This is a genomic window from Companilactobacillus kedongensis, assembly GCF_003946625.1.
GTDB lineage: Bacteria > Bacillota > Bacilli > Lactobacillales > Lactobacillaceae > Companilactobacillus > Companilactobacillus kedongensis.
This window is the reverse complement of the sequence record NZ_RHOR01000015.1, coordinates 1-55,659: the sequence shown is the minus strand read 5'-3', so window position 1 is coordinate 55,659 and position 55,659 is coordinate 1. Positions and strand designations below refer to the sequence as shown.

General features: G+C 36.4%; 46 protein-coding genes and 1 CRISPR repeat array. Of the genes, 42 read left to right on the top strand and 4 right to left on the bottom strand.

All coding sequences use genetic code 11. The features are described 5' to 3' along the window. The first annotated feature begins 195 nt into the window (after positions 1-195). From cas9 (EKM60_RS08960) to csn2-St, 5 genes are all read left to right on the top strand, one after another. Positions 196-3,555: a type II CRISPR RNA-guided endonuclease Cas9 gene (cas9, locus tag EKM60_RS08960; RefSeq protein WP_125714640.1), complete on the top strand. Its 3,360-nt coding sequence runs from the start codon at positions 196-198 to the stop codon at positions 3,553-3,555. Between the two features lie 243 nt (positions 3,556-3,798). Continuing rightward, positions 3,799-7,191: a type II CRISPR RNA-guided endonuclease Cas9 gene (cas9, locus tag EKM60_RS08955; protein ID WP_125714638.1), complete on the top strand. Its 3,393-nt coding sequence runs from the start codon at positions 3,799-3,801 to the stop codon at positions 7,189-7,191. Positions 7,192-7,366: 175 nt separating this feature from the next. After that, a complete protein-coding gene (gene cas1 / locus EKM60_RS08950) occupies positions 7,367-8,275 on the top strand; it encodes a type II CRISPR-associated endonuclease Cas1 (protein WP_125714636.1) in 909 nt (302 codons plus the stop codon). 11 nt (positions 8,276-8,286) lie between these two features. Continuing rightward, positions 8,287-8,595, top strand: coding sequence for a CRISPR-associated endonuclease Cas2 (gene cas2, locus EKM60_RS08945; RefSeq protein WP_125714644.1), 309 nt, complete (start codon positions 8,287-8,289; stop codon positions 8,593-8,595). Then, entirely contained in the window at positions 8,592-9,614 is a 1,023-nt protein-coding gene (csn2-St, locus tag EKM60_RS08940) for a CRISPR-associated protein Csn2-St (protein ID WP_125714634.1), read from the top strand. Before cas2 ends, csn2-St begins: the two co-directional genes overlap by 4 nt. A 26-nt stretch (positions 9,615-9,640) precedes the next feature. Next, positions 9,641-11,196: a CRISPR direct-repeat array (repeat unit 36 nt; unit sequence GTTTTTGTACTCTTAAGGATTTAGTAATAGTAAAAC). Between the two features lie 160 nt (positions 11,197-11,356). On the opposite strand, the gene EKM60_RS08935 is transcribed toward csn2-St, so the two are convergent. Continuing rightward, on the bottom strand, positions 11,357-11,584 hold the full coding sequence (locus EKM60_RS08935; protein WP_125714631.1) for a DUF6290 family protein: 228 nt from the start codon (positions 11,582-11,584) through the stop codon (positions 11,357-11,359). Between the two features lie 179 nt (positions 11,585-11,763). On the opposite strand from EKM60_RS08935, the gene EKM60_RS08930 reads away from it, so the two are divergent. Continuing rightward, complete coding sequence (locus EKM60_RS08930) at positions 11,764-12,402, top strand: FMN-dependent NADH-azoreductase (protein ID WP_125714629.1); 639 nt, start codon at positions 11,764-11,766, stop codon at positions 12,400-12,402. Between the two features lie 24 nt (positions 12,403-12,426). On the opposite strand, the gene EKM60_RS08925 is transcribed toward EKM60_RS08930, so the two are convergent. Both EKM60_RS08925 and EKM60_RS08920 read right to left on the bottom strand, forming a co-directional pair. Continuing rightward, positions 12,427-13,281 carry a DUF368 domain-containing protein gene (locus tag EKM60_RS08925; protein ID WP_125714627.1) on the bottom strand — a complete coding sequence of 285 codons (855 nt, stop codon included), beginning with the start codon at positions 13,279-13,281 and terminating at the stop codon, positions 12,427-12,429. 57 nt (positions 13,282-13,338) lie between these two features. Then, entirely contained in the window at positions 13,339-15,249 is a 1,911-nt protein-coding gene (locus EKM60_RS08920) for an ABC-F family ATP-binding cassette domain-containing protein (protein ID WP_125714625.1), read from the bottom strand. A 136-nt stretch (positions 15,250-15,385) separates the two neighbouring features. Between EKM60_RS08920 and EKM60_RS08915 the strand changes: the two genes are divergently transcribed. The 4 genes from EKM60_RS08915 to EKM60_RS08900 are packed head-to-tail and all read left to right on the top strand — an operon-like array spanning position 15,386 to position 19,224. Then, positions 15,386-16,036: a redox-sensing transcriptional repressor Rex gene (locus EKM60_RS08915; protein ID WP_125714623.1), complete on the top strand. Its 651-nt coding sequence runs from the start codon at positions 15,386-15,388 to the stop codon at positions 16,034-16,036. An 18-nt stretch (positions 16,037-16,054) separates the two neighbouring features. Beyond that, entirely contained in the window at positions 16,055-17,017 is a 963-nt protein-coding gene (gene manA, locus EKM60_RS08910; RefSeq protein WP_125714621.1) for a mannose-6-phosphate isomerase, class I, read from the top strand. A gap of 57 nt (positions 17,018-17,074) precedes the next feature. Then, positions 17,075-17,887: an alpha/beta fold hydrolase gene (locus EKM60_RS08905; protein WP_164508376.1), complete on the top strand. Its 813-nt coding sequence runs from the start codon at positions 17,075-17,077 to the stop codon at positions 17,885-17,887. A 56-nt stretch (positions 17,888-17,943) separates the two neighbouring features. After that, positions 17,944-19,224 (top strand): cation:dicarboxylate symporter family transporter, encoded by a 1,281-nt coding sequence (locus EKM60_RS08900; RefSeq protein ID WP_125714617.1) that lies wholly within the window; start codon positions 17,944-17,946, stop codon positions 19,222-19,224. Between the two features lie 38 nt (positions 19,225-19,262). Here EKM60_RS08900 and EKM60_RS08895 read toward each other — a convergent pair whose 3' ends face one another. Next, positions 19,263-19,892: a CPBP family intramembrane glutamic endopeptidase gene (locus EKM60_RS08895; RefSeq protein WP_225427034.1), complete on the bottom strand. Its 630-nt coding sequence runs from the start codon at positions 19,890-19,892 to the stop codon at positions 19,263-19,265. 132 nt (positions 19,893-20,024) lie between these two features. Here EKM60_RS08895 and groES point away from each other — a divergent pair, with 132 nt between their 5' ends. From groES to trxA, 32 genes are all read left to right on the top strand, one after another. Beyond that, entirely contained in the window at positions 20,025-20,309 is a 285-nt protein-coding gene (gene groES, locus EKM60_RS08890) for a co-chaperone GroES (RefSeq protein ID WP_125593779.1), read from the top strand. A gap of 43 nt (positions 20,310-20,352) precedes the next feature. Further along, entirely contained in the window at positions 20,353-21,993 is a 1,641-nt protein-coding gene (gene groL, locus EKM60_RS08885) for a chaperonin GroEL (protein WP_125714615.1), read from the top strand. 297 nt (positions 21,994-22,290) lie between these two features. After that, a complete protein-coding gene (locus EKM60_RS08880) occupies positions 22,291-23,100 on the top strand; it encodes a MerR family transcriptional regulator (RefSeq protein ID WP_164508375.1) in 810 nt (269 codons plus the stop codon). A gap of 93 nt (positions 23,101-23,193) precedes the next feature. After that, positions 23,194-23,871 carry a DUF554 domain-containing protein gene (locus tag EKM60_RS08875; protein WP_125714611.1) on the top strand — a complete coding sequence of 226 codons (678 nt, stop codon included), beginning with the start codon at positions 23,194-23,196 and terminating at the stop codon, positions 23,869-23,871. 235 nt (positions 23,872-24,106) lie between these two features. Continuing rightward, positions 24,107-24,784, top strand: coding sequence for a DUF554 domain-containing protein (locus EKM60_RS08870; protein ID WP_125714608.1), 678 nt, complete (start codon positions 24,107-24,109; stop codon positions 24,782-24,784). Between the two features lie 111 nt (positions 24,785-24,895). Then, on the top strand, positions 24,896-25,867 hold the full coding sequence (locus tag EKM60_RS08865; protein ID WP_125714606.1) for a ketopantoate reductase family protein: 972 nt from the start codon (positions 24,896-24,898) through the stop codon (positions 25,865-25,867). Between the two features lie 343 nt (positions 25,868-26,210). Further along, a complete protein-coding gene (locus tag EKM60_RS08860; protein WP_125714604.1) occupies positions 26,211-26,759 on the top strand; it encodes an SLAP domain-containing protein in 549 nt (182 codons plus the stop codon). A 127-nt stretch (positions 26,760-26,886) separates the two neighbouring features. Further along, a complete protein-coding gene (locus EKM60_RS08855) occupies positions 26,887-27,444 on the top strand; it encodes an SLAP domain-containing protein (RefSeq protein WP_125714602.1) in 558 nt (185 codons plus the stop codon). 601 nt (positions 27,445-28,045) lie between these two features. Next, positions 28,046-28,849 (top strand): TIGR00282 family metallophosphoesterase, encoded by an 804-nt coding sequence (locus tag EKM60_RS08850; protein WP_125714601.1) that lies wholly within the window; start codon positions 28,046-28,048, stop codon positions 28,847-28,849. Between the two features lie 12 nt (positions 28,850-28,861). Then, a complete protein-coding gene (mutS, locus tag EKM60_RS08845; RefSeq protein WP_125714599.1) occupies positions 28,862-31,471 on the top strand; it encodes a DNA mismatch repair protein MutS in 2,610 nt (869 codons plus the stop codon). 15 nt (positions 31,472-31,486) lie between these two features. Further along, a complete protein-coding gene (gene mutL, locus EKM60_RS08840; protein WP_125714597.1) occupies positions 31,487-33,340 on the top strand; it encodes a DNA mismatch repair endonuclease MutL in 1,854 nt (617 codons plus the stop codon). Between the two features lie 2 nt (positions 33,341-33,342). Next, on the top strand, positions 33,343-33,933 hold the full coding sequence (ruvA, locus tag EKM60_RS08835) for a Holliday junction branch migration protein RuvA (RefSeq protein WP_125714595.1): 591 nt from the start codon (positions 33,343-33,345) through the stop codon (positions 33,931-33,933). A gap of 16 nt (positions 33,934-33,949) precedes the next feature. Then, entirely contained in the window at positions 33,950-34,975 is a 1,026-nt protein-coding gene (gene ruvB, locus EKM60_RS08830; protein WP_125714593.1) for a Holliday junction branch migration DNA helicase RuvB, read from the top strand. Positions 34,976-34,988: 13 nt separating this feature from the next. Continuing rightward, on the top strand, positions 34,989-36,023 hold the full coding sequence (queA, locus tag EKM60_RS08825; RefSeq protein ID WP_125714591.1) for a tRNA preQ1(34) S-adenosylmethionine ribosyltransferase-isomerase QueA: 1,035 nt from the start codon (positions 34,989-34,991) through the stop codon (positions 36,021-36,023). 397 nt (positions 36,024-36,420) lie between these two features. Further along, positions 36,421-37,563 carry a tRNA guanosine(34) transglycosylase Tgt gene (tgt, locus tag EKM60_RS08820; protein WP_125714589.1) on the top strand — a complete coding sequence of 381 codons (1,143 nt, stop codon included), beginning with the start codon at positions 36,421-36,423 and terminating at the stop codon, positions 37,561-37,563. A gap of 99 nt (positions 37,564-37,662) precedes the next feature. Further along, entirely contained in the window at positions 37,663-38,112 is a 450-nt protein-coding gene (yajC, locus tag EKM60_RS08815) for a preprotein translocase subunit YajC (RefSeq protein WP_125714587.1), read from the top strand. Positions 38,113-38,302: 190 nt separating this feature from the next. Then, positions 38,303-39,739, top strand: coding sequence for a glucose-6-phosphate dehydrogenase (gene zwf, locus EKM60_RS08810; RefSeq protein ID WP_125714585.1), 1,437 nt, complete (start codon positions 38,303-38,305; stop codon positions 39,737-39,739). Then, positions 39,714-40,886, top strand: coding sequence for a DNA polymerase IV (gene dinB, locus EKM60_RS08805; RefSeq protein ID WP_125714583.1), 1,173 nt, complete (start codon positions 39,714-39,716; stop codon positions 40,884-40,886). The genes zwf and dinB overlap by 26 nt, the downstream gene beginning before the upstream one ends. Then, positions 40,879-41,832, top strand: a complete 954-nt coding sequence (locus EKM60_RS08800) for a DHH family phosphoesterase (protein WP_125714581.1) — start codon at positions 40,879-40,881, stop codon at positions 41,830-41,832. The genes dinB and EKM60_RS08800 overlap by 8 nt, the downstream gene beginning before the upstream one ends. After that, on the top strand, positions 41,833-43,179 hold the full coding sequence (locus EKM60_RS08795) for a DEAD/DEAH box helicase (RefSeq protein ID WP_125714578.1): 1,347 nt from the start codon (positions 41,833-41,835) through the stop codon (positions 43,177-43,179). It abuts the gene before it with no gap. 544 nt (positions 43,180-43,723) lie between these two features. Beyond that, positions 43,724-44,752, top strand: coding sequence for an anthranilate phosphoribosyltransferase (gene trpD, locus EKM60_RS08790; protein ID WP_125714576.1), 1,029 nt, complete (start codon positions 43,724-43,726; stop codon positions 44,750-44,752). Next, on the top strand, positions 44,749-45,483 hold the full coding sequence (trpC, locus tag EKM60_RS08785; protein ID WP_125714574.1) for an indole-3-glycerol phosphate synthase TrpC: 735 nt from the start codon (positions 44,749-44,751) through the stop codon (positions 45,481-45,483). The genes trpD and trpC overlap by 4 nt, the downstream gene beginning before the upstream one ends. 3 nt (positions 45,484-45,486) lie before the next feature. Continuing rightward, positions 45,487-46,062 carry a phosphoribosylanthranilate isomerase gene (locus EKM60_RS08780; protein WP_125714572.1) on the top strand — a complete coding sequence of 192 codons (576 nt, stop codon included), beginning with the start codon at positions 45,487-45,489 and terminating at the stop codon, positions 46,060-46,062. 12 nt (positions 46,063-46,074) lie between these two features. Next, on the top strand, positions 46,075-47,283 hold the full coding sequence (trpB, locus tag EKM60_RS08775; protein ID WP_125714570.1) for a tryptophan synthase subunit beta: 1,209 nt from the start codon (positions 46,075-46,077) through the stop codon (positions 47,281-47,283). Then, a complete protein-coding gene (trpA, locus tag EKM60_RS08770; RefSeq protein WP_125714565.1) occupies positions 47,276-48,028 on the top strand; it encodes a tryptophan synthase subunit alpha in 753 nt (250 codons plus the stop codon). The genes trpB and trpA overlap by 8 nt, the downstream gene beginning before the upstream one ends. A 289-nt stretch (positions 48,029-48,317) precedes the next feature. Then, a complete protein-coding gene (alaS, locus tag EKM60_RS08765; RefSeq protein WP_125714563.1) occupies positions 48,318-50,957 on the top strand; it encodes an alanine--tRNA ligase in 2,640 nt (879 codons plus the stop codon). Positions 50,958-51,020: 63 nt separating this feature from the next. After that, entirely contained in the window at positions 51,021-51,278 is a 258-nt protein-coding gene (locus tag EKM60_RS08760) for an IreB family regulatory phosphoprotein (protein WP_057766528.1), read from the top strand. Next, positions 51,278-51,712 carry a Holliday junction resolvase RuvX gene (gene ruvX, locus EKM60_RS08755; protein WP_225427033.1) on the top strand — a complete coding sequence of 145 codons (435 nt, stop codon included), beginning with the start codon at positions 51,278-51,280 and terminating at the stop codon, positions 51,710-51,712. Before EKM60_RS08760 ends, ruvX begins: the two co-directional genes overlap by 1 nt. Before the next feature lie 8 nt (positions 51,713-51,720). Next, complete coding sequence (locus EKM60_RS08750) at positions 51,721-52,032, top strand: DUF1292 domain-containing protein (protein ID WP_125714559.1); 312 nt, start codon at positions 51,721-51,723, stop codon at positions 52,030-52,032. 86 nt (positions 52,033-52,118) lie between these two features. Next, entirely contained in the window at positions 52,119-52,661 is a 543-nt protein-coding gene (locus tag EKM60_RS08745) for a CvpA family protein (RefSeq protein WP_125714557.1), read from the top strand. A 55-nt stretch (positions 52,662-52,716) separates the two neighbouring features. Then, a complete protein-coding gene (locus EKM60_RS08740) occupies positions 52,717-55,071 on the top strand; it encodes an endonuclease MutS2 (RefSeq protein ID WP_125714527.1) in 2,355 nt (784 codons plus the stop codon). Positions 55,072-55,148: 77 nt separating this feature from the next. After that, positions 55,149-55,460 carry a thioredoxin gene (gene trxA, locus EKM60_RS08735; RefSeq protein WP_125714525.1) on the top strand — a complete coding sequence of 104 codons (312 nt, stop codon included), beginning with the start codon at positions 55,149-55,151 and terminating at the stop codon, positions 55,458-55,460. The last annotated feature ends 199 nt before the right edge of the window (positions 55,461-55,659 follow it).

Here is a 55,659-nt window from a genome sequence, read left to right as displayed (position 1 = left end):
AAGTAGTACGAATATCGCTTAAAGCGGTGGCAAAAGTGATAAAAGCAGTTTGGCTTTGGTATACAAAAGCCAGCGTCTTGAGACGCTGGCTAGTGGAAGAGGCTTATAGCCTCAGAGAAAACCACCCGTTTTACGGGTGGTTTTTATTATGATATATTTAACTTGTGTATTTTATGACAAATTGGGGGAGTCGATGTGGATCGAAAGATAAGTTTAGGATTAAATATCGGTGTTTCATCGGTCGGATTCAGTGTAATAGACGCTGAAGCTGGTAAAATCCTTGAGCTGGGCTCGCGTCTGATAAATGGAAAAGTCGGTGAAGAGAACTTGACCCGCAGATATATGCGAGGCTCACGTAGATTAAATAATAGGAAAAAGCAACGTCGTAAGGATGTAACTAAGTTATTTGATCAATTTGGATTGATAGATTCAAAGAATAATGAACACTATTTTGATAATTTTGTTGATAATTCTAATCCTTATGAATTAAGAGTTAAGGGCTTGTCAAAACAATTAACTACGTCAGAAATTGCAGATAGTTTGTATCACATCGTTAAGAGACGTGGTATCAGTTACGATTTGAAAGATGTTGATTCTGAAGCAGAAGATTCAGAATATGCCAATGGATTAAAGATCAATAACCTTGAATTAAAAACGCAGACGCCAGCTCAAATTCAATTGAAAAGATTAAATGAGTATGGTGCTATTAGAGGTAAAGTTGTTACTGATAATGAAACTCTACTTAATATTTTTCCAACCAAAGCCTACCTTGACGAAGCAAAACGTATTATCAAAAAACAACGAGAATTCTATCCAGATATATTAACCGATGAATTTGAAGAAAAGTATTGCCAAATAGTATCACGTAAAAGAAGTTATTTTGTAGGTCCCGGTAGCGTCAAGTCTCGGACTGATTACGGAATATTTAAAACAGATGGACGAATCTTGAATAATTTGTTTGAAGAGTTGATTGGTCACGATAAGATCTTTCCTGATGAATTGAGAGCCGCTGGAGCATCTTATACAGCACAGAAATTTGATGTTTTGGATGATTTAAATAATTTGCGTATTCTGAGCTATGGGGATCAGAAATTGACTCCCAAAGATAAAGAGCAAATCATAGAAGAATTGAAGAGTAATACTTCAAATATAAATATGATCAAGCTTATTAAAAAGATAGCTAATTGTGATGGCTCTGACATTAAAGGGTATCGAATTGATACTAGAGGAAAACCAGATATCAGTTCAATGGCAACATACCGTAAAGTACATCGAAAGTTTTTAGATAATAACGTTGATATTAACGAATGGCCAACCGATTTTTTTGACAACTTGAGTTTTATTTTGACGCTTAACACTGATAATGGTGAAATAAGAAATCAGCTTGAGAACCTTTTGCAATCTCAATATGATTTTTTAAGTGATGATTTGATTCAATTGATCATTGATAATAAAGCCAGTTTTGATGTTACATCTAGTAATAGTTGGCATAGGTTATCTATTAAGACAATGGATTTATTGATACCTGAAATGATAAAAAATTCAATTGGGCAAAATGACTTGATCAAGCAAATGGGATTAGTTAAGAACAATGGCCCTAAATATAGTAAGTATAAGCATTTGCCTTACAAGAAAATTGCAGAAGATATTTATAATCCAGTCGTATCCAAGGTAGTACGTGAAGCATTAAAAATTGTTAATGCAGTGATGAAGGAATATGAACATATTGACTATATCGTTGCCCAAATGCCGCGTGATAAAAATGAAGACGAAGAAAAAAGAAATATTGAGTCATTTCAAAGAACGAATTCTAGAGAAATAATGGATGCTAAGGAAGAATTCATCGAAGCAACTGGTATTTCCAGTGATGAATACGATAAATTAAGCAGCAATATTCGTTTCAAAATACGATTGTGGTATCAACAAAAAGGAATGGATTTATACAGTGGTAGAGCCATTCAACCAGAAGATATTTTGCAAAATGGATCTAAACTTGAAATAGATCACATTGTGCCGGTTTCAATTTCCTTTGACGATGGGATAAATAATAAAACTCTCTGTTATGCTGAAATGAATCAGCTGAAAGATAAGATGACGCCGTTTGAATATCTTAATGAGGGTTATGGTCAGAGTTATGTAGCTATGAAAGATATGGTATTAAAGAATTCTCGATTAAATCTCAAGAGAAGAAATTATTTTTATGAAGAAGATATAAGAGATTCAAACACAAGAAAGAGATTTATTACTCGTAATTTGATTGATACGAGATATTCCTCTAAGGTGGTTTTTAATGGTCTGCATGACTTCTTTGATGAAAAGGGTATAGACACCAAAGTTTCAGTTATCCGTAGTAAATTTACTTCAAATATGCGTAAGTATTGGCAGATAAAGAATTCTAGAGAAACGTATCATTATTATGCAATTGATGCATCCATCATAGCTGCGATGCCATTTTTAACTATTTGGAAACATGGATTTAGTATGTTTCCTAATAGTTTAGATGGGGATGTTCTCGATATTAAACTTGGTGAAATTCTAAGTACAAGAGAATATCTTAAATACACTTATCAAGAACCATACTCTGGATTTGAAAGTGAATTAAAGAACAGTGATGACAGAGTGAAGTTTTCTCATCAAATCGATAAGAAGATGAACCGTAAAATCAGTGATTCAACTGTTTATTCGACTAGATTTGGTAAGCTTGCCAAAGATGAAGGGACGTCCGAGTATGTAGTCGCCAAAATCAAAGATATTTATGATATTGACGAGTATGCCAAATTTAAGAAAATTTATGACAAAGACAAAACTAAGTTCTTATTAAATAAGTATGATTCAAAAAGCTTTGCTCAATTAGAAAGAATCATGAACACTTATCCTGATTCGTTTGAAGAAAGAATAAGGGGTAAAGTTAGAATGTTCAGTGCTTCACCGTTTGAACTTTACCGTCGAGATAATGGACCCATCAGAAAGTATGCAAAGAAAAATAATGGTCCAGAAATAAAGCAACTTAAGTACTTGGATAAAAAAGTTGGTTCGACCATTGATATCACACCTGCAAATACTAGAAATAAACGAGTAGTCTTACAGTCGTTGAAACCATGGCGGACTGATGTTTACTTGAACCATGAAACCAATGAGTATGAAATTATGGGCATCAAATATTCTGATCTCAAATTCAATAAGGGTGAAGGATATGGAATCAAGCGCGATAAGTACCTTGAAATAAAACATCGTGAAGAAGTATCCGATGATTCTGAGTTTATGTTTACGTTGTATAAGAAAGATCGAATCAAAGTTAAAAATATTGAGAGTGGCGAAAGTGTAGAAGTTTTATTCTGGTCACGAACAATGGAGAAACAAAAAGGATACGCGGAATTAAAGCCTATTAAAAGTCTGACTAGTGATGATGAGTTACCGATTTATGGTAAAAGTAAACGATTAGTTAAACGTTTAGTGCCTAAGAATTGTAAGATCTGGAAGGTCAATACTGATATACTTGGTAATCCATTCTATTTGGAAAGGGAAGGCAGCGGGCCTAAGGATATTCTTGAATAATTAATGGCTTGGATATTTTAGTAAATTGCTTTAAAATAGAGATGTCTTGATTGTTTAATATAATAAATAATTATGTTGGACCTGATAGATGTAATTTTGTACCCTTAAGGATTTAGTAATAGTAGAACGTTAAAAAGCACACCCAACGTAGGTGTGCTTTTTTATTTTCCTGAATTATTGATTTCCGTATACTGACACTGATATATTAAACTCATAGATTTAATTTGAATGGAGGAATTTAAGATGGATCGAAAAATAAGTTTAGGATTAGATATCGGTGTATCTTCGGTTGGATTCAGTGTAATAGATCCTAGAGCTGGTAAGATTCTTGAATTAGGATCACGATTGATCAATGGTAAGATAGGTGAAGAAAATCAGACACGTAGAAGTATGCGTGGTGCCCGTAGATCAACTAATCGAAAAAAACAGCGTCGTAAGGATACTGCCAAACTATTCAACAAATTTAAGTTGATTGATTCCAAAGAAGATAAAAACTATTTTGACCATTTTGACAACAATTCCAATCCATATGAATTACGGGTAAAAGGATTATCCGAAAGGTTAAACTTATCAGAAATTGCTGTAAGTCTATATCATATCGTGAAGCGTCGAGGAATAAGTTACGATTTGAAAGATGTTGACGATGAATCCGAAGGTTCAGATTATGCTAAAAGTTTGCAGCTTAATACTAAAGAGTTGAAAACTCAAACACCTGCACAAATACAATTAGATCGTTTATCTAAACACGGTGCTACCAGAGGAACAGTTGTCGTTGATGCTGATGAAGGAGAAGTGTTGTTGAATGTCTTCACTACAAAAGCGTACATCGATGAGGCAAAACGAATCATTGAAAAGCAAAGAGAATTCTATCCAGAGGTATTAACTGAAGAATTTGAAGATGCATATTGTAAAATATTAAATCGAAAAAGGGATTACTTTAAGGGTCCAGGTAGTGAAAAATCAAGAACTGATTATGGAATTTATAAGGAAGATGGACGCAAGTTAGAAAATCTATTTGAAGAATTGATTGGTCATGATAAAATCTTTCCTGATGAATTAAGAGCTTCTGGTGCTTCCTATACTGCGCAAGTGTTTAATGTTTTAAATGATTTGAATAACTTACGTATTTTGAGTTATGAAGATCAAAAATTAACTGAGAATGATAAGAGACAGATCTTATCAGAATTAAAAAATAATAAAACTACCGTTAATATGATCAAGTTGATCAAAAAAGTTGCAGATTGTGATGACTCGGATATTGCTGGTTATCGCACTGACGATAAAGACAAACCGGAAATAAGTTCAATGGAAATTTATCGTAAGGTCCATAAAAAATTCTTAGAGTCGGATGTTGATATATCTGACTGGTCTACGGACTTCTTAGATCGACTTAGTTCTATTTTGACACTCAACACAGAGAATGGTGAGATTAGAAAACAGCTACGTAATAAATTACAACCGGACTTTGATTTTTTGACTGATGATTTGATTCAATTAATTATCGACAATAAAGCTAGTTTTAATGTTACGTCTAATAACAAGTGGCACAGACTGTCTGTTAAGACAATGAAACTACTAATACCAGAAATGTTAAAGCGTCCAGTCGAACAGATGACCCTGATCAATGAAATGGGGTTGATAAAAGACAATGGCAAGAAGTATAGCCAATATAAGTATTTGCCATATAAACAAATTGCCCAAGATATTTATAATCCAGTCGCCGCTAAATCGGTTCGTGAAGCTTTAAAAATTGTTAATGCTGTATTGAAGGAATATGGTCATATTGACTATGTTGTTGTAGAAATGCCTCGTGATAAGAATGAGGACGATGCAAAAAAGCAAATTAAAGATTTTCAAAACAAAAATAAGAAGCAAAAGGATGAAGCCCTTAAAGAATTTACTAATTCTGTTGGTAGCAAGTCGTTGGTGGATGATGGTTTGCGAAAATATGGGTCAAAGCTATTTTTCAAGATCAGGCTTTGGTATCAACAACAGAAAATAGATGTGTACAATGGAAAAGTAATTTCAGCATCTGATTTATTAAACAATCCTGATAATTTTGAAATAGATCATATAATACCGCAATCCATTTCATTTGATGATAGTATCAATAACAAGACACTTTGTTATGCCGAAATGAATCAAATTAAAGGACAAAAGACTCCATTTGAATTCATGAATGAGGGTCATGGTCAGGGATTTGATTCCATGAAGGCCATGGTAATTAAAAATACAAGATTTAACAAGAATAAACGTAAAAACTATCTTTTCTCTGAAAATGTTAGTGATATCGATACACGGAAGAGATTTATTTCTCGTAATTTAGTTGATACTAGATATTCTTCAAGAGTTGTTTTAAATAGTTTACAAGAATTCTTTAGAGAAAAAGAAGTTAATACAAAAGTTACAGTTATTCGTGGTAAGTTTACTTCTAATATGCGTAAACATTGGCATATCAATAAGACCAGAGAAACTTTCCATCATCATGCTATTGATGCATCAATAATTGCTTCGACTCCGTTTTTAAATATTTGGAAAAAAGGAGCCAGTATATTCCCTGTCAAAGTTGAAGGCGATAATACTGTAGATATTGAAACTGGTGAGATAATTGATGATAAGACTTTTGACAAGGAAGTTTATGAACAACCATACAATGGCTTTGTTGATGAACTTATGAATGCTGACGATAGAATTAAATTTTCACATCAAGTTGATAAGAAAATGAATCGTAAAGTCAGTGATTCAACGATATATTCTACAAGATCCGGGATGCTTGCCAAGGACAAAGAAGAATCAGAGTATATTGTTGGAAAAATTAAGAATATTTATGATTACAAAGAATATGTTAGATTCAAAAAAATATGCGATAAGGATAAATCTAAATTTTTATTGAATAAGTATGATCCAAGAAGTTTTAATCATTTAGAAGAAATTATGAATACTTATCCTAGTTCTATTGAAAAAATGGGGAGGGATAATAAAGTCAAGACAGTTGATATATCTCCATTTGAACTTTATCGCGTAGATCATGGACCAGTGAGAAAATATTCAAAGAAAAATAATGGACCTGAAATAAGACAGCTCAAATATTTGGATAAGAAAATTGGATCTAATATTGATATAACACCTGAAAATGCTAACAACAAACATGTTATTTTACAATCATTAAATCCATGGAGGACTGATGTCTATTTGAATCATGAAACTGGTGAATATGAGATCATGGGAATTAAATATGCTGATCTTAAGTTTAATGAAGATGAAGGATATGGGATTAAACTTAAAAAATATCTAGAGATTAAATACCGAGAAAGGGTATCTGATGATTCTGAATTTATATTTAGTCTGTATAAAAAAGATCGCATTAAGGTTGAAAATTTAGAAACTGGTGAAAGTGTTGAAATGCTATTCTGGTCCCGTACAATGGATAAGCAAAAAGGATATGTAGAACTTAAGCCAATATATAAATATAAGACTGATAATGATGATTGGCCAGTATACGGTTCTGCAAAGAAACAAATTATTAAGCGTCTAGTACCAAAAAATTGTAAAATTTGGAAGGTTAATACGGATATACTAGGTAATCCATTTTACTTAGAAAAAGAGGGAGAAAATCCTAAAGATATCCTTGATTAATGGATAGTTTATGATATTATGAATTTGTAAGGGACGCCTTATATGTTTGAATATATTCATTCGACGTTTTACTATTACTAAATTCTTAAGGATCTACAAAAATAAGGATTTATTCCGAATTTACCACCTACTTGCTAGGTGGTTTTTTTTTCCGAAAAATTTAGGAGGATAGCTTATGGCATGGAGGATTGTTCATGTTAAGGAAGGCGATTTATTAAGGCTTAGATTGGATAATTTAGAAATCAGAAAGAGAGACGATAAATTTTATGTACCGTTGTCTGATATTACGATGGTTGTACTTGAGGGGAATAAAACCTCGATAACTACCAAATTGATGTCTAGTTTAAGTCAGAACAATATCGGTTTAGTAATTTGTGATGACAAGTATTTACCTGTTGGTATCTACTTACCATATGGTCAATATCACCATTATTCAAAACGAGTCATCAAACAAGCTTCTTGGACTGCTGAACAGAAAGGTTTGATTTGGCAAACTGTCATTAAACAAAAGATGGATAACCAGATAGCTTTTGCCAGGTGGACTGGAGTTGAACAAGAACGACTTGAATTAATGGAAGATTTAGTGTCTGATCTGGTAGTTGGCGATAAGACAAATCGGGAAGGTCACGTTGCTAAGGTATATTTTGATTCACTGTATGGAAAGAGTTTTACTCGTGGGGATGACAGTGTTATCAATGCTGCTATGAACTTTGGCTATGCAATTTTAAGGTCATGCATGGCAAGAATCGTGGTCGGTAACGGATTGGTGACAATGCTAGGAATATTCCATAAAAACGAATTTAATAGCTTTAACTTGGTTGATGACTTGATGGAACCGTATCGTCCGTTGATGGACTATTGGATCAATCAAAACCTTTTAGGTGATAAAAACTATCTGAGTTATGAATCGAGACTTGAAATAATTAAGTTTATGAATCATAAAATTAAAGTTAAGGGTAAGAAAATGTCGATAGATAATTCAATGCAGGAATTTGTCACCAGTTTTATAACTGCGATAGAAGCTAATGATTCAGATGCTTTATTGAATATCGACTTAAAAAATTTCGTGGGTGAAGAAAGTTGAAATATCAAAATATGAGAATGATGTGCTTATTTGATTTACCAATGGATACACCAAAACAGCAGCGACAATACCGTATCTTCAGAAAGGAACTAATCAGAAATGGTTTCATGATGCTACAATATTCAGTTTATTATCGTTCGATTCCTAATCGTTCAGCTGGTAAGAAATATCAAAATGCAATTGAATACTTTTTGCCAGAAAATGGTGAGATCAGACTTATGGCTGTCAGTGAAAAGCAATTTGAGGATATGCAGGTTCTTGTTGGTAGTAAGAGCAAACAAGAAACGGTTGTCGGTAATAAGGATCTGGTGATCATATGATATTAAAAATTGAGTTAGAAAATCAAAAATTCTTGGATCTTGATTTTGACGATATTGTCTATTTAACTGGAATTGATCACAAGAAGTTGTGGACGGTATTTCGGAGTTTATATTATTACTTCAACCGTAGTCCTAGTCTGACCTCTAATATTTACGGAGATAATAATATCGAATTGTATATTGATGGCGATAAGGTTTCCGTAAAAAATAACGATGTTTTCTTTATAAATAATCGAGACAGTATTTATCAACAAATGCAGTATAAGAAAGATACTTTATTGTATGAATTACTGAATGGACTGAGTGATGATGTTGATATTGACCATGCAATTGAGAATATGAATAATGAGAATTTTCGTTTAGAAATCAAGGTTCAAGAATTCTTAGATAACTATTCTAATAATTTGCGAGTAAATTTTCAGGATCTAAACTATCTTGAGATGTTAAAGAATTTTTTAGTATTAAACTATCAAGAAAATTCGAAGAATTATCCTTTGGAATTTATGAATACTGAAAGTTTGTTAGATGAATTTCTAAACTTTTTGAGATTTAAATTGAGCAAGAATAGTCACCCAACGTGGCTTGTTTTGTACAATGTTGACAGCTTTATTTCTCAGTACGAAAAAAATAACTTCTTTATCGAGGTAAAAGAGTTATTGGGCGAATATGATTTGCGAGTAGTTTATATCGGTAATAATCTTGATAATTTACCAATAGACGCAACGGATTTAGAAAAAATTGTCGTGGCTGCTGATGAATTTGATCAGTTGTTGCCAACTGACGAACTATTACGCTCGGTAAAGAATAATTATCCTAATGAATTTAATAGTAGTGAAGAGAAATTTGTTGAATCAATGCAACGGATTATTCCATATATTGGAATTAAAGAAAAATTGTTTCTTAATAGCAAAGATTTGGTATTATTGAAGGTAGTAAGTGAGATTCTCAACTACGAGACGTCATTTAGTTTTGAAGATCAGTTACTGACAGATGCAGAAGCCAAATTTTTGGAAGGTTGATAACGTGTTAATTTTTTTTATTTGAGGTTTTTGTACTCTTAAGGATTTAGTAATAGTAAAACCTATGACGAACCATCATTTGTGGTCATTGCGTTTTTGTACTCTTAAGGATTTAGTAATAGTAAAACTTCTTTAAAGAATATGGAGCAGCAACAAGTGTTTTTGTACTCTTAAGGATTTAGTAATAGTAAAACCAACTAAGATAGTTATTGGCCTGAGTCATCGTTTTTGTACTCTTAAGGATTTAGTAATAGTAAAACCAGATACACCGAAAATTAAAACGGATAAGTGTTTTTGTACTCTTAAGGATTTAGTAATAGTAAAACACGAAGCCCGGTAAGTTAAAGGCACCGTACGTTTTTGTACTCTTAAGGATTTAGTAATAGTAAAACGTTTCTACACTTGATTTCGTCATATTCTGGGTTTTTGTACTCTTAAGGATTTAGTAATAGTAAAACAGTCACTGATGATACGGGCGTTAAGGCTATGTTTTTGTACTCTTAAGGATTTAGTAATAGTAAAACTACCGTGTCTTAGGAGAAAACAAGCTTGATGTTTTTGTACTCTTAAGGATTTAGTAATAGTAAAACGATCATTGGCTCAGCTTTACCAGTTACCTCGTTTTTGTACTCTTAAGGATTTAGTAATAGTAAAACGGTTCGCCGGTTTTCTCGTTCCAAACGTATGTTTTTGTACTCTTAAGGATTTAGTAATAGTAAAACTTACGTCAAGCTCCATTACAACAAAGGCCATGTTTTTGTACTCTTAAGGATTTAGTAATAGTAAAACCCGTCAAATGAAGCTAATGCTTGCACTTATGTTTTTGTACTCTTAAGGATTTAGTAATAGTAAAACATTCCAGCGGATTAAGGAGAACTCCTTAATGTTTTTGTACTCTTAAGGATTTAGTAATAGTAAAACACCCTTTTCAAAATCGTATCTATCACAGCTGTTTTTGTACTCTTAAGGATTTAGTAATAGTAAAACCAACCAAGTAAATACTGCCACAAGAGCCTTGTTTTTGTACTCTTAAGGATTTAGTAATAGTAAAACTACAATCAAATGTATTTATGTGAATCGGTTGTTTTTGTACTCTTAAGGATTTAGTAATAGTAAAACGCGAATGTACCACATCAATTACATGTCCCAGTTTTTGTACTCTTAAGGATTTAGTAATAGTAAAACAGTGATCAGGATTAATTGAATTAACGTAATGTTTTTGTACTCTTAAGGATTTAGTAATAGTAAAACTAGCTTCTGTATCCAATCATCCATCGCTTTCGTTTTTGTACTCTTAAGGATTTAGTAATAGTAAAACGAAAAAACAGCAAATATGTAGCCCCCACAGGTTTTTGTACTCTTAAGGATTTAGTAATAGTAAAACAATCGATTGTAAATATTGGTTAGATGGTACGTTTTTGTACTCTTAAGGATTTAGTAATAGTAAAACTACTCTATGGAATAAAATAATGCAACTACTGTTTTTGTACTCTTAAGGATTTAGTAATAGTAAAACATCTTTTGTCTTTTCCATTTGTATCTCCCTGTTTTTGTACTCTTAAGGATTTAGTAATAGTAAAAATGAGCCGGCAGAATCGTCATATATGTTGAGATACTGGCCCATTTGCTAAGTGCACAATCCTATTTTTCTATCTTTTTAAACATTATTTCTTAATCCAAATTTGATAACTTCAATTATTATCTTTTCATCCATTTTTCTTGAGCCGTTTACAAACAAACCCCTATAAATCAATACCTAATTTTTTAACCACTTCATCCACAGTAAACCTGGAACCGTCATCATTTATTTTGACATTTGAATAATCTTTCATATCTAGCAGATCCTCTAATTTGTCGGCCATCGCTGTTTCAGCAAAACTATTGAAACTTTGTCCTGTAACTTTTAAGTAATCGTTAATTGCTTTATCCAAGTTTGAGTCGATACGTATTGATCTTGCTTGAGTTGTCATTTTTATTCCTCTCTTTCAATAATTGCATTTTATCATGGTAGTATTATTGAAACTATGGTTATTGCAGATATTAAAATTATTTCAATACAATCAATCGATTAAGCACACCCAACGTAGGTGTGCTTTTTATATCTCCAAAATCCCTAATTTGCTAAAATAAACAAAAAGGGGGGATTTACATGACACAACTTTTAGCAATAATTGCTCATCCCAAAACTGATAAACTATCAACAAGTATCAAACTCTATCAAAACTTCATCGGATCATATCAAGAATCACATCCCAATGATACGATCATCGAACATAATGTCTCCGATGAACCACATCTACCATTTGATGAAACGGCTCTATCTATTTACAACAAGAAAGCCAGCGGAATAACATTCACTAGGCACGAGCGGGCAATCAATTCGGTTCGACAATCATATGTAGATGAGTTTGTGGAATCAGACAAGTACGTCTTTGTAAATCCCATGTATAATTTTTTCTTGCCAGCAGAGATGAAGAGTTATTTGGATCTTGTCATGCAAATTCCAGACACGTTTGAATATGATGATCAGGCAAAATTACAAGGTAATCTACATTCAAAAAAGGCGCTACATCTGCAATCCAGTGGGGATCGTTTTCACGGTGCCAACGCAGGTAACATGAAAGATTTAGACTTAGGGGACAAGTATTTAAAGACTGTCTTTAATATTATGGGTGTCTCTGATTTCCAGAGTGTATTTGTAGAAGGAATGGATTTTGATCCAGAACATGCACAGGAAATTTTAAATCTAGGTTATAAGAAGGTTCAAAATTTAGCTAGGGTATTTTAAAAGCCGACTCGAAAGTCGACTTTTTTATTTGTATTTATCTTCTAATTTACTCATCCATAGACCTAATAATGTTCCAAGGATAAAAGTAATAACACTGAGCGTGATTGTCATGCCAGTGATTCCAGCATAAGATATGGTTTCTTCGGAATAAGGATTTGGCACCAGTATCAAGATCGTACTAGCAACCACGATTCCTAAAATGAAATGGTAGACCCTTGAGTGGTGATGTTGGATCAAATATTCCATTCCTTTGGAGAAGAGAATCATGGCAATAATTCCACCAACGGCGATCGGTAGAAATACTCCCGCAATGTCGAAATTTTTAAATCCGGTCAGCATTGGCGTGTAGAGTCCTAAAATCAACAGTAAGTTTGAAGGGCTAAGTCCGGGTACTAATACACCCAGGGCAATCAGCATCCCAGCAATCACAAATCCAAAGAAGTTAGCAGGAATGGTCCCAAATATTTCACTCATGAAAAAGAGGAAGAGTCCTCCTAAAATCAACATTGCGAAAAACCAACTAATATCGACGAAATCTCTTTTTGACCGAGAAGTTGATTCTTTGATCAGAGCAGGCAGGGTTCCAATAATTGCTCCAGCAAAACCCCACAGCACGATAACTTGATAATGAGCTAAGAGAAATTCTAATGGCTTAGATAGTAGACCAATTCCGACAATTCCACCTATACCAACTGGCAAAAAATACATAAAGTCTTTTTTGAAGTTCTTTCTAAAATGAGCCATAAAGTGGAGCAGTCGTTCATAAATTCCCAAAATAGCTGCTAAAACACCCCCGGAAACTCCGGGTAATATGAATCCTAAGGCGATAACGACACCCTTGAAAAAGCGGATAAAGAAATTTTCTTGTCTGTTTTTCATTTGATCTCCTAAGTTGTTTGTTCTTAGAATATTAGCAAATTATTTCATTAAAGACAATTATTCGCCTAAATCTTCCAACTCCAATGACTTTTCAGTCCATTCATCTTCCAGATCACTTTGTTTAGCTTTGTTCTCATCTAATTCTTTTTGGAAATCAGCCAACTTAGTATATGAAGTAAGATTTTCTTCTTTAGTCATTTCTAGTTGAATGGCGGAATTCTTTTCTTCCAGTTCAGAGATTTCTTTTTCCAATTGTTCAACTTGACGACGGATCTTACGTTCTTGTTTTTGCTGTTCTTTAGATTGTTGATACTCGACCTTTTTCTCGCTGACGTTATGGCTAGAGCCGCTTTCTTCAGTCGGAGTATCAGTCGTTTTCTCCAAATAATAATCGTAATCACCAAGATAGATCTTACTTCCGCTAGCTCCGATATCGACGATACGATCAGCTAGTGTGTTCAACAGGTAACGGTCATGGGATACGAAGAGGACAGTCCCGTCAAAGTTGCTCAAGGCATCTTCCAAAACTTCCTTACTATCGATGTCCAAATGGTTAGTTGGCTCATCCATCACTAAGAAGTTATCGTGTTCCATTGATAATTTAGTCAAAGTAAGACGAGCTTTTTCGCCACCGGAGAGTCCAGAAATTGGTTTCAGGACATCATCGCCACTGAATAAAAATGATCCTAAAATGTTACGAATTATCTGTTCATCGAGTAGCGGGTGGAGGTCCCAGATCTCGTGAAGTACATCTTTACGTGGGTCCAAATTTGTCAAATTCTGGTCATAGTAACCAACTTGAACATTGGCTCCAAATTGGTAAGTACCTTTGATCAAAGGTATCTGGTCGAGAATCGATTTTAGGAGGGTAGATTTACCAATTCCGTTAGGTCCAATAATACCAATTCGTTCACCTTTTTTGACATCCAGGTTGATCGGTTCTGACATGATGTGATCTTCATAGCCAATAGCGGCATCTTTGATCAGCAAAACATCATTACCGCTCTCTTTGTCGATCTGAAAGCTGAAGTGTGCTGAAGCTTGATCAGAACCGGGACGGTCCATGACATCCATCTTTTCCAGCTTTTTACGGCGACTTTGAGCCATCTTAGTAGTAGAAGCACGGACAATATTCTTTTGGATATATTCCTCTGTCTTCTTGATTTCAGCCTGTTGTTCTTCGTAATGTTTCCACTCGACTTGTTGATTCTTCTTCTTTTCTTGTAGATAGAAAGTGTAGTTACCAGAATAGTGCTTTGATGAATGGTGATTGATCTCAACGATTTCAGTAACGACTTTATCTAGGAAGTACTGATCATGGGAGATGATAACTAAAGCACCACGATAGTTTTTTAGATAGCCTTCCAGCCACTCAACCGTGCCGATATCCAAGTGGTTTGTCGGTTCGTCAAGTAACAGAATATCATGGTGTTCCAAAAGCATTTTAGCCATAGCTAGACGTGAACGCTCACCACCTGAGAGAGTAGAGATCTTATCGTGCCAGACGTCTTCTTCAAAGCCGAATCCTTTGAGGACACTACGGATCTCAGATTGGTAGCCGTAACCATTTTCTTGTCGAAAAGTATTTTGTAATTGATCATATTGTTTTAGAATTTGATCATAGTCTTTGGTCGTGTTGTCGGCTAGTTTAGCTTCAAGGTCATGCATCTGTTTTTCTTGTTTCTTGAGATAGTCAAAAATCTTTTCCATCTCATCGAAAATGATATTGTCGCGGTCTAAACCGGAATCCTGAGCTAGGTAACCGATATTAGTGTCTTTTTTGAGGGCAATGTTTCCATCGCTATAACTTTCTTGATCAGAAATGATCTTGAGAAGCGTTGATTTACCAACACCGTTTCGCCCTACAAGGCCGATACGACTGTTATCTTGAACTTCAAAATTGACATTTTCGAAGAGTTTTTTAGTTCCAAAGTTTTTAGTAATGTTCTGAGCTTGTAATAAAATCAAGTTAAATACCCCTTTACATATTCACAATTTTATCATTATTTGTAAAAAATAATTCTTTATAGGCTTAATCTATTGCGTTTTTGCTTAATTTTATTTACTATAAATATTAGTGAAATAACGCACATTGGTGGTAGATATGACAAAAACAACAGTTCCAAACGCAACTATTAAAAGGTTACCTATTTATTATAGGTATTTCCAGTTCTTAAAAGATGAAGGCACGCAAAAAGTTTCCTCAGGAGAATTATCTGAGGGCGTCAAAATTGACAGTGCTACAATAAGACGTGACTTCTCATACTTGGGAGCTTTAGGTAAGAGAGGGTACGGTTATGATGTAGATGAGCTTGTCGCCTTCTTTAAGAAATTACTCAATCAAGACAAACGGACTAATGTTGCCTTAGTCGGTGTCGGTAATTTGGGTAACGCCTTATTAAATTATAACTTTGCTAGAACAAATAATGTAAGAATTGCCGCAGCTTTTGATATTGATCAATCGATCGTTGGTACAGTCAAGAGCGGTGTGCCTGTTTATGATGTCTCTGAAATAAAAGAACAGTTAGATTTACAACAGATCGATGTATGTATTCTAACAGTTTCATCAAATGCAGCACAAGTTACGGCGAACCTTTTGGCAGATGCTGGAGTAAAGGGAATCTTGAACTTTACACCAGTAATTATTAATGTGCCAAGTTCCATTCGTGTACATTATGTTGACTTGGCAAACGAATTACAGACTTTGATTTTCTTCTTGGATCGCGATAAGTCATTAGAGGAAAACGAAGACTAAAAATTGGGGGATTCTAACGTGGAGCCATTATTTTTGAAACCTGTTTTTCATGAGAAGATGTGGGGTGGTCGTAAATTAGAGAAATTTGATTACGATTTACCCGCAGGTGATATAGGAGAATGCTGGGCAATTTCCGGTCATCCCCATGGTCGTTCTGAAGTTGAGAATGGCGAATTTGCTGGACAATTTATCGATGATTTATGGAAAAATCACGGTGAATTATTTGGTGATCCAAAAGGCAAAGTATTTCCATTACTAACCAAAATTCTAGATGCCGAGGCCAGCTTGTCGGTTCAAGTCCATCCAGATAATGATTACGCATGGAAGCACGAACATGAATTAGGTAAGACTGAATGCTGGTACATCATTGATGCTGAACCGGGCTCTTATCTTATTTATGGTCACAATGCCAAAAACAAAGCTGAACTAGATGATATGATCGAATCAGGTAAATGGGATGATCTTTTGAGAAAGGTCCCTGTTAAGACTGGTGACTTCTTCTACGTTCCTAGTGGTACAGTTCATGCCTTGAATAAAGGAATCATGGCTCTTGAAACGCAACAAAGTAGTGATACAACTTATCGTTTGTATGATTACGACCGTGTTGAAAAGAGTACTGGTAAGAAACGTGAACTACATATTAAACAATCAGAGGATACGATCACGGTTCCTCACAAAGATCCACAATTAGATATTCAGACTAAGACAGAGGGCAAGAACAAATTTACAACTTTTGTTCAACCACCTATCTCACCATTCTTTGCTGTTTATCGTTGGGAAGTTAAAGAACCCGTTACTTTAAAACATAATATTGGCAAATACACTTTGGTTTCAGTTATTAACGGTACTGGTAAAATTACTGTTGATGGCAAAGATTACGACTTGAAGAAGGGTGTTCACTTGATTGTTCCTGCAACAGTTAACGAATGGACACTTGATGGAAGTCTTGATATAATTGCCTCTGAATCTGGTGAAAAATAAATCATTATGAGATTGGGATGGAAATTCCAACCTCATTTTTTTGTTGGGAAGCAAAATATGAAAATTACTATAAACAATACGCAACTGAATTATGAAATCGTTGGAACTGGTTTTCCAGTTTATTTCTTTCATGGAATGAGTCAGGATTCAACTAGTATGATCGAAAACTATGAACCGCTTATGACGACGGGAATCAAAAGGATTTATCTCGACCTTCCAGGAATGGGGGATTCACAAGATGTTTCCTTGGTTCATAATTCTGATGATGTCTTGAGATTAGTCATCGACTTTATCAATCAAATTACTGGTGATCAAAGCATTGCTATCTGTGGACATTCTTACGGTGGATATATCTGCTTAGGATTGATCGATAAGCTTGGATCAAAAATTGAATCGGCATTTCTTACCTGTCCGGTGGTCCATGCAGATAAAGAAAATCGTGATATTAGTGCTCATAAGAATATTATTCAAGAGAAGTTAGAAACAACTGATCCTAACTACCAAAAGTTTCTTGATATGAATGTCTTGATCAATTTAAAGGCTTGGGATAACTATCAAAAAGCAATTATTCCTGGAGCTAATAAGTTCAATCTTGCATTTTGGAACCAGATAAAAGCTAGTCACAATTACAGCTTTTCATTTGAAAAAGAGTTAGTAGCAGATCTTACTTCAAATAATAGTGATGTGACGATCCTTTTGGGGACAAACGACCAAATAGTTGGTTATAGAGATCAACTTGGACTATTAAATCCAGCAAATGAAATTCAAATAATGGTTTTGAATGATGCCGGACATAATTTATTTACTGACAGACCAAAGGATTGGCAAGATCAATTTAAAAAATTCTCAAAATCCATTAAAAAAATTTAATTTGATTAAAGATAATCTGCTATAATATAACTCGACGCTTTAAGGGGGCTTCTAAATTGCAAAAGCAAAAGTTTTTTCGGCTTAGTTTAGGCTGGCAAATTATTATCGGTCTAGTTCTAGGTATAATTTTAGGGCAGGTCTTTTATCACAATAAGGCTGCTATAACAGTCATGCAGAACATTGGTACAATGTTCATTTCATTAATTCAAATGATTGTTTTACCTATTGTTATCTCATGTTTGACTGTCGGAATTGCTAACATGGGTGACATTAGAAAACTAGGTCGTATCGGTCTAAAAACTTTGATTTACTTCGAGGTTATGACGACACTAGCTATTATTATTGGTATTTTGGTTGCTAATATTACACACCCAGGTACTTATATCAACATCAATGATCTAAAGGGTTCAAGTATTTCGCAATATACGGCCTCTGCTTCAAGTGCTAAGCATTCAGGTGTTTGGTCAGTTTTGATGGGGATCATCCCAACAAATATCTTTGCCGCTATGGGTAAAGGTGACATGTTGCCAGTTATCTTCTTCTCAGTTCTATTTGGACTAGGAACGGCTTCACTTGGTAAACAAGGTAAGATCATTACTGATCTATTGAATGCCGTAGCAAATGTTATGTTCAAAGTAACAAATTGGGTTATGCGTACAGCTCCAATCGGTGTCTGTGCTTTGATCGGGGTTACCGTTGGTGAGATGGGATTTGCATCCCTCAAGCCACTGGCATTATTTATTGTTATCGCCTATGCAACAATGGCATTCTTCGTTTTCGTTGTTATGTACATTGTTGGTCGGATTTTCCATGTAGATTTCTTTGAATTATTCAGGATCATTGAGAACGAATTTGTCTTGGCCTTTACAACTGCTAGTTCAGAAGCTGCATTGCCTAAGATGATGGAAAAAATGCAAGATTATGGAGCAAGTAAAGGTATCGTCTCATTCGTTATCCCAACGGGATATACATTTAACCTTGATGGTTCAGCAATTTATCAATCATTAGCCGCCTTATTCTTAGCTCAGGCTTATCATATTGATTTGTCGATCGGACAACAGATCACACTGGTCGTTGTCTTGATGCTGACATCTAAAGGTATGGCAGGTGTTCCAGGAGCTTCATTCGTTGTATTGTTAGCCACTGTTTCAACAATTGGTGTACCAATGCAAGGATTAACATTTATCGCCGGTATCGACCGTCTAGTCGATATGGGACGTACAGCCGTTAACGTTGTCGGTAATTCACTAGCTACGATCATTATCGCTAAGAGTGAAAATGAATTCGATGACGATCAGCGGAAGAAGTATGTTGCTAGTTATAAACGTGGAGATTAAAAAAGCGTGCCTGCGGGCACACTTTTTTTTGGATAAAATTATATAAAGAAACTAGCAATAACAACAATTGTATTCATGATCAGATGACTGGCAGCACTGATGTAGATATTCTTTGATTTGTAGTAGACAAAGGCGAACCACAATCCCATTCCTACGTAGATAGCAAATCGTGTGTCTTGATGCATAAAGGCAAAGAAGGCAGCCGAGATGATGCCGGCCCAGTAAACATTAGTCAGTGTGATCAAGTTTGAGAAGAACAAACGTCTAAAGACGATTTCTTCCATTATCGGTGCACAGATCAAAACATAGATGAAATAGTAAGGATAGGCCGTCACTAGTGTAAGTAATTGTGTGGTATTAGCCGAGGCTATACTGTGGTGTAAAACCAGTTCTTCTATTAAACTGATCCCAATTTGAATAACAAGTGCTCCAACGGTACCAATGATGATCCATTTGATTTTGTCAGAGGTACTTGTCTGTTCCTCAATATTATTTGGGGAACTTTTTTGAGTTAGATAAACCATAAGTCCAGTAGCGATAATAGCGGCAATAGTTAAGATGATGAAATAGCTGGAACCGGTTACTTTAAGCATGGTCAGGACTGATCCTGTAAAAAGTAAGAGGATGTAAATCAAGAGGGTCGTGAATTGATTTTTGAAATAAGTCATAGGTTCTCCTTAATTTTTTTGAATGTAAATACTTGCATGTTCACAAGAAAATGTTAATATTAAACATGTGATTAGCACAAGACAAGTTCGAGTGCTAAAGTTTAAAAATTTTAATCATCGGAGGGATTCAAATTGTTAAAACCACTTGGAGACAGAGTTATTGTAACAGTCGATAAAGAAGAAGAGAAGACAGTTGGCGGCATTGTTTTAGCTAACAACGCTAAAGAAAAACCACAAACAGCAGAGGTAGTTGCTGTAGGTGCAGGAGCCGTAACGGAAGATGGAAAGAAGTTACCAATGAGTATTAAAGTTGGTGACAAGATTCTCTTTGATAAGTATGCTGGTTCAAACGTTAAATACGATGACAATGAATATTTAATCCTTCATGAAAAAGATGTCATGGCAATCGTTGAATAATAAACATTATATAAAAATTTAAATGATAATTGGAGTGTGAATAATGGCTAAAGAAATTAAATTTTCAGAAGATGCACGTTCAAAGATGTTGGACGGTGTTAACAAGCTTGCTGACACAGTAAAAACAACTATCGGACCTAAGGGTAGAAATGTTGTTCTAGAAAAGAGTTATGGTTCACCTGAGATCACAAATGATGGTGTTACTATTGCTAAAAGTATTGAATTAGAAGATCACTTTGAGAACATGGGCGCAAAGCTTGTTTCTGAAGTTGCTTCAAAGACAAATGATATTGCCGGTGATGGTACTACTACAGCTACTGTATTAGCCCAAGCAATCATCAAAGAAGGTATGAAGAACGTTACTGCTGGTGCTAACCCTGTTGGAATCAGAACAGGTATTGAGAAGGCTACTAAAGCAGCTGTTGATGAATTACACAAGGTATCACACAAGGTTTCTGGCAAGTCAGATATTGCCCAAGTAGCATCAGTTTCTTCAGCTAGTGAAGAGACAGGTAACTTGATTGCCGACGCTATGGAAAAAGTTGGTAACGATGGTGTTATCACAATCGAAGAATCAAAGGGTATTGATACAACACTTGATGTTGTTGAAGGTATGCAATTCGATCGTGGATACATTTCACAATACATGGTTACTGATAACGATAAGATGGAAGCTGACCTTGATAACCCATATATCTTGGTAACAGACAAGAAGATCTCAAATATTCAAGATATCTTGCCATTACTACAACAAATCGTTCAACAAGGTAAAGCATTGTTGATCATTGCTGATGATATTGACGGTGAAGCTCTACCAACACTTGTTTTGAATAAGATTCGTGGAACATTCAATGTCGTTGCTGTTAAAGCTCCTGGCTTTGGTGATCGTCGTAAGGAACAATTGGAAGATATTGCTACTTTGACAGGTGCTCAAGTTATTACTTCTGACCTTGGTCTTGAACTAAAGGATACAACTATGGATCAATTAGGTACAGCTGGTAAGGTTACAGTTACAAAGGATAACACAACAATTGTTGAAGGTTCTGGCGACAAGGGCGCTATTAGCGAACGTGTTGAAACAATCAAGAAACAAATTGCTGAATCAAATTCTGATTTTGACCGTGAGAAGTTACAAGAACGTCTTGCTAAACTTGCTGGTGGTGTTGCCGTTGTTAAAGTCGGTGCTGCTACTGAAACAGAATTGAAAGAACGTAAATACAGAATTGAAGATGCTCTAAACGCCACACGTGCTGCCGTTGAAGAAGGCTACGTTGCTGGTGGTGGTACAGCATTCCTAGATATCATCGATACAGTTAAGGCTGTTAAGGGTGAAGGCGACGTTCAAACAGGTATTAATATCGTTGTTAGAGCTCTTGAAGAACCTGTACGTCAAATCGCTGAAAATGCTGGTCTTGAAGGTTCAGTTATCGTTGAACACATGAAGGGTGAAAAGCCTGAAGTTGGTTACAACGCTGCAACTGACAAGTGGGAAAACATGGTTAAGGCCGGAATCATCGACCCAACTAAGGTTTCACGTTCAGCATTACAAAACGCTGCCAGTGTTGCTGCATTGTTGTTGACAACAGAAGCAGTTGTTGCTGAAAAACCAGATAAGAACGCTCCAGCTGCACCAGCAGCCGGTGCCGGTGCTGGTGGACCAGCAGGAATGGGCGGAATGATGTAGAGAGTGTAACAAAACGATTAACTTCTGAGCATTCTAGGATAATCGGAGTGTCACGAAGTGGCATGCAGATTGTTCGTAGTAAGCACAGGAAGTTGTTTTGTGGAACTCGTTTCAGACAACCAATCTGAAACACTTCACTATATCTCCACTTGATTTAAGAATTAAATTTCTAAGAACAAAAAGTAAAGTTTCAAAAATAAAACCATTAATTAGACAATTAATAACCATCCCTACACCAACACAGGGATGGTTATTTTTTATGCTAAAATTAAAGAAAAACACTTGAGGCATATATCAATGGATCAATTATTCACTATCGGACAATTATCAAAATTATATGATATTAAAATACCTACTTTAAGATACTACGATGATGTCGGTATTTTGAAACCGGCCAAAGTTGATCCAGAATCACACTATCGCTACTATTCAACTGAAGAATTTGAGCGTTTAAATGTGATCAAATATTTGCGTGCGCTTGACGTCCCTATCTCTGATATTAAGAAATTCTTCGATGCCCGTGATATATCTACTTTGGAAAATCTCTTGGAGAAACAACAGGCCGAAGTGGAACAACAGATGAAGACACTTCAAGCAGTCAATGGTCGGATAACTTCACGTTTGAAACAGGTGCGTGATGCTAAAAATTCTGTTCTCGGTAAAATAGAATATTTAAATTTACCAGAAACACCAATCGTTTATTTGAGGAGAAATTATCAGTTAAGTGAAGATATTGAGGTTCCTTTAACTGCCTTGCGGAGAAAATATGGCTTGGATCAGGCGATATTTCTTGGAAAAATTGCCTTATCACTAAGTAAGCAAAATATGTTGGCTAATAAATTCAATCAGTATAGCGGAATTTTGATGATTTTAGAGTCTGGGGATGAGAGAGAGGCAACATCGTTCTTATCAGCGGGTTCATATTTACGGATCAGATTTCATGGAACACATGAAAATTCAGCCGAGTCCTATCGTCAACTAATCAAATATTGTCAGGATCATTTATTAACAATTATTGACGATGCGATCGAGATTACTTTGATCGATTATGGCATTACGAATGATTTTGACAAATACGTTACAGAAATTAGATTACCGGTCAGATAAATTCTAAATTTTGCTCAATCATATTGACCCTATAGTTACTAGAGAGTCTATTATTGTAGATGGTGTAATCGCTTACATAAGAGGAGAGTAATAATGATTGGGACACTATTTAATGTAGCAATGATTATTGGCGGCAGTATTTTAGGTAAATTATTCCACAATGGTATCAAGTTGGAATATCAACGAATTTTGACACAGGGACTGGGACTAGCGGCAATGGCAATCGGGATCAATGCGGTAGTGGAGTATATGCCTAAGAGCAACTATCCAGTCTTGTTTATTGTTAGTCTTTCAGTCGGAGGGGTGCTTGGTGAATGGATCAATTTACAAAAGCGATTTGATGATTTTGTTGGAAAGTTTTCCAGTGGAAATTTAGCCGAGGGTTTGGCAACAGCTATTCTATTATATTGTATCGGTTCTTTATCTATCCTTGGCCCGATTCAAGAGGCTCTGCAACACGATATGACGTTCTTATTTACTAATGGGATTCTAGATGGGATAACTTCAGTAGTATTAGCGTCGACTTTTGGTATTGGGATAGCCTTTTCAGCTGTGGCTGTATTTATCTGGCAAGGTAGTATTTATGGGGTTGCGCTGTTATTGCAGAACTCCATCAATCAAGATATGATCACAGAATTAACAATTGTTGGGGGAATTCTAATAATTGCTTCAGGTCTAGGGTTACTAGAAATAAAGAAGATAAATATAGTTAATTTGTTACCATCGTTGATTGTGCCGATAGTAGTAGTGGCAATCATGCAATTATTTTAAGGAACCGTGACATAACTATTTCCATCTTAAACATGTGGCATAAACGTGTAACAAAACATAGCTTTTTCCGTTTAAAACAAATGGCTCCAGTAATCCAAATTCGGATTACTGGAGCCATTTGCCTTAATGCTCGAAAGTTGACCATGTTTTGTCACACTCTTTTTTTAATCTTTTATTGACTCTCTAGTAACATGAGAGTTTATATTAGTCATATTTAATTGTGGGGGACATAAATATGATTGGAACAATTTTTAATGTGTCGATGATACTTATTGGTAGTGTTATTGGTAGATTTTTGCATAAAGGAATGAAACCAGAATTTCAGAAGATTTTAACGCAGGGACTAGGATTAGCGGCAATGGTAATTGGGATAAACGCTGTGGTGCAACATATGCCCCAAAGTCACTATCCCGTTTTATTTATCGTTAGTTTGGCTATTGGTGGATTGTTTGGACAGTGGATCGATTTGCAAACGAGATTCGATAAGTTAGTAGGAAAATTCTCTGGTGGCAATTTAGCGGAAGGATTGGCAACAGCTATTTTGCTGTACTGTATCGGTTCTCTGTCGATCCTTGGTCCAATTGAAGCAGCTTTGAAGCACGATTATACTTTCTTGTTTACTAATGGGATGTTGGATGGAATTACTTCGATTGTTTTAGCATCGACTTTTGGACTAGGGATAGCTTTTGCAGCAATTGCTGTATTGGCTTGGCAAGGCAGTATTTATATGATTGCCTTATTCTTCCAGAGTGCTTTGAATACAAATATGATCAATGAGTTGACGATCGTTGGGGGGATTCTAATTTTGGCATCTGGTTTAGGATTGTTAGAGATAAAGAAAATCAGTGTTTTAAATCTTTTACCGTCGTTAGCTGTTCCAATTATTGCCGTATTCTTACTAGGACTGTTTTAATTTTTATTTGTTATTATTAAAATACTGACGCCGAATTTATTATAATGGCTTGACATTTATTAAAAAGTATCTAATAATGCTTAACAACATATAATTTGGAGGCGGCTATTTATGAAATATGCAGTATTAGGTGCAGGAGCTATGGGTTTGAGATATGGAGTGCTGTTACAAGAAGCAGGTTTTCCAGTTGATTTTGTCGATATTTGGGATAAACAAATTGAAACAGTCACAAAGCAAAATGGTGTCTTTGTATCTAGAGATGGTGAGAATAAACATTTAGTACCGATCAATATTTCATCGCCAGAAGATTATTCAGGAGATCCGGATGTTTGGATCGTCTTTGTTAAGCAGATGCAGCTTGAAGATGCTCTAAAGCGTGCCGGACATCTCTTTACGAAACAACAATACGTTGTAGCACCAATGAACGGTATGGGACACATTGAAAAACTTGATCAATATTTTGCTGAAGATAAAGTTATCAGTGGAACAGCTATGATTGCGACTGTTTTAAATGGACCTGGGGATGTTGATTTCATGGGACCATCTGGTGCCGGAAGTATGAAACTGGTTAATCAAAATGAGACACCAGACGAAATGACACAACAGATTGCGGATGACTTCACTAAAGCTAATCTGAATCCCGAGATCACGACTAATTTTCAAGGAACATTGATGGCTAAAGTTATTTTGAATTCTGTCTGTAACACACTCTGTACCATGTTTGGTATTAAAATGGGTGAATTTATTCAAGCACCAACGACAGAAGCCTTGAGTAAGCAGTTGATAAACGAAGCTTTTGATGTCTGTGAAAGAGCGGGGATTACTTTATTGAATACTCGTGAACAGGAGTGGGAAGCCATTCAGGTTGCTTCTACTAAAGGCATGCCACTGCACTATCCATCAATGTATCAGGATATGTCTAAGCATCGACCAACTGAGGTTGACTATATCAATGGCTACATTTATGAGTTGGGATTGAAGTATCATTATGAAGCTACGACACATGATTATTTGCGTAATTTGGTGCATTTGGCTGAATTTACTAATGATTTTGATCCTGACAGTTTGGTGGCAAAGGTATAGTATTCTTGCCGTCTCCAGGACTGATAATATTCACCTGCTATGCGGAACGGGCCGAGCCTTGGTCTCGTCCCTCGGTTTGAAGACTTACCACAAACCGGTAATTCTCCAAACTCGTCCGGTGGTGTAATTGCTAAAGCAATAACGCCACTCTCATAGCTGGTGGATATTCTCAGTCCTTCCGACTAATTTTGAAATTCAACTATACAAAAGAGAGCAATATCATATTTAAATTATGATATTGCTCTTTTGTTGTATACAGGTGTTTTATTAAAATGGTACGCATGTTATGATTCGATTAGCTAGAAAATATTAATGAAGAGGGTCTAGTCGGAGGAAACTTGTTATGAAAAAATATCTAATGAGCAGTATAGTAATTTTACTTGCGTTAAGTACTGGAGTAACAACGGTTCAAGCGGCCAAAACGGTAACAAACAATAATGGTGACTATACAATTACCAACGAGGATGGTAGCACAATAACTAATACTCAAGATCTTGATGATTTTGGTGTAACTGTTATATCGAGTTCAGCTCAGCTATACAATATCAATGGTGAAAAGATCTCAGCTAGTCTCGATAGTGGAACGTCGTGGAAAACTGACAACGAGCGTTATATTGGCAACGAAGTTTATTATCGGGTCTCATCAAATGGATATGTAAATAGTAGTGATGTTTATCTTTATAAACCAATTAACGATGTGATCAAGACTTTGGGAGATAAGCCAGTTGTCCTTTACAATAATCAGGGTCAGTTGATCAAGGATTCTAATCGTGCTCTAGCACCTGGATCATCTTGGAGAACTGATAGGGTTATTACGGTTGATCATGTTAGTTATTACCGAGTTTCAACTAATGAGTTTGCTTCATTATCAGATGTTTCGTTTGTAGAATAAAAACTGATAGAGTAACAGAACATCGCCAACTTTTGAGTCTTTAAATAAGTTTTATTAAAAGTGCTTCAAAGCAAATTCTTAATGTTAGGATGGGGGTGTAATAGGTATTTACTAAGGGGAGAGCATTATGAAAAAGAGTCTACTAAGCAGTATTATTATTTTGTTAGCTTTGAGCGTGGGGGCAACGACAGTTCAAGCTGCTGATACTGATACATCAGCTTCAAATACAGGCGATATTTCAATTAAGGATGGCTATGGAACAGATACTAATACATTGGATCTTAACAATGGCAACTATGGAGTAACTGTCACTGCCAGTTCAGCTCAACTATATGATATTAATGGAAATAAGATCTCTGCTAGCCTAAATGAAGGGACTTCTTGGAAGACAGATAATGAACGTTATATTGGTAATGAAGTTTATTATCGTGTTTCATCTAATGCTTATGTTGACAGCAGTGACGTTTATTTCTATCAACCAACTGATCAAGTTGTCTATGTGAATGGAAGCAAACCAGTTTCACTTTATGACAATAGTGGTCAATTAATTAAGAACTCCAGTCGTGCACTAGCACCGGGTTCATATTGGCGTACAGATAGAATGATCACAGTTGATCATATAACTTACTTCAGAGTTTCAACTAATGAGTTTGTTTCATTCGGAGATGTTCAACAAGCTAAATAGTTTTTTTAAGTAGTTCGGCTATTGTGTCGGGCTATTTTTTTTGTGGGGTTGTTGCCGCCAGTGGTTTCGAGTAATTCCATCTGTTACGCGAACGTCTCAAGCCGTGGTCTTGAGACTCGATTTTGAGCTTTGCTTGCGCAAATCTCAGAATCGTCGGTGGTGTACGAACGGAAAATCGCCATTCTACACCACTTGCGTAACTGATTCCATTACTCGAAACCACTGGCTTATTTTCTATACTATTCAGTTGGTATACTATATTTTTTACGTTGATATTTTGGAGTCTTTGACTGTATTAGTTAATGATTCGCATTTGACGATTTATGGTCTTAAATGAAATTAGCTGAAGAATGTGAGGGTGTGGACCAGCAGTGCAAATGCCGTTGGGACGGTGAACTTCCGTCCTTACGGCATGGACGATTTTGAGATTTGCGTAAGCAAAGCTCAAAATCGAGACGACGAGACCTAGGCTCGTGTCGGTCCAATTGCGAGCCCACTCCCTCACATCCTTCGGCGGCACACATAATATAAGCCCAGTCTCTTTTTAATTTTCAACAATATTGATACAATATCATAGGTAAAGATGGGGGAATTTTATATAATGAAAATACTTTTCGTTGGGGATGTCGTTGGCAAGATCGGCCTCAAGACAGTGGAAACTTATTTGCCAGAGATCAAGCAGAAAGTTAAACCACAACTGACTATCGTTAATGGTGAAAATGCTAATGGCGGTAAAGGTATCAAGGTTGATGATTACCAAAGAATCCAAGTAGCCGGAGCTGATGTAGTGTCTGGTGGTAACCATATTTGGGATAAGCGTGAAGTTCTAGACTTCATTGACGATCCTAAGAAGAGTATTTTGCGTCCATATAACTTTTCAGGTGACGATGTGCCTGGTCGTGGTGTGATCGAAAAAAAGGTCAATCAGAAAAAAGTTTACATTATTAATATGCAAGGGACTGCCTTGATGCAGCCTTTGGATAATCCATTTTTGGCATTTGATAAATTATTACCAACTTTAGATAAGGATGCGGTTAAGTTTGTTGATTTTCACGCCGAAACAACTAGTGAAAAGATTGCAACTGCCAAGTATTTGACTGGTCGTGTTTCAGCAGTGGTTGGGACTCATACTCATGTGCAAACTAATGATGCTCGTGTCTTTGATAAGAAGACGGCTTATTTAACTGACGTTGGTATGACTGGCTCATACGACGGTATTCTTGGTGTTAAAGAAGAACCAATCATCACACGTTTCCTAACCCAACGTCCAACTAAGTTTGATGTTGATGAAGATGGTCGTATGCAAATCGGCTTTTGTGTGATCGATATTAATGATCAAACTAACTATGCCCGTAGTATCAAAAATTATGTAATAAGTCCTGACAATCAAAAATTTTTAAATTAGTGGAGGAAATAGATGCCACAAAAAACTAAAGAGACTCCTATGATGCAACAGTATCTCGATATGAAAGATGAATATCCGGATGCTTTTTTGTTTTACCGTGTGGGAGATTTCTATGAAATGTTTTATGATGATGCTGTTAAAGGCTCACAAATACTAGAATTGACGTTAACGTCACGCAACAAAAAGGCTGATGAAAGTATTCCCATGTGTGGAGTACCTCATAAAGCCGTTCAAAGTTATATTGATATTTTGGTCGATAAGGGTTACAAAGTTGCCATTTGTGATCAATTAGAAAATCCACAAGATGCTGAAGGCATGGTCAAACGAGGGATCACTCGTGTAGTCACACCTGGTACAGTTATGGATGAATCAGCCAATCAAGCGACTGAAAATAACTACATTACTGCGATCGGTCGCAACAAAGATCAATTCGGTTTAGCATATGCTGATTTATCTACTGGTGAAGTCAAGGTAACTGTGGTCAATAATATGGTAGATTTGGTCAATGAATTGCAGAATCTCAATACCAAAGAATGTGTCGTCTTTAATGATCTGGCTAAAAAATATCTTGAACCGATTCAAAAAATTGGTATCTTGATTTCAACTATTGATGCGATCGACGACAACTTTAAATATGATTTCAGTAATATTTCGGATGATTTAGAAGTTGGTACTGTAAAAATATTGATCTCTTATTTGATCGAAACACAAATGCGTTCGCTCGATCATTTGAAACCAGCTGAAACATATGAAACAACAGCTTATCTTTCAATGGATCATACTGCACAGAGTAATTTAGAGTTATTCAGGAATTTGCGTACTAATAAAAAATCAGGAACACTTTTGTGGTTACTAGATGAGACTAAAACCGCTATGGGTGGCAGACTATTGAAACAATGGTTGTCACGTCCGTTGATCAATCAAGGTACGCTGGAACATCGCCAACATATAGTGGAAGTCTTTTTGGAAAATTATTTCCAACGATCATCATTTCAAGATTATTTAACTAAAGTCTATGATTTGGAACGTTTAGCGGGACGAATTGCTTACGGAACAGTTAATGGGCGAGATTTAGTACAACTCAAAACTTCACTCGAACAAGTCCCTAAGATCAAACAGATATTATTGGATATTGGTGACTACGATCTCGATGCCTATGTGGAAAAAATTGACGACGTTAACGATGTTTATACACTTATCGACAAAGCTATCAGTGATGAACCACCTATTTCAGTTACTGGCGGTGGCTTGATCAAGCAAGGTTACAACGAACAACTTGATAAATACATCGACGCTTCCAAAAATGGTAAGCAGTGGATGGCAAGTTTGCGTGCTCAAGAACAAGAAGTGACAGGTATAAGTAATCTTAAAATTGGTTATAACAAGGTGTTTGGTTACTATATTGAAGTCACTAAGTCGAATATCGATAAAGTTCCTGAAGGTCGTTATCAGAGAAAACAAACCTTAACTAACGCTGAAAGATATATCACACCTGAATTAAAGGAAAAAGAGAGCTTGATCCTTGAGGCTGAAGAGAAATCTCAAGCTTTGGAATATCATCTCTTTGATGAGATCAGAACTAAGATCAAACAAGAAATCAGACGAATTCAGAATTTGGCTAATATCTTGTCACAACTTGATGTTTTGCAGAGTTTTGCGGTAGTAAGTGAGACGTATCATTACATCAAACCAGTGTTTACAGAGAGTCATGAATTAAAAGTTGTCAACGGACGGCATCCAGTTGTGGAAAAAGTCCTCAGCAATAACAGTTATATTCCTAATGATGTTAATTTTGATGATGAAACTGATATCTTGTTGATAACTGGACCTAATATGTCTGGTAAGAGTACTTACATGAGACAGATGGCTTTGACAGTTATCATGGGACAAGTAGGTTGTTTTGTACCGGCCGAAAAGGCCGAATTGCCGATCTTTGATCATATCTTTACACGAATTGGAGCTGCAGATGACCTGATCTCTGGCGACAGTACTTTTATGGTTGAGATGAGAGAAGCTAATGATGCTTTGAAAAATGCGACTGAAAATAGTCTGATCATTTTCGATGAGATCGGCCGTGGAACAGCAACATATGATGGTATGGCATTAGCTCAAGCAATTATTGAATATATCGATAAGAACGTTAAAGCGATGACAATGTTTTCAACTCACTATCACGAATTGACTGAACTAGAATCACAGCTACCGGGTGTGAAAAATGTTCACGTTGATGCCTCTGAAGAAAATGGGACGTTAGTATTCTTGCACAAGGTATTAACGGGTCCAGCGGATAAATCTTATGGTATTCACGTTGCCAAATTGGCTGGATTACCAGATGAAGTATTAACTCGTGCCGACACGATCTTGAGTAGTTTGGAAGAGACCGCCCCTAAAGAGATCAAGGTAGAGGATGCTAAGCCTGAAGTATCAACAGTCAGTGAAATCAGTGAACCAGAACCTGAATCACAACTCTCACTGTTTCCAGAACTTGAAAAAGCACCTAAAGCAAAACTCAATAAGGGTGAGCAGAAGGTCGTTAGTGAATTACAAAAACAAGATTTGATGAGTGTCACACCGATCGACGCTATCAATCTCCTATATAAATGGCAAAAAGAACTTAAATAAAGAAGGTGGAAAATTTTGGGGTTGATTCATGAATTACCAGTTGAATTGAGTAATCAAATCGCAGCTGGTGAAGTAATTGAACGTCCAGCATCTGTGGTTAAAGAGCTGGCTGAAAATGCAATCGATGCACAAGCAACGCAAATTCTGATCACAGTTCATCAATCTGGATTACGTTCAATCGAAATCAATGATAATGGTGTCGGTATTGCTGCAGATGATGTAGAGATTGCCTTTCAACCTCATACCACCAGCAAAATATCTACCGATCATGATTTATTTAATGTCAGAACGCTAGGTTTTCGTGGTGAAGCTTTGGCCAGTATCGCTTCAGTCTCCAAGTTGACCGTAGTTACAAGTACTGATGGAAAATCAGCCGTTAAAGCTGAATTTTCAGGAAATAGTTTATTAAAAAAAGAGACCCATGCCCGTTCAAAAGGGACAACGATTACAGTTGAAGATCTCTTCTTTAATACACCAGCACGTTTAAAGTATGTAAAATCTTTGCACACGGAATTGAAAAAAATCGTGGATATCGTTGATCGTCTGGCTATGGGACATCCCGATATATCTTTTCGCTTGATCCATGAAGGAAAAGATTTAGTCTGGACATCAGGTAACGATAATCTGCAACAGACGATCGCCGGAATTTATGGACGGACGATTGCTAGTCACATGTATGCTTTTGAAAATAGTGACGCTGATTATCAAATCAAAGGTTACTTTTCAAAACCTGATACGACACGCTCTAATCGATCTTATATTTCGTTGATTTTAAATGGTCGTTATATCAGAAACTATCAGTTGGCAAATGCTGTTATCAGAGGTTATGGTTCTAAATTAATGATTGGACGTTTTCCAATTGCGATAGTTGATATTACGCTTGATCCTAGTTTGGTTGATATTAATGTTCATCCGACTAAACAAGAAGTTAGATTAACTAACGAGGGCCACATTGCTGACCTTATCAGTGAAGGGATCAAAGAAAAGTTATCCACACAGAATTTGATCCCAGACGCAGTTAAGAATCTGGAACGTAAGACGACCGCTGCAAATGTTGTTAGACCTGAAAAACCAGAACAAATAAGTTTTGATGATTTAGATATGGTCGATCATATTAGTGAACCAGATCCTAAGCCTTTAGTTTTGGATAAAACACCGATCGAAGAATTAGAGTCGCATCCGATTTTTGATGATCCAGAGCATTTACAAGCGTGGGATGATCGATTAAAGGAAGAAAAACAACCAACTGAGTCAGTGTCTACTTTTCCTGATCTTCGTTATATCGGACAGATCCATGGAACTTACCTTGTCGCTGAAAGTCCAGAAGGTTTTTATCTAGTTGATCAACATGCAGCTCAAGAGCGGGTCAACTATGAGTATTATCGAAAGCAAATTGGTGAAGTAGCCGCCGACCAACAGCGCCTACTTGTACCGATCGTTTTGGACTATCCTAACTCTGAAAGTATTTTGATCCGTGAAAAAAAGCCTGTTTTAGAGAGTATTGGATTATTCCTAGATGACTTTGGTCAAAACAGTTTTGTGGTCAATACGCATCCAACTTGGTTCGTAGCTGGACAAGAGGAATCAACTATCAGAGAAATGATCGATTATGTTTTAAATGATTCCAAGATCTCTGTGGCTGCTTTTAGAGAAAAGAATGCCATCATGATGAGTTGTAAACGTGCCATCAAAGCTAATCAACATTTGGATGACAAACAAGCTGCCTTCCTGTTGAAAAACTTATCAAAAGCAGAAAATCCTTATAATTGTCCACATGGAAGACCTGTACTGATAGAATTTAGTAATAGAGATTTAGAAAAAATGTTTAAGCGAATTCAAGACTCGCATGACACAAGAGAAAGTGAATAATAATGTTTGAATACTTAAATGGAATCATCGCCGAAATCGATCCTGCCTATGTTGTGGTTGATGTAGGTGGCGTCGGATATAAGGTACAAGTAGCCAATCCCTATCGCTATCAACAAGATGAACAGGCCAAAGTCTATGTCGAACAGATTGTTCGTGATAACGAGCAGTCACTATATGGATTTTATGATTTGAATGAAAAAAGGATCTTCTTAAATCTGATCAGTGTTTCAGGAATTGGACCAAAGAGTGCTTTGGCTATTTTGGCTGGACAAGATTTAAATGGTTTGATCACTGCTATTGAGAATAACGATGTTAAGTTCTTAACTCGTTTCCCTAAGATAGGTAAGAAAACGGCACAACAGATTGTTTTAGATTTAAGCGGTAAGTTTACTGCTCAAGGTCAGATGACTTTAGGAGAAGAACCAGTAGCCATAAGTTCTGGCAACCAAGAACTAGAGGATGGAATGCTTGCTTTAGAGTCATTAGGATACACAGCTCGTGATATCGGCAGGATAAAACCTAAATTGCAAAAAGAATCACTCGATTCAGCCGACGCTTACTTGAGAGCTGGATTGAAATTACTAACTAAATAGAGAAGGAGGATAATCAATGGATAATAATGATAATGACCGTCTAACAGATGCTGATTCATTGGATGATATTGAAGATATTGTTGAACAGACATTACGTCCGACTACGTTTGATCAGTATTTGGGCCAAGAGAAAGCCAAAAAAGAATTAGATGTTTATATCAAAGCCGCCAAACAACGTCAGCAAACACTAGACCACGTCTTGCTTTATGGACCTCCGGGGTTAGGTAAAACTACATTAGCAATGATCATCGCCAATGAAATGGGTGTAAATATTCATACGACAACTGGTCCTTCAATTGAAAAATCAGGTGATCTGGTAGCTGTTTTGGATGAATTGTCACCAGGGGATGTCCTCTTTATTGATGAGATCCATCGTATGCCGCGTGCAATCGAAGAAGTTCTTTATTCTGCTATGGAAGACTTCTATATTGATATCATTGTTGGACAAGGCGCAGAGGCACGTTCACTTCATCATGAGTTAGTTCCTTACACATTGATCGGTGCAACAACTACAGCCGGAAAGCTGTCAGCTCCGTTACGAGATCGGTTTGGAATTGTTGAACATATGGAGTATTATTCAGAAGCTGAACTGTCTAAGATCGTATTTAGATCAGCCAATGTTTTGAATATCAATGTTGATGAGGAAGGCGCACATGAAATCGCTAGAAGATCTCGTGGAACACCTAGAATCGCCAACCGATTGCTAAAACGTGTCCGTGATTTTGCACAAGTTGCGGGTAAAGATATGATAGACTATGATATTGCTGAATCGGCTTTGAATCAGCTCCAAGTTGATGATGCCGGACTTGATCGATTAGATAGAAAAATCTTGTCGATGATGATCGAACTGTATAATGGTGGACCATTAGGAATTAAAGTGATCGCCGCTAATATCGGTGAAGATCAAGAAACGATTGAGTCAGTTTATGAACCATATTTAATGCAAAAAGGCTTTTTGAAACGGACCGCCAGAGGTCGAATCGTAACACGTAAGGGTTATGAACATCTTGGCTATCCATATCCGGACAAGAAGACTGACTAAGGAGAAGTAAGAAATGACACTAACAACTGAAGATTTTGATTATAATTTGCCAGAAGAACTAATTGCCCAAACTCCCATTAAAGATCGTGACCACTCACGCTTGCTAGTTTTGGATCATGAAACAGGTAAGTATGACGATAAACACTTTTACGATATTTTGGATTATTTAAACCCCGGCGATGCCTTGGTTATGAACAACTCACGTGTTTTGCCAGCTAGACTCTATGGAACTAAAGAAGATACTGATGGACATGAAGAAGTATTATTGTTGAATAATATTGAAGGAGACAAGTGGGAAGTTTTGATGAAACCTGCTCGACGTGCCAAAGTCGGTAAAAAAGTTCAATTCGGTGATGGTCAACTAGAAGCTACCGTATTGGAAGAATTAGAACATGGTGGCAAGATCATTGAATTCAACTATGATGGGATTTTCTTAGAGATCTTAGAAAAATTAGGTGAGATGCCATTACCTCCATATATCAAAGAAAAGCTAGACGATCCTGATCGTTACCAAACCGTTTATGCCAAAGAAAATGGTTCCGCAGCTGCACCAACAGCTGGTTTGCACTGGACAAAAGACTTACTAGAAAAAGTTCAAGAAAAAGGTGTTAAGTTGGTTTACCTAACATTGCACGTTGGACTAGGAACATTTAGACCAGTAACAGAATCAGACATCAGCAAGCACGTAATGCATTCAGAGTTTTATCGTTTAGATGAAGATTCAGCTAATACGTTAAATGAAGTACGTAAAAATGGTGGTAAGATCGTCGCAACCGGAACAACATCGATCCGTACGCTAGAAACAATCGGAACAAAATTTAATGGTGAGATCAAACCAGATAGCGGTTGGACAGATATCTTTATCAAACCTGGTTATGAATGGAAAGTAGTCGATGAATTCATCACAAACTTCCATCTACCAAAATCAACCTTAGTTATGTTAGTGGCAGCCTTTACTGGCCGTGAGAACATTTTAAATGCTTATGAACATGCCATTGAAGAGAAGTATCGATTCTTTAGCTTTGGAGACGCCATGTTTATTAAGTAGAGAGCAAAACAAGCCGGTTAGCTCCCGAGCATTACCTAGGATAAGGTGGGCGTCGCAAAGCGACACACATCTTATCCGTAGTAAGCACAGGGAGTTGGCTTACTTTGCTCGTTTTAGAAAGAGAGAGTTGTGAGGAGGCGTTCAGACCTTGAGCATTACCTAGGATAAGGTGGGCGTCGCAAAGCGACATACACCTTATCTGTAGTAAGCGCAGAGGTTTGCCTCCTCACAACTCGTTTTAAAAGCACAAACAATTGTTACTACATGATAAAAAAATCAAATTTTATCCGTATAAACATAAAAAACTTGCTTGCTTTGCTCGTTTTAGAAACACAAACAAAAGGCTTTTTGAATTTGTTACTATCAAGATAAAAACTAAATTAAAAAGGAAGTACATATGGAACCAGCTGTTAAGTACACATTACTAAAAAAAGAAAAACACACTGGCGCACGATTAGGCTTACTGGAAACTCCACATGGAACGTTTGAAACACCAATGTTTATGCCCGTTGGTACTGAAGCATCCGTTAAAAATATGGCTCCAGAAGATCTGGACAAGATCGGTGCTTCAATTATTTTGGCTAATACGTATCATTTATGGTTAAGGCCTGGTGAAGATATCGTCAAGGAAGCTGGCGGTCTACATAAATTTATGAATTGGGACAAAGGTATTTTGACTGATTCTGGTGGCTTTCAAGTTTTCTCACTAGCGAATACGCGTGATATTACTGAAGCTGGAGTTCATTTCAAAAACCATTTGAATGGACGTCGTGAATTTTTGTCACCTGAAAAGGCCATCAAGATCGAAAATTATTTAGGACCAGATATCATGATGAGTTTGGACGAATGTCCACCATTTTTTGAAAGTTATGACTACATCAAGAAATCTGTTGCCAGGACTAGTCGGTGGGCTGAACGTGGACTAGAGGCACATCGAAATCCTGATTGGCAAGCCTTATTTGGTATCGTACAAGGTGCTGGATTTGAAGATCTTCGTAAACAAAGCGCTCAAGATTTAGTGAGCATGGATTTCCCCGGTTATTCGATCGGTGGACTATCAGTTGGAGAATCAAAGGACGAAATGAATAACGTACTTGATTTCACAACGCCATTATTGCCTGAAAATAAACCCCGTTATCTGATGGGTGTTGGGTCAACTGATGCATTAGTTGACGGTGTTATTCGCGGTATCGATATGTTTGACTGCGTTTTGCCAACTAGAATTGCCAGAAATGGTACATGTATGACTACTAAGGGACGTTTGGTCGTTAAGAATGCCAAATACGCACGTGATTTTAGACCAATTGACGAAGATTGTGACTGTTATGTTTGCCGTAATTATAGCCGTGCTTATATTCGTCATTTGATCAATGCTAATGAGTTATTTGGAACCCATTTGACTAGTTATCATAATCTTTATTACTTGCTCAACTTAATGAAAGGTGTTCGTCAAGCTATCAAAGATGACAATTTGATTGAATTCCGTGAACATGTTTTTGAAGAATATGGTCTAAACGTCGCCAATGCACGTAATTTCTAATATTTTTTTAATAAAAAAAAGCCACGGAGTGGCTAGGTGTGTCAATCTTTGTTATTCTATAATAAGGATATAAATTATTAAGAGGTGGAAAATTTGAATATGTTAACATTGGGCGCTGCAGCTGGTGGATTATCATCATATAGTTTCTTTATCATCATCATTCTTATGGTTGTGGTAATGTACTTTATGTCAGTTCGTCCTCAAAAGAAGCAACAACAAAAGCGTCAAGAAATGCTTAAAGCTATGAGTGATGGCGACAACGTCGTTACACTCGGTGGTATCAAAGGTAAAATTCATTCAATCGATCACGATGCTAAAGAAGTCGTTGTTGATTGTGATGGTATCTATTTAACATTCGATATGAACTTTATCCGTAAATCAACTCCTGCTGACAAGACTGTTGAAGCAAAGCCAGCTGAAAAAGCTGAACCAGCTAAGACAGAAGAAAAACCAGAAGCTGAAACAAAGCCAGAAGAAACATCTACAGAAGCTGCTCCTAAAGAAGCTAAAGATGATGCTAAGTCTGACGAAACAAAAGAAGATAAATAACTTTTTAGATTGAAACTTATGTTTCAATCTTTTTTTTAGCTTATTGCTTGCCTTATAGTGTGGTCTAAGGTTTAAAATATTATTTGTATTAGAGAGACGATATTAAAGATGTTTCTAAACGGGTAGTGTAAAATAGAATTATACGTTTTATTAATGGAAATTAGATGATTTATCAAAGGGAGTTTGGAGAATGGCTACAGAAAAGTCGGCAGTTTTTATAATTTTTGGTGGTTCCGGTGATTTGGCACATCGTAAGTTATATCCAGCCTTGTACCGTTTATTTAAAGCTGGGATGTTGAAAGATCACTTTGCAGTAATTGGTACAGCTCGACGTCCATGGAGTAATGAATATTTCCGTCAAACAGTGGTAACTTCACTTGAGGATTTTGATGATGATAAGAGAATGATGGAAAACTTTGCCATGCATTTCTTCTATCAATCACATGATGTGAACGATTCTGACCATTATATTGCTTTGAAACAATTGGCAAGTAAATTAGATGATCGTTTTGAGACTGGTCGTAATCGAGTTTATTACATGGCGATTGCTCCAAGATTCTTTGGTACAGTTGCGGCTCATATCAAGTCAGAAGATCTAAAGACTGACGGATATAATCGTTTAGTTATCGAGAAACCTTTCGGGAGAGATCTGAAGAGTGCCTGTGACTTGAATGATGCTTTATCAAAGGCATTCACTGAAAAAGAAATTTATCGTATCGATCATTATTTAGGCAAGAAGATGGTAAAAGAGATTCCTAATCTTCGTCAAAATAATCCTAAATTCGATGAGATCTTAAATAATAAGTATGTTTCAAATGTTCAGGTTACTTTAGGTGAGTCACTTGGTGTTGAGGACCGCGGTGGATACTATGAAACTGCTGGAGCTTTACGTGATATGGTTCAAAATCATATTATGCAGATCCTCGGTGTCGTTGCAATGGATGAACCTGAAGTGATGAATGCTGAATCGATCCATGAAATCAAAGGTGGACTATTTGCTAATTTGAAGGATCTTACACCTGAACAAGTTTCTAAAAAATTTGTCCGTGGTCAATATGACACTGATAAAATAGGCAAACTCAATCCTTATAGAAAAGAAGATAAGGTTGAAGAAGATTCAAATATTGAAACTTTTGTAGCAGGTAAGATCGAATTTAATAATGAACGCTGGGCGGATGTTCCTTTCTACGTACGTTCTGGTAAGAGAATGCCTAAGAAGTCTTCAAGAATCGATATTGTTTTCAATGAAAAGGTGGAAGCGTTTGGTATCAGACCAAATACTATTGTGACTTTGTTTATCGAACCAGAAGACGGCAGTAGTATTTTGATCAACGGTATTGACTATCGAGAAGTTAAACAAGATTTGATCAAATACCCTGAAGATCCAGATATCTTTAAGGGTGCACGTGAAGCCTATGAAAGCTTGTTTATCGACATTCTTGCCGGTGATAAAGCTAACTTTACACTGTGGGAAGAATTGAAGAGTACTTGGAAATATATTGATGTTATTAGAGAACAATGGGATGCTGAAGATCCACAATTCCCTAATTATTTGAGTGACACAATGGGTCCAGATACAGCCGACACACTCTTAGAGAAAGATGGTAATTCTTGGATCTGGAATTAAGGCGGTGTTTGCAATCGAATTTTTAAAAATACCAATTAGAATTGAAGAAAACCGAAAAATCATCCATGTTGATATGGATGCTTTTTTTGCGTCTGTGGAAGAACGAGAACACCCATATTATAAGAGAAAATGCCTGATCGTAGCTCCTGATCCTAGAAAAAATCATCATCATGGTGTAGTGACAACGGCTAATTATAATGCTAGAAAGTATGGTGTTCATTCAGCCATGCCGGCCCAACAAGCACTGGAACTTATCCCACGTGATAAACTAGTTATTGCACCGCCAAATTTTGAATTGTACCGTAAGACTTCTGATTATATACACAGTATTTTTGCTGATGTAACTGATGTATATCAGTCGGTAGCCCTCGATGAAGCTTATCTTGATGTGACTAATAACAAATTGGATGAACCTAACACGGTCAAGGTGGCCAATTACATTCAACAGCGGATCATCAAGGAAACTAAGTTAACGTGTTCAGTTGGAATATCGTATAATAAATTTCTAGCCAAGATGGCATCAGATTATCGAAAGCCATTTGGTCGAACAATTGTTTTAGGCGAGTATGCGGAGGATTTCTTGAAGCCGATCCCAATCGAAAAATTTAATGGTATTGGTAAAGCTATGCAAAAGAAATTACATGACATGGATATTTATACTGGTGAGGATCTGCAAAACCTTGATCAAGATGTTTTTTTACAAACATTTGGTAAACTAGGGTATGTGATGTTTCGCAGAGTTCATGGAATTGACGATTCAAAGGTCAACAATCATCGGTTAAGAAAGTCGATAGGTCGAGAGCGTACCTATGGTATGAATCTGGTTTTAGATCAGCAAGTTGAGCAAGAATTACACTTTTTAGCCAATTTGGTTAGTAAGGATCTGAAGAAACAGCGACAACATGGGAAGACGGTTGTTTTAAAATTACGAAATTCTGATTTTGAAACCATCACCAAACGCATGAGTTTTCAAGATTATGTTCAAGATTCAGATGAAATTTATCGAGTCGCTAAGGGAATCTATGATAAATTAAAAGTAAGTGATCAAAAGATTCGGTTATTGGGAATAACCGTGACTAATCTTGATCCATTATCTTATCAGGAAGTTTCATTAAAGCTATTTTTAGACGGAGGCACTAATGAATAAGTTTGCAGATATAATTGAAACAATTAAAAAGTATGATAGAATTATCATTCTACGTCATCAAAATCCAGATCCAGATGCTTTGGGGTCTCAAAAGGGATTGGCATTGACTTTACAAGCAGCCTTTCCAGAAAAAACTATTTTGATCGGTGGACAAAATGCCGAAGGTTTAAAATGGTTGTCCACAATGGACCATGTAAAAAATGATGATTTCAAGGGTGCTTTAGTCATTACGACTGATACAGCTAATACACCAAGAGTTGATGATAATCGTTACGATCAAGGAGACTTCTTGATCAAGATCGACCATCATCCAAATGATGAAGCATATGGTGATCAACTATATGTGAATACTGATGCTAGTTCTAGTTCAGAAATCATTGCTGATCTTATTGCATCAAGCAGTGATTTGACTTTGACTAAAGAAGCAGCCTACTATCTATATGCAGGTATTGTCGGTGATACAGGTCGTTTTATGTATCCGGCTACAACTGAACATACTATGTGTGTTGCTGGTAGATTCCTCTCATTGGGCATTGATGCTCCTGGTATCAACCAAAAAATGAATGAAATTACTTTGCAACAAGCTAAACTTCAAGGTGAATTATTTGATCGTTTGAAGATCGATGAGTCTGGTGCTGCCATGGCTGTTATTGATGATGACCTGATGAACAAATTGGGGATCAATCAAGAGCAAGCCAACTCAGTAGTATCAACACCTGGTCGTTTAGGCGAAGTCTTTGCTTGGCTAGAAGCTGTTCAAAAGCATGATGATACTTATAGGATTCATCTACGTTCTAAGGGACCAGTTATCAATGAATTAGCTAAGGAACATGATGGCGGTGGACATCCTTTAGCTAGTGGTGCTAATGCTAAGGATTTAGAAGAAGTAGACCAAATGTATAAGAAATTAATTAAAATCGTAACCGATTTTAAAAAGGGTGAATAAATGACAAAATTTTCACAGTACAACTTTAATGACGCGATCAATAAGTCATTGAAAGAAATTCATTTTGATGAGCCAACACCAGTTCAAGAGGCAGTTATCTCATTAGTGAATAAGAAGAAGGACATTATTGTGCAATCAGAAACAGGGTCTGGTAAGACCCATGCTTTCTTGTTGCCAATTTTGAATGCCATAACTAAGAATCAGACTGTGCAAGCTTTGATCGCGACACCTAGTCGTGAGTTGGCTTATCAAATATATGAAGATACACAGAATATTCTTAAAAACTATCCTGAAGAATATAATGCTTTTATTTTCGTTGGTGGCGCTGATCGTGAACGTCAAAAGAGAAAATTAAATGCTCATCAACCACAAATTGCAATCGGAACACCAGGTAGACTCTGGGATCTGATCCGCGAAAACGACTTGCATGTTGAAAATGTGGAACGTTTTGTTGTCGATGAAGCTGATATGACTTTAGATATGGGATTCTTAAATGATATCGATCGTATCGCTGCTAAGATGCCAGAGAGACATGAAATGATGGTCTTCTCAGCTACTATCCCACAGAAACTAGAGCCATTCTTAAAGAAGTACATGAAGGGTCCTAAGCGTGTTGAATTAAAGAACTCATCAGTTATTGCTAGAAATGTTGATAATTGGTTGATGTTCACACATGGTCGCGATAAGAAAGAGTTGATCTATCAACTAATGACTTTAGGATCACCATATATGGCATTGATCTTTGCTAATACCAAAAAGTCTGTTGATGAGATTTATGAATATTTAAAGAATAAGGGACTTAAAGTTGCTCGTATTCATGGTGGATTGACTCCTCGTGAGAGAAAACGAGTTATGAAACAAGTCGAAAATATGGAATATCAATTCGTTGTAGCAACTGATCTAGCTGCTCGTGGTATTGATATCAATGGTGTTTCACACGTTATTAACGCTGAAATCCCTGATGACTTGGAATTCTTTATTCACCGTGTTGGTAGAACTGGACGTAACAAGATGTCTGGAACTGCTATCACACTTTACGCTCCCGGTGAAGAAAACAAAGTTGGCGAGATCGAGCACTTAGGTATCAAATTCAAGCCTAAGGAATTGAAGAACAATGAAATCGTTGATGGCTATGAACGTGATCGTCGTGAAGAGCGTCACGCTAGTCAAGAAAAGCTTGATCCAAAATTGGTTGGTTTTGTTAAGAAACAAAAGACCAAGAGAAAGCCTGGTTATAAGAAAAAGATCAGACAAGCAATTTCTACTGAAAAACGTCAACAAAGAAAGATCAAGAATCGTCAAGAAATGCGTAAACAACGCGATAAGAGACGTAATGATCACAAATAATCGCATGGCCTTAAAACATTACTTTTAGTCACATAAAATTAAAAAAATCTAATTTTATGTTGACAAACACTAGCAATAGTCTTAATCTCTATAACAACAAAACAAATTCGTCCATAAACCGATGAGATGGAGATCAAGACTATTGTGCATGCACAGAGAGTTACCGTTGCTGAGAGTGTAGCCAAACGCAGATAGTTAAATGGACCATCGAGGGTTCTTTCGAATATCTGGTTATTAAAATAACTTTAATTTTAATATCAAATTAGTACAAAGAAACGTTAGGCATACGTAAGTTGTCGGGAGGGTGATAGCCCTTCGCTAAGAGTAATGGATAGTAGTGTTGTTGTATTTTGCATACGCTACTAGTCTATTAAAATAAGGTGGCACCGCGGTATATATATCCGTCCTTAAACTTCTAATCAAGTTTATGGGCGGATTTTTTTGTATCTATTTTTAAAAGGAGAACTTAAATGATACAAAATCCCGGAAAACGATGGTCTTAACAATTTGATTTAGCATAAAAAATTAAATTGGAGGAATCATCATGCAAACAAAAATTGAAAGTGCTATTAAAAAATTGGTTGAAGGTCAAGATTTAACTTTTAAAGAAACAAATCGAGTTATCGATGAAATTATGAGTGGAAAAACAAGTAACGTTCAAATCTCAAGTTTTCTAACAGCATTATCTGTCCGTAAGGAGACGGTTGAAGAAATAGCCGGCGCTGCAGATGCCATGAGAAAACATGCGTTGGGATTCAAAGTCGATGAACCAGTTCTGGAAATTGTTGGAACTGGTGGTGATCATTCTAATTCATTTAACATTTCAACTACTTCAGCACTTGTCGTATCTGCCACTGGTATTCCAGTAGCAAAGCACGGCAATAGAGCAGCTAGTTCTAAGAGTGGGGCGGCTGATGTATTAGAAGCTTTAGGTGTTCAAATTAATATTGATCCAATCCAAAGTGAAACGATTCTCAAACAAATTGGTATCTGTTTCTTGTTTGCACAGGAATATCACAAGGCAATGAAATATGTTGCTCCGGTTAGAAAAGAGTTAGGTATCAGAACTTTGTTTAATGTGTTGGGACCTTTGGCAAATCCAGCACATGCAACATATCAAATGTTAGGCGTTTATGATGAAGAATTAGTAGAACCAATGGTCAAGGTTTTAGATCAATTAGGGGTAGAAAACGCAGTCGTCATCCATGGACAAGATGGATTTGATGAGGTATCTGCATCAGCTCCTACAACGGTTGCAGAGATAACTAATGGGAAATTGATAAAATATGAAATAACACCTGAGGAATTTGGTATCAATAGATGTGACAAGTTAGATATTATTGGCGGAACTCCAAGTGAAAATGCTCAAATAACACGTGATGTTTTAAATGGAAAATATGATGCACATAGGGATGTAGTACTTTTAAATGCTGGCGTAGCAATTCATACAGCTAAACCTGAAATCACGATCGCCGATGGTATCAAGATGGCAACACAAGCTATCGACTCCGGTGCTGCAATGCATCAATTAGAAAAATTCATTGATCTGACTAAGGTTGGATTAGTCGCATGATATTAGATGACTTGGTGGCAACGACAAAAGAAAGAATCAAAAATGAGAAATCAGGTCATAATGTTGAAAATGTTATAGCAAGATTCTTAAGTCCAGATATGGGATTTATCGGTGAAGTAAAAAAGGCCTCGCCTTCAAAAGAAATAATTGTGGATAATTTTCCGTATCTAAAAATAGCCAAAGAATATCAACAGGCTGGCGTGGATGCGATTTCAGTTTTAACTGAGCCAAAATATTTTCAAGGTCAATTAAAATATTTGACGGATATTAAAAAAGAAGTAGATGTGCCGATCCTTAGAAAAGATTTTGTGGTCGATCCATATATGATCTATCAAGCAAAATTTGCCAGAGCAAATATTATCCTGTTGATAACGGCAATTTTGACACCTAAGCAATTAAAAAAATTTCAACAATTAGCTGATGAATTAGATTTGGCGGCAATTGTAGAAGTACATTCAAAAGATGAATTAGATGTTGCACTTAATGCGGGAGCTAAGATTATTGGAGTTAATAATCGTAATTTAAAGGATTTCACAGTTGATCTTAATAACAGTTTGAAATTAAGAAATCTGGTTCCTAAACAAATTCCTTTTATTGCTGAAAGTGGTATTAAATCAGTTGAAGATATCAAACTCTTAAAGAAAGCCAATGTAAATGAAGTGTTGATCGGAGAAACTTTTATGAGAGCTAATGATAAGTTGAAAGTAATCAATGAATTTAAAGAAGCGTAAATTATGACAAAAATAAAAATTTGTGGATTGATGACAGAAAGCGATATTAAAGCCGTTAATCAAGCAAAACCAGATTATGCAGGATTCATTTTTGCTGGCGGACGTCACCATGTTGATTTAAAACAAGTTCTAAAATTACGAAAACTACTAGATCCTAAAATTATAAGTGTTGGAGTATTTGTAGATGCCTCGATCGATGAAATGCTGGAGGCTGTGACTAGTGGTGCTGTTTCAGTGATTCAGTTGCATGGTCATGAATCAGAAAAACTGGTTGAGAAATTAAAAAATCTTGATATTAAAGTCATTCAAGTTTTTAAGTTACCTACTGAAAAAACTATTCAGACAAATGCAGATATATTGATGATAGATAGTGGTTCCGGAGATGGTCAAATATTAGATTGGACGTCCCTTCCAGTAAGACCCAATATTTTGGCTGGCGCAATTGATATCAATAATGCTTCTATGGCAATCAAACAAGTTGCTCCAGATATTATTGATGTCTCTCGTGGAGTGGAAACTGACAATAAAAAAGATCCCTTAAAAATAAAACAAATCGTAAATAAAGTACACAGATTGTAAGGAGATAATACTATGAAGGAAATGCAAGAAACTGATCCTAAGTCACGCTATTATGGAGAATTTGGCGGACAATTTATTCCCGAAACGCTGATGACAGAATTGAATAAAGTTTCAGAGGCTTATGACAAATATAAAAACAACCCCGCTTTTTTGGAGGAGTTGCAGATACTTTTAAATGATTATGCCAATCGTCCATCACTTTTGTACTATGCAAAGAATATGACTGAAGATCTTGGAGGAGCCAAGATTTATTTCAAACGCGAAGACCTCAATCATACTGGAGCACATAAGATCAATAACGTTATTGGGCAGGCTTTGATCGCCAAACGTATGGGAAAGACACGTTTGATTGCAGAAACAGGAGCCGGTCAGCATGGGGTTGCTACTGCGACAATTGCCGCATTGTTCGGGATGGAATGTGAGATCTACATGGGGAAGATGGATACTGACAGACAAAAGTTAAATGTCTATCGTATGGAATTATTAGGTGCCAAAGTGCACCCAGTGACAACTGGTTCTATGGTTCTAAAAGACGCGGTCAATGCTACTTTGCAGGCATGGACTCAACGCGTCGATGATACTTTTTATGTTTTAGGTTCAGCAGTTGGACCCTATCCATTTCCAGAAATGGTGCATGATTTTCAAAGCGTTATCAGCAAAGAATCCAAACAACAGATACTTGATGTTGAAGGTAGACTTCCAGATACCGTAGTTGCCTGCGTGGGTGGAGGTAGTAATGCTATCGGTAGTTTTGCTGAATACATTGACGATGAAAATGTTCAATTGATTGGTTGTGAAGCCGCCGGGAAAGGTGTGGATACTGACCAAACTGCTGCTACGATCGAACGTGGTTCAACAGGTATCTTTCATGGTATGAAATCATTATTCTTACAAAATAACGATGGTCAAATTGATAAAGTTTATTCTATTTCAGCAGGATTGGATTACCCTGGTGTTGGGCCGGAACATGCACATTTGGCAATTACTAAACGTGCGCAATATGTTGGTATAACTGATGATGAAGCCGTCGATGCCTTTGAATATATTGCTAAAACGGAAGGTATAATTGCTGCCATTGAAAGTTGTCATGCCGTAGCCTATGTTGAAAAATTGGCACCAACAATGTCGAAAGATAAGATTATTATCTGCACTTTATCAGGTCGTGGTGATAAAGATGTTGCTTCAATAGCTAAGTATAGAGGGAGAGATATTGATGAATAAATTACAAAAGATTTTTGAAAATAAAAAAGTTTTTATACCATTTGTAGTGGCTAACGATCCTGATTTTAATACAACCGTCCAGAATGTTTTGACCTTAGCTGATAATGGAGCTGATATTGTGGAATTGGGGATTCCTTTTTCAGATCCAGTTGCCGATGGTCCAGTGATCCAAGCAGCGGATCTAAGAGCCTTTGAAGCCGGAGTAAATGTTAATGTAGTTTTCGATATTGTTGAAAAAGTCAGAGAGTCGACTAACGTGCCGATCGTCTTTCTAACATATACGAATATTGCTTTTAAGTTTGGATATGAAGCTTTTTGTAAGAAATGTCATGAACTAAATATTTCTGGTTTAGTGATTCCTGATTTACCACTTGAAGAACAAGGTGATCTGAAGAAATATACAGATCAATATGATATTTCTTTGATTCAATTAGTTGCTCCAACTTCGGATGAACGTATTACTAAAATCGCTAAAGCTGCACAAGGATTCATCTATATGGTTTCTTCTATGGGAGTTACCGGAAAACGTGAGGACTTTTCAAATGAATTGAGTCCGACGATAAAAAGAATTAAGGAAGTTACTGATGTTCCGGTGGCAATTGGCTTTGGAATTCATTCAGTACAACAGGCCCAAGATCTATCAGGATTGGCTGATGGAATAATTATTGGCAGTGCGGTTGTTGAATTAGTTAACAAAGGGGAAGATCTAGCTAAATACGCTAATGAGATCAGTGCAGCAATCTAAAATATGGGGTTAGGGATTTAAATATTGACTTTTTTTAGTTGTGTCGTTAATATTTTCATTGGATATATCAAATGATAAGTGTCAAAAGAGAAGGCTAGCTGCTGAGAACGCCAAGACAACTAATTATTTAGATGCTACCAAAATGTTAATTGAATATAACTTTTTGAGAGGCTAACGAAAAATCGTTGCAAACAAGGTGGTACCGCGCAGTGGCGTCCTTGAAATTGCAACGGTTTTTATTTTTTTTTGAGTGGTCTTATGAAGAAATCATTTATTTAGGGGAGATAAAATGAAAAATTTATCTAGTGCAGAAATAAGAAAAATGTTTTTAGATTTTTTCCAAACGAAAGGTCACACCGTTGAACCTAGCGCATCTCTAGTGCCAGTCAATGATCCAACCTTACTATGGGTCAATTCCGGTGTTGCTACATTGAAGAAGTATTTTGACGGAACCGTGATTCCTAAGAATCCTAGAATTACTAATGCTCAAAAATGTATCAGAACTAATGATATCGAAAATGTTGGTAAAACAGCACGTCACCAAACATTCTTTGAAATGCTTGGTAACTTTTCCGTTGGTGATTATTTTAAGAAAGAAATTATCCCTTGGGCATTTGAATTTCTAACAAGTCCTGAATGGATCGATATGGATGCTGAAAAACTTTACGTCACAACATATCCAAAGGATACTGAAACACAAAAGCTTTGGGCAGAAGTAGGTATCTTGCCAGATCATATCCTAAAAGAAGAGGATAATTTCTGGGATATTGGTGAGGGCCCATGTGGTCCTGACTCAGAAATTTTCTACGACCGTGGTCAAAGTTTTAATAATCTATCAGAAGATGATCCTGAAAATTATCCTGGTGGTGAAAATGAAAGATATCTGGAAGTTTGGAATATCGTTTTCTCAGAACTAAATCACTTGCCAAATGGTAAATATGTTGAGCAACCACATAAAAACATTGATACGGGTATGGGACTAGAACGTTTAGTTTCTATTATCCAAGGATCAAAAACTAATTTTGAAACTGACCTCTTTAAGCCAATCATCGAACAAGCTGAAGAATTAAGTGACAATCGTAAATATGGCGTTAATGATGAAGATGATGTATCATTTAAAATCATCGCTGATCACGCTAGAACAGTTTCATTTGCTGTCGGTGACGGAGCTTTGCCTTCTAATGAAGGACGTGGTTATGTTATCAGACGTTTGATCAGACGTGCTGTTTTAAATGGTAAGAAAATCGGTATTAATGGCCCATTCCTTTATAAACTTGTTCCTACTGTTGGTAAGATAATGGAGAGTTACTATCCAGAAGTTAGTCAACAACAAGAATTTATTGCTAAGACGATCCAACAAGAAGAAAAACGTTTTTCAGATACTTTGAATGATGGTTTAGCACTACTAAATGGTGTTATCAGTGACCTTCACAAAAAGAATGAAAAGATGATCGATGGAGCATCTGCTTTCAAGCTTTATGATACTTATGGTTTCCCATTGGAAATGACTCGTGAGTATGCCCATGATGAAGGGTTAGATGTTGATGAAGATGGTTTCAAAGAAAACATGGAAGCTCAAAAGCAACGTGCTCGTGATGCTCGTGGAAACTTACAATCTATGGGGATGCAAGATGAAACATTGATGGAAATCAAGACTAAGAGTGAATTTGTTGGTTATGATCAAACAGACATCAAAGCTACATTAAAAGATATCGTGGCTGATGATAATGAAGTTTCAGCTGTTGCTGAAGGTAAAGCTCAATTAATTTTTGATAAGACACCTTTCTATGCTGAAATGGGTGGTCAAGTGGCTGATATTGGTGGAATTTATGATGATAACGGCAACCAAGTAGCAGAAGTTGTCGATGTACAACATGCACCAAATGGTCAAAATATTCATGTAGTTAATGTTTTCAATGAGTTAAAACAAAACAGTGAATACGAATTGAAGATCGATGTCGATTTCCGTGAAAAAGTACGTCACAATCACACGGCTACTCACTTATTGGACCAAGCTTTGCGCGATGTTGTGGGACCAAGAACACATCAAGCTGGATCATTAGTTGAACCTGATTACTTGAGATTTGATTTTAACAGCAATGCTGCTTTAACAAAGGATCAAATCAGTCAATTGGAAACAATCGTCAATAAGAAAATCTGGGAAGCTATTCCAGTTAAGACAGAAGTTTTACCTATTGAAGAAGCTAAGAAGAAAAAGGGTGCAATTGCCCTATTTAGCGAAAAATATGGTGATTTAGTACGTGTTGTTGAAATTGACGACTATTCAGTTGAATTCTGTGGTGGTACACATGCCAGAAATACTTCTGAATTAGGATTATTCAAGATCACTTCTGAATCAGCTATTGGTTCAGGTATCAGAAGAGTTGAAGCTGTAACTGGCGAGGAAGCATTTGAATACTTGAATACTCAATTACAACTATTGCAAGAAACAGCTGATATGATGAAAGTAAATCAATTGAAAGATGTCCCACAACGTGCAAATCAATTAATTGATGATAATAAAGCTTTAAAACGTGATAACCAGAACCTTAAGACACAATTAACCAGTCAAAAATCAAATGAGATCTTTGATCATGTTGAGGACATTAATGGATTCAAAGTTATTGCTGATATAGTTCCAGCAGATATGGCCGCTTTACGCCAATTAGCTGATAAGTGGAAGAACGATCAAAGTTCTGATATTTTAGTGCTAGGCGCAAGTGCAGATCAAAAAGCCAGTTTAGTAGTTGCTGTAAATAAGGATTCTCAAGCCAAAGGTGTTAAGGCTGGCGATATTATCAAGAAAATCGCTAAAGAGATCCAAGGTGGCGGCGGTGGTCGTCCAGATATGGCGCAAGCTGGTGGTAAAAACCCTGCTGGTTTAACAAATGCGTTACAAATGGCTAAAGATGTTATTAAATCTTATTAAAGTGGGCTATAATTGAAGTAAGATTTTTTCAACCATTTAAATAATGTTATATGGAGGTTTGCCATGAGTTCACTTGATAAAACAATGAGTTTTGACTTTAATGAGAATAAAGGCAAAGATGTAAAAGATACGCTTCAAAGTGTCTACCAATCCTTGGAAGAAAAGGGATATAATCCCATCAATCAAATTGTCGGATACTTGTTATCAGGGGATCCAGCATATATTCCAAGACATAATGATGCCAGAAATCTGATTTTGAAGCATGAAAGGGACGAGATAATCGAAGAACTAGTCAAAAGTTATCTCGGTCAAAGCAAATAATGCGCTTACTTGGATTAGATGTGGGCTCAAGGACTGTTGGAGTGGCTGCTAGTGATTTATTAGGCTGGACTGCTCAAGGAGTTGAAATTATTCGTATTAATGAAGACGATGGGGATTTTGGTTTAGACAGATTGTCTGAGATCATCAAAGATAAACAACCAACAGGTGTTGTCATTGGTTTACCTAAGAATATGAATAATACTGAGGGACCTAGGGTTGAAAAGTCTCGTGAGTACGGTAACATGGTGGAAGAAAAATTTGGTTTGCCGGTCGATTTTATCGATGAAAGATTAACTACTGTTCAAGCTGAACGTATGTTGATCGATGAAGCAAATGTCTCGCGTAAGAAACGTAAAAAAGTTATTGATAAAATTGCCGCCGAAATGATTTTACAAAATTATTTAGATGCGAAAGGTAAGTTAACACGAAAATAGGTGAAAATATGAATGAAAATCCACAGTCACCAAAAGATTTGGATGAAGTGATTTTAAGTGATGATCAAGGAAATGAAGAAACTTACAAGATTCTTTTTACCTTTGATTCAGAAGATTACGGCAAATCATATGTTGTCTTGTATCCTAAAGATGTAGAAGATTCAAGTGAAATTGAAGTGCAAGCTTTCTCATTCACACCCGATGAAAATGGGGATGTTGATGCTGGTGAATTAGATCCTATCGAAGATGATGAAGAATGGGATATGATTCAAGAAGTGCTTAATACATTCAGTTCAGATGACGAAGAACAAGATGAATAACTGATAAAAGCGGGACAAGAGGGTTATTTACTCTCTTGTCCCGCGTTTATGCAAAACTTGAGTGATACGGAATTAAAGGGGATATAATGCTGAGTCTTTTAATTGTTTTATGTTTAGTCTATGGCTTTTACGTCGGTGCAAGGCGTGGCCTGATGATGCAAGCTTTTTATACAGTCGGATATACGATATTCTTTGGGATAGCATGGATTTCGGCTAGAGCTTTAGGACCAAAATTTGAAATGTTAATACCATATCCTTCCGCTAATTTGGGAAGTGAGTTCGCTTTCTTTTCAACGAAAGTCGGGATGGAATTAGACGACGCATTTTATCGTGCATTTGCCTTTATTTTTGTCTGCTTTATTGGTTGGATCGTTATGCGATTCATTGGGTTATATTTTAAGCGATTAACTTATTTTCCAATGTATAACGATGTTAACCTCTTGAGTGGGGGAATACTCGGATTGCTAGTCAATTATATAATGATCTTTTTGATCCTTTTGACTATGGCAATGATACCGGTCACTGGTATTCAGAATTCGTTGCAACATTCTTTTGTTGCCTCGGCAATGATCCGGAGTACTCCAATATTGACTCACGCGTTAACGACGCTTTTAATAAGTGGTATCTAAGGATAAGGCTGGGACAATTTAATTGTTTCAGTCTTATTTTCTAAGAGGAGATTAAATGAATAATAAAGCATTAAATGTTTTAGAGTTTGACAAGATAAAAGCTGAAATAGGGAAGTTTTTGATTACCTCTCGTGGACATGCATTACTGAAAAGGTTAATGCCAATGTCAGTTGAATCGATCGTTCAAAGATTGATCGATCAAACTAAGGACGGTATGGATATCGTCCGTCTAAAAGGTGAGATTCCAGTTAGAAAATTGGCTGATCTAAATGATCAGGCCAATCGACTCAAAAAAGATGGTAATTTAAATGGGACCGAATTAGCCGCAATTGGGCAAGTTCTAAAAAATACAAGTGAATTAAAAGAATTCTTTGAAGGTCTGCATGATGATGCAGTTGACCTTCGACAATTATATGAATTAAATGATGATTTGATCGACAATCCGACTTTGACAACTAGGATCAACAAATCATTAGATGAAAGTGGTCGAGTTTTAGACGCCGCTTCACCAGATTTAAAATATATCAGAGAACACATTGAACGTTTGAGCGCTCAGATCAGACATGCAATGGAACAATATACTAGAGGTAAGAGTACTAAGTATTTGACTGAAGCAATTGTTACTTTGCGTGATGATCGTTTTGTTGTTCCCGTTAAGACGGAATATAGAGCCAAATTTGGTGGCGTTGTCCATGATCAAAGTGCTAGTGGACAAACACTTTATATTGAGCCACAAGCAGTTGTAGGTTTGAATAATCAATTACACGATAATCAAACTTCTGAAAAACTGGAAGAAATCAAGATTTTAAATGAACTATCTGATTTAGTTCGTCCAGAAATTGATGACATCGTTAAGAATAATGATGTTTTGGCTCAATTTGATTTGATCAATGCTAAGGCTAAATATGCTAAAGAAATCAAGGGTACTGAACCTTTGATCTCTAAAGAACGTGTCGTTGATTTGAAGGAAGCTAAGCATCCTTTGATCGACCCCGATCGAGTTATTGCCAATGATATTAAGATTGGTGATGGCTACAAAACTATGCTGATAACTGGACCTAATACTGGTGGTAAAACTATCACTATGAAGACGTTAGGTTTGCTCCAAGCTATGGCGCAAGCGGGACTATTCATTCCTGCTCATGAAGAGAGTGAAGTTGCCGTTTTTGATGAGATTTTTGTTGATATTGGTGATGAACAGTCTATTGAGCAGAACTTATCAACATTCTCGTCACATATGGACAATATTATTAATATTATCCACAAGGTATCTCAGAACAGTTTAGTTTTGATCGATGAGTTAGGTGCCGGGACTGATCCTCAAGAAGGTGCCTCAATTGCCATTGCTATTTTGGAAAAACTTTCCAAATCAGATTGTATGATCATGGCAACAACTCACTACCCAGAATTGAAAGTATTTGCTTATAATACTGAAGAAACTATCAATGCAAGTATGGAATTTGATGATAAATCATTGAAACCAACGTATCGCTTGTTGATCGGTATTCCCGGAGCAAGTAATGCCTTTAATATTGCTGGACGTTTGGGTATGGATCGTGATGTCGTTGAACGTGGTGAATCACTGATGAGTGGTGAAAGCCAAGACTTGAATAATATGATCACCGATCTGGAGAATCGTCGTAAAGAATTTGAACAGAAGAATCAAGATTTGTCTGAACAATTAGCTAAGAATAAAGCAATTGAAGATGACTATGAGCAAAAACAAGTTGCCCTAGCTAATTCTAAAGACAGTGAGATCCAAGCTGCCAAAGTCCGTGCCAATCAAATCGTTGCCCGTGCTAAAGGTAAGTCAGACAAGATCATCGATCATTTGCGTGAAATGGAACGTAAAGGTGTCGCTGTTAAAGAAGATCAACTGATCAGTGCTAAAACTGAATTGAAGAATCTTCATCAAGATGAAACCGTCAAAAAGAATCGTGTTTTACGTCGTAATAAACGTAAGCAAGCTCTTAAAGTTGGCGATGAAGTCAAGGCTATTCCATATGGTCAAATTGGTACGATCGTTCGTAAGAATCGTAATGATGAATATGAAGTTCAATTAGGTATCCTCAAGATGAAATTCAAGAGTGATGATCTAGAAAAAGTTCAAGCTTCTAAAGATGAAGATGAGCCTAAGCCAACAATGGTCAGAAGAACTAAGAGTTCGGGTCTTTCTAGTAAGTTGGACTTACGTGGTAAACGTTATGAAGAAGCAATGACAGAATTGGATAGATATATTGATGAAGCATTGCTAGCAGGTTATAATCAAGTTACTATCGTTCATGGATTTGGTACGGGAGTAATTAGAAAAGGTGTTACTAAATATTTGCAGACAAATCCAAGAGTTAAGTCCTTTGGATATGCACCTGCAAGTTCGGGTGGTTCAGGAGCTACCATCGTTGATCTTTAGATTCTCGATACAAAATGTTTCCTAGAATTGTCCGAAAGTGATACCTTTATATGAGTGATTTAAAAAGGAGTGATTTCATGGTTGATGAAGTAACAGATGCAAATTTCCAAGAAGAAACTAAAGACGGCGTAGTATTGACAGACTTTTGGGCTACATGGTGTGGTCCATGTCGTATGCAATCACCTGTTATTGAGGATCTATCTGAGGAAAATGATGCAGTTAAGTTCACTAAGATGGACGTAGATGCTAACCCTAAAACACCAGAATCATTTGGAATCATGGCTATCCCAACACTAGTTGTCAAAAAAGATGGCGAAGTTGTTGAAAAGATAACTGGATTTCACAGTAAAGCTCAATTAGCTAAAATTTTGGATGGTTATACTGATTAGTATCAGAAATAAAAAGCCTTGTTTGCTTAGCAAACAAGGCTTTTTATATATTATTATGCCTTTAGGCCCAGTTGAGTGCGCGTAAGCGTGCGAAACAAAAAACCACCCGCTATGCGGGTGGGCGTTAATAGTTATACGAAAAAGCCCCCAATAGTTTTAAAATGAAGGTGTCGAAGCCAAACATTAAAAAATTAAAGGG

Bases quoted from the DNA above. Each gene is read 5' to 3' on its own strand.
- cas9 (WP_125714638.1), top strand. From the start codon at position 3,799: ATGGATCGAAAAATAAGTTTAGGATTAGATATCGGTGTATCTTCGGTT.
- cas1 (WP_125714636.1), top strand. From the start codon at position 7,367: ATGGCATGGAGGATTGTTCATGTTAAGGAAGGCGATTTATTAAGGCTT.
- cas2 (WP_125714644.1), top strand. From the start codon at position 8,287: ATGAGAATGATGTGCTTATTTGATTTACCAATGGATACACCAAAACAG.
- csn2-St (WP_125714634.1), top strand. From the start codon at position 8,592: ATGATATTAAAAATTGAGTTAGAAAATCAAAAATTCTTGGATCTTGAT.
- EKM60_RS08935 (WP_125714631.1), bottom strand. From the start codon at position 11,584: ATGACAACTCAAGCAAGATCAATACGTATCGACTCAAACTTGGATAAA.
- EKM60_RS08930 (WP_125714629.1), top strand. From the start codon at position 11,764: ATGACACAACTTTTAGCAATAATTGCTCATCCCAAAACTGATAAACTA.
- EKM60_RS08925 (WP_125714627.1), bottom strand. From the start codon at position 13,281: ATGAAAAACAGACAAGAAAATTTCTTTATCCGCTTTTTCAAGGGTGTC.
- EKM60_RS08915 (WP_125714623.1), top strand. From the start codon at position 15,386: ATGACAAAAACAACAGTTCCAAACGCAACTATTAAAAGGTTACCTATT.
- EKM60_RS08905 (WP_164508376.1), top strand. From the start codon at position 17,075: ATGAAAATTACTATAAACAATACGCAACTGAATTATGAAATCGTTGGA.
- EKM60_RS08895 (WP_225427034.1), bottom strand. From the start codon at position 19,892: ATGACTTATTTCAAAAATCAATTCACGACCCTCTTGATTTACATCCTC.
- groL (WP_125714615.1), top strand. From the start codon at position 20,353: ATGGCTAAAGAAATTAAATTTTCAGAAGATGCACGTTCAAAGATGTTG.
- EKM60_RS08880 (WP_164508375.1), top strand. From the start codon at position 22,291: ATGGATCAATTATTCACTATCGGACAATTATCAAAATTATATGATATT.
- EKM60_RS08875 (WP_125714611.1), top strand. From the start codon at position 23,194: ATGATTGGGACACTATTTAATGTAGCAATGATTATTGGCGGCAGTATT.
- EKM60_RS08870 (WP_125714608.1), top strand. From the start codon at position 24,107: ATGATTGGAACAATTTTTAATGTGTCGATGATACTTATTGGTAGTGTT.
- EKM60_RS08865 (WP_125714606.1), top strand. From the start codon at position 24,896: ATGAAATATGCAGTATTAGGTGCAGGAGCTATGGGTTTGAGATATGGA.
- EKM60_RS08860 (WP_125714604.1), top strand. From the start codon at position 26,211: ATGAAAAAATATCTAATGAGCAGTATAGTAATTTTACTTGCGTTAAGT.
- EKM60_RS08855 (WP_125714602.1), top strand. From the start codon at position 26,887: ATGAAAAAGAGTCTACTAAGCAGTATTATTATTTTGTTAGCTTTGAGC.
- EKM60_RS08850 (WP_125714601.1), top strand. From the start codon at position 28,046: ATGAAAATACTTTTCGTTGGGGATGTCGTTGGCAAGATCGGCCTCAAG.
- mutS (WP_125714599.1), top strand. From the start codon at position 28,862: ATGCCACAAAAAACTAAAGAGACTCCTATGATGCAACAGTATCTCGAT.
- ruvA (WP_125714595.1), top strand. From the start codon at position 33,343: ATGTTTGAATACTTAAATGGAATCATCGCCGAAATCGATCCTGCCTAT.
- ruvB (WP_125714593.1), top strand. From the start codon at position 33,950: ATGGATAATAATGATAATGACCGTCTAACAGATGCTGATTCATTGGAT.
- queA (WP_125714591.1), top strand. From the start codon at position 34,989: ATGACACTAACAACTGAAGATTTTGATTATAATTTGCCAGAAGAACTA.
- tgt (WP_125714589.1), top strand. From the start codon at position 36,421: ATGGAACCAGCTGTTAAGTACACATTACTAAAAAAAGAAAAACACACT.
- yajC (WP_125714587.1), top strand. From the start codon at position 37,663: ATGTTAACATTGGGCGCTGCAGCTGGTGGATTATCATCATATAGTTTC.
- zwf (WP_125714585.1), top strand. From the start codon at position 38,303: ATGGCTACAGAAAAGTCGGCAGTTTTTATAATTTTTGGTGGTTCCGGT.
- dinB (WP_125714583.1), top strand. From the start codon at position 39,714: ATGGTAATTCTTGGATCTGGAATTAAGGCGGTGTTTGCAATCGAATTT.
- EKM60_RS08800 (WP_125714581.1), top strand. From the start codon at position 40,879: ATGAATAAGTTTGCAGATATAATTGAAACAATTAAAAAGTATGATAGA.
- EKM60_RS08795 (WP_125714578.1), top strand. From the start codon at position 41,833: ATGACAAAATTTTCACAGTACAACTTTAATGACGCGATCAATAAGTCA.
- trpD (WP_125714576.1), top strand. From the start codon at position 43,724: ATGCAAACAAAAATTGAAAGTGCTATTAAAAAATTGGTTGAAGGTCAA.
- trpC (WP_125714574.1), top strand. From the start codon at position 44,749: ATGATATTAGATGACTTGGTGGCAACGACAAAAGAAAGAATCAAAAAT.
- EKM60_RS08780 (WP_125714572.1), top strand. From the start codon at position 45,487: ATGACAAAAATAAAAATTTGTGGATTGATGACAGAAAGCGATATTAAA.
- trpB (WP_125714570.1), top strand. From the start codon at position 46,075: ATGAAGGAAATGCAAGAAACTGATCCTAAGTCACGCTATTATGGAGAA.
- trpA (WP_125714565.1), top strand. From the start codon at position 47,276: ATGAATAAATTACAAAAGATTTTTGAAAATAAAAAAGTTTTTATACCA.
- alaS (WP_125714563.1), top strand. From the start codon at position 48,318: ATGAAAAATTTATCTAGTGCAGAAATAAGAAAAATGTTTTTAGATTTT.
- EKM60_RS08760 (WP_057766528.1), top strand. From the start codon at position 51,021: ATGAGTTCACTTGATAAAACAATGAGTTTTGACTTTAATGAGAATAAA.
- ruvX (WP_225427033.1), top strand. From the start codon at position 51,278: ATGCGCTTACTTGGATTAGATGTGGGCTCAAGGACTGTTGGAGTGGCT.
- EKM60_RS08750 (WP_125714559.1), top strand. From the start codon at position 51,721: ATGAATGAAAATCCACAGTCACCAAAAGATTTGGATGAAGTGATTTTA.
- EKM60_RS08745 (WP_125714557.1), top strand. From the start codon at position 52,119: ATGCTGAGTCTTTTAATTGTTTTATGTTTAGTCTATGGCTTTTACGTC.
- EKM60_RS08740 (WP_125714527.1), top strand. From the start codon at position 52,717: ATGAATAATAAAGCATTAAATGTTTTAGAGTTTGACAAGATAAAAGCT.
- trxA (WP_125714525.1), top strand. From the start codon at position 55,149: ATGGTTGATGAAGTAACAGATGCAAATTTCCAAGAAGAAACTAAAGAC.